Raw genomic sequence first — 54,833 nt, 5'->3', positions numbered from 1 at the left:
TGCCGTTCGTCCGGGTCCAGCACGTCGACACCCAGTTCGGCCCCGTCGAGCGAGCGCTCGGTCTCTCGAGCGTGGTCGTCTACACGGCCGGATCGCGAAACGCCGACGTTCGCATTCCGGGGCTGACGCCCGACCGCGCCCGCGAATTGCAGCACACGCTTCGCGACCTCGCCGTCGAGAGCGAGGCCGACGACGCCGTCTAACCGCCGATGAATCGACTCCACCCACTCAGTGCGGTCACTTACGCCCTCCAGTACGGGTTCTTCTGGCTGTGGATCCCGATGGCGGCCGTCGTCATCCTCGGCGGCCTCTTCGATCCGGTCAGTTCGGCCTGGTTCCCCGTCGCCGCACCCGTCGGCTTCGTCGCCGGGGCCGCGTACGGCATCGCCTACTACTACCGATTCGAGTACGGCGTCACGCCGGACACGTTCGACGTGGCTTCGGGGGTGTTCGCCCGCCGATCGCGGGAGATTCCCTACGAACGGATCCAGAACGTCGACGTCCGACAGGGCGTGCTCCAGCGGGTGCTCGGCCTCGCGATCGTCTCGGTCGAAACCGCCGGCGGGGGCAACACGGAAGCGACGCTGAACTTCGTCGGCGACGCCGAGGCGAGACGGCTACAGGACCGGATCCGACGGCGGACGGCCGCGGTGAAAGAACGCCGTCGCGACCGTGACCGTGACCGTGACCGCGACGGGGCCGACTCCCTGTCGGACGAAGGGGCTGAAAGCTCCGTCGACGGGGATCGCTCGGGAACCTCGGCACCCCGGAACGGGAGCCCGGACGCCGCTACGGATCGTCAGGCACCCGCTCCCGAATCGGCCGAATCGACCGAACCGACCGAACCGCGCCGACAGCGACTGTTCGAGCTCGAGTCCCGGGAACTGCTGTTGTACTCGTTCACCTCGCTGCGACCCGCCGCGGTGGCGGGCGTGATGTTCGTCTTCTTCCTCGCGACCGATACGATCATCGAGACGCTCGTCGCCGTCGCACAGCCGTTCGGCGGACCGGCGGCACTCGGCGAGGGGTCGGCGTCCAGTTACGGCATCCTGACGCTCGTCTCGGTGATCAACGGGATCGTCGTCACGTACGTGCTGAGCGTCGCCTACACGTTCGGCACCTACTACGCCTTCCGGCTCGGTCGCGTCGATACGGACTTCGTCTACGAGCGCGGCCTGCTCCAGCGCTACAGCGGATCGATCCCGACCGACAAGGTGCAGTCGGTGACGGTGACCGACAACCCGCTCCAGCGGCTGATCGGCTACGCCGGCCTCTGGGTCGAGACGGCCGGCTACGGCCCCGAGAGCAACAGCGGGAGCCAGTCGGCCGTCCCGCTGGCCAAGGAGGGACGGGTCCACCGGTTCACCGAGAACCTCACCGGCGTCGAGACGCCGAAGTTCCGGAGTCCGCCGACGCTCGCCCGCCGTCGGTATCTGGTCCGCTATTCGCTCCTCGCCGCCGTCGTCGTCGCGGTCGCCTTCGGGATCACCCGGATCACCGTCCTCGAGCGCTGGTATCTCGCCGGTATCGTCTTCGCGGCGGTACCCCCCGCGGCGCACCTGAAGTACGCCAATCTGGGCTACTTCGTCGCCGAGGATCACCTCGTGATCCGGCGCGGGTTCTGGCAGCGGCGAACGACCGTGATCCCCTACTACCGGATCCAGACCGTCTCGACGCGTCGCTCGATCTTCCAGCGCCGGCTCGGACTGGCGTCGCTATCCGTCGACACCGCCAGTTCGCAGACCCTCTTCTGGGAGACGCCGACGATCTACGACGTCCACCTCGCGGACGCCCGGGACGTCCACGAGACCGGGCGCGACCGCCTCCAGCGCGCGTTGCGCGAGCGCGCTCGAGACGAGGGCGCCGGGCTGTCGGTGGATTTCACCTGAGGCGACCGGACGTCACCGATCACACCCGGCTTCGGGCCGTGACGCCCTGTGCCGATGATCGGATCACGATCCACTCGGTGCGATGCTCTCTCGTTCGAACGAATCGAACACCGCAATTTATGGGCCAGTGATGACAACGATCCAATATGGAACCCCTCCATCCCCGCATCCGACTCCTCTGGATCGCCAAGGGAGCGATTACGGCGCTCGTCCTCGCCGTCGCGCTGGCACTCGTCGACCGGTGGATCGCCGCCGTCGACGTTCCGACGGTCGCTCTCGCCGGCCTCGTCGCGCTCGGCTTACTCCTCGGCGTCGTCTACGCCGTCCGTCGCTATCAGGTCTGGCGGTTCGAACTGCAGGCCGACGCGCTCTACCTCGAGCGCGGCGTGATCACGTTCGTCGAGACGGCGGTGCCGTTCGTCCGCGTCCAGCACGTCGACACCCAGTTCGGCCCCGTCGAACGGGTGCTGGGCCTCTCGAGCGTGGTCGTCTACACGGCCGGATCACGTAACGCCGACGTCCGCATTCCGGGGCTGACGCCGGATCGAGCGCGCAGCCTGCAGGACACGCTCCGCGAACTGGCCGTCGAGAGCGAGGCCGACGACGCCGTCTAACATGAACCGCCTCCATCCACTCAGCGGGGCGATGCTGGCCCTCCAGCGAGGGTTCACTGGGTTCTCGATGCCGTTTTTCTTCGTGATGGTGCTCTCGAGCGTCGTCGACGCCGTCGACGTCGGCTGGATCTTCTGGCTGGCACCCGTCGGCTTCGTCGTCGGCGCCGGCTACGGCCTCGCGTACTACTACCGCTTCACGTACGCGCTCACGGCGGACACGTTCGACGTGACCTCGGGCGTCCTCTCGAGGCGTTCCCGCGAGATCCCGTACCGGCGCGTCCAGAACGTCGACGTCTCGCAGGGACTCGTCCAGCGACTGCTCGGCCTCGCCGTCGTCTCCATCGAGACCGCCGGCGGCGGCGCCACCGAGGCGACGTTGCGACACGTCAGCAGCGACGAGGCCGAACGGATCCGAACCGAGATCCGGCGGCGGACGGCCGCGCGCAGTGACGAGCGCGGCGTCGAGGAACGGACGGATTCGGCCGTCACGACAGACGCCGACGCCGGTGCGATCGACGGCGAGACCACCCGATCCGCGCCGACCGGGACGCCGGACGTCGACGACGGCGACGGCGAGCACCGCAGCGGCGACGCCGCTCGGATCGATCGGTCGCCGACGCTGCTGTTCGAACTCGAGGCCCGCGAACTGCTGGTCTACGCCGGAACCGCGTTTCGGTGGGGGGCCGCAATTTTCCCGATCGCGCTCGTCGTGCTGTTGCTGGACGTCGATTCGGGAGCAGGCGGGGTATCCGCGTTTCTCGTGGAGATCGCCCGTCCCTTCGGCGGCCCGGAATCGATCGACGGCGCCGCGGACGGCGCGCTCGTGGTGCTGTCGGTGATCACGGCGCTGCAGTGGGTCGTCGCCACGTACGTCGCGAGCGGGCTCTACACGATCGCGAACTACTACGGATTCAGACTCGGCCGACGGGACAACGACCTCGTCTACGAACGCGGCCTGCTCCAGCGCTACAGCGGGTCGATCCCGACCGACAAGATCCAGTCGGTGACGATCACCGACAACCCGCTCCAGCGGCTCGTCGGCTACGCCGGCCTCTGGGTCGAGACGGCCGGCTACGGCCCCGAGAGCAGCGGCGGGAGCCAGTCGGCCGTCCCGCTGGCCGCCGAGTCGCGGGTCTACCGGTTCGCGACGGCGCTGACCGGCGTCGATCGCGCCGAGTTCCGGGCCCCGCCCCGACTGGCCCGGCGCCGCTATCTCGCGCGCTACACGCTGCTCGCCGCCGGCGTCGTCGCGGCCGCTTTCGCGGCCACTCGAGTCACCGGTCTCGAGCGCTGGTATCTCGCCGCCGTCGTCTTCGCCGCGGTGCCCCCCGCGGCGCACCTGAAGTACGCCAATCTGGGCTACTTCGTCGCCGAGGATCACCTCGTGATTCGCCGCGGGTTCTGGCGCCGCCGGACGACCGTGATCCCCTACTACCGAGTTCAGACCGTCTCGACGCGCCGGTCGCTCTTCCAGCGCCGACTCGGACTGGCGTCGCTGGTCATCGATACGGCCAGTTCCCGGACGTTCGTCTGGTCGACGCCCGCGATTCCGGATCTCGACCTCGAGACGGCTCGAGACCTGCGGCAGACCTGTCGGGAGCGGCTGCAGACGTCGTTGCGCGAACGCGAACACGAACGCGACGACGGCTCACCACTGGCGGCGGAGTTCCCGTGATCGACGTTCGACCGCCGGGTTCCCGCCGGCCCGTCACCTGATACGAGAGTCAGACGCGACCGTTTCGGTGGCTTTTACCCCGCTCCGCGTGACCGCTCGCGTATGGCAGACGATGACGAGTTCCGCATCGAGGAGGACAGTCTCGGCGAGATGCAGGTTCCCGCGGACGCCTACTGGGGTGCCCAGACCCAGCGCGCGATCCAGAACTTCCCCATCTCGGGGATCACGTTCGGACGGCGGTTCGTCCGCGCGCTCGGGGTCGTCAAGAAGGCCGCCGCGCAGGCTAACCGCGATCTGGACCTGATCGAGGACGACGTCGCCGAGGCCATCGTCGAGGCCGCCGACGAGGTCATCGCCGGCGAGCACGACGACCAGTTCCCGGTCGACGTCTTCCAGACCGGCTCCGGAACCTCCTCCAATATGAACGCCAACGAGGTCATCGCCAACCGCGCCGCCGAGCTCATGGGCAGCGAAATCGGCGACCGCGTCGTCCACCCCAACGACCACGTCAACTACGGCCAGTCGAGCAACGACGTCATCCCGACCGCGATGCACGTCGCCTCCCTCGAGGCCGTCGAGAAGGACGTCATCCCCGCGCTCGATACGCTCCGCGAGGCCCTCGAGGAGAAGGAGGAGGAGTTCGACGACGTCGTCAAAACCGGCCGCACGCACCTCCAGGACGCGACGCCGGTCACGCTGGGCCAGGAGTTCTCCGGCTACCGCACGCAGGTCGAGAAGGGCCTCGGCCGCGTCGACACGGTCCGCGATCACCTCGCCGAACTCGCGCTAGGCGGTACCGCGACGGGGACCGGTCTGAACACCCACGAGGAGTTCCCAGGTCGCGCCGCCGAGTACATCACGAAGGAGACCGGCGTCCAGTTCCGCGAGGCCGACAACCACTTCGAGGCCCAGGCCGCCCACGACGCGATGAGCGAGGCCCACGGCGCCCTCCGCGTGGTCGCGGGCTCGCTGAACAAGATCGCCAACGACCTCCGACTGCTCGCTTCCGGGCCGCGCAACGGACTCGGCGAGATCGAACAGCCGGAGAACCAGCCCGGTTCCTCGATCATGCCCGGCAAGATCAACCCCGTCGTCGCGGAGGCCGTCAACCAGGTCCACAAGCAGGTCGTCGGCAACGACGCCGCCGTCTCCGCAGGCGCCGCCGAGGGCCAGATCGATCTCAACCTCTACAAGCCCGTGCTAGCCCACAACTTCCTCGAGTCAGCGGAACTGATCTCGAACGCGAGCCAGGTCTTCGGCGAGCGCTTCGTCCGAAAACTCGAGGCCAACGAGGCGTACTGCGAAGAGCGCGTCGAACAGTCGATGGCGATGGCCACCTCGCTGAACGTCCACATCGGCTACGACAAAGCCAGCGAGGTCGCCAAGACCGCGCTCAAGGAAGACAAGACGGTCCGCGAGGTCGTCCTCGAGAAGGGGTACCTCACCGAGGAGGAGGCCGACGAAGTGCTCGACCCCCGCAAGATGGCCGAGCGCGGTATCCTCGGGCAGGACGACTGAACCGACGGTCCTCGGTTCCGATCTCGCGTTCTTCCGTCGTCGGGACGCGGCTGCGCGTCCCGATCAGACGTCGTCGACCTCGCCCGTATCGACCACGCCCTGATCGAGCGGGTCCTCGACGTCGCCCATCACCGCCTCGAGGAGGTCGGTGACGGTCACCAATCCGATCACCTCGTCGTCGGACTGCGGTCGACCCCTCGAGGGACGTTGTCCCTCGCTATCATCGGACTGCGTTCGATTGCTCGAGGAACTCCGTTCCTCGCTATCATCGGACTGCGTTCGATTGCTCGAGGAACTCCGTTCCTCGCTGTTCTCGACCACCAGTGCAAGCTCCTGGTTCTCCCGCTGGAACCGATCGATCGCGTCGCTGACGCCCGTCTCCGGCCCGAGCGTAATCGGCGGCGCCGCCAGTTCGGCGAAGTCGATCTCGCCGGAAGCGAGGTCCTCGCGGTGCTCGAGGAGGACCGGCGTGTAGACGATTCCCCGGAATTCCGTCAGCGAGTCGCCGACCAGCGGATACCGCGTCTGCGGTCGCTCGGCCATCCGTCGGAGGTTCTCCTCGGTATCGGCGGCCGTCGACAGCGCGACGATCTTCTCGGCCGGCACCATCACCTCGCGGATCGGCTTCTCACCGATTCGCAGCGCGTTCATCACCTCTTCGCGGCGCTCCGGCGGGAGATCACCCTCCTCGAGGACCGACCCGAGTCGATTGCGCAGTTCCGCTCGCGACTCGATGACGTCCGTCTCGGTCTCGGTCCACGACTGGGTCATCTCGACGCCGAACAGCCCGAGCGTCCCCTTGGCGACCCAGTCGCCGAATTTGATCAGCGGCGCGATCGCCTTCGCGAACCAGTACAGCGGTCGCGCGCCGTACCGACACACCTGTTTGGAACGCTCGACGCCGAGGTAGGTCGGCGTCTGTTCGCCGTGAGTGAGATGGACCAGGTTGATCAGCCCGAACGCGAGCAGGGAGCCGGCGCCGATCGACGCGAGCCGCGAGTTTTCGAAGACCGGTTCGATCAGCGCCGCCAGTCCCGGTTCGGCGATGATCCCCAGCGCGATGCTCGTCCCCGAGATCCAGATCTGGCAGGTCGTCAGGTAGAACTCGAGGTCGTCGGTCATCTCCCAGGCCCGGCGGAGTCCCGGCGTGTCGAAGTCCGATTCGGGATACTGGCGGGCCCGAGTCAGACCGAACTCTATCGCGACGAAAAAGGCGTTCAGGAGGATGAGAACCGCGCCGGCGGTCAATCGCATGCCGATCTCGAGCGCGTTCATTACCGGCGATGCCCCGAGGACGGACTAAGTAATCGAGTGGATACAGCACCGGTCGATCGGCCACCATTGCCGTCGACCGGCCCGATCACCTCGACCGCCGACATACGATCGAGGTAGCCGTTCACGCGACCCGATGGACGAGCTATCTAACAGCAATCGGAATACTCGAAGCCGAGTAAACTGCATATTCGATAACTCTTTTTTCCCACAGAGAATCGAGTAAACCGGCGCAGTGGACCCGAATCAGGGCCGAATCAGACGTAATAAAAGAACCCAAGCAGTTTTGAAGGAGGCTCGCGTCTGACGAAATATGCACACTTGTCGCAACTGCAACCAGTCGTTCCAGACCGAGCTCGCCCTCGAACTCCACCGCGATACGTGCAAAAAGGGACAACTCTTTTGCCAGGTATGTGGCGAACGATTCCGGGAGGGTGACGCGACCCAGGACGGGTGGCACTACGAGTGTCCGAACGACGAGTGCGAGGCCGAGGGGTTACAGGAAGACCTGTATCGAATCGAAGACGTCCGAACGACGACGCACTGAGACCGGGCGGCGGGCGCGGTTCGACTGTTTTCGACTGGGACCCGATTGCGACGCTCCTTTTCCCTGCGGGCGACCCCTGTCGCGTGTGCGCACGGACCGCTGTCGGAAGCCGTGGCCGGTGCAACGTGCCGAGATATCTACGCTGGATCCGACATCGCAGCTTTCAGTTCACTGACGACGTCGGCGTCGTGTGCGGCGACGGTGCCGACCAGTTCCGTCGCCGCCTCCTCGACCGCGTTTTCGGAGACGACCCTGTTGGCGATCCCCAGCTCTCGAGCCCGCTCCGGAGCGAGGGCCTCGCCGGTAAGGGCGATCTCCTTCGCGACTCTGGTACCGGTCATCGCCTCGAGGTAGGGGATCGTGTGCGTCGCGGCGATGCCGAACTGTACCTCCGGCAGGGCGAGTTTCGTCTCCTCGCCGGCGACGAGGAAGTCACAGCGCAGCGAGAGGATGAAGCCGATCCCGACGAGGGCGCCTCGGGCCGCCACCGCAGTCGGGTACGGCCGGGAGGTGAGGAACCCGTAAATTTCGTCGGTCAACGCGGCGATCTCGTCGGCGTACTGCTCCTCGTAGTCGGGATCGGCGACGATCTCTCGGTCCATCCCGGCGCAGGTGACGTTGCCGGCACCGGTGACGACGAGTCCGTCGACTTCGTCCTCGGGGAGGTCGACGAGCGCGTCCCGGAGATCGGTGAGTAACTGGATCGTCACGGCGTTGAGGTTATCCGGTCGGTCCAGTCGAACGGTAGCGATTCCGTCGGTGATCCCGACGGCGACGAGCGGTGACGAGGCCATGTGCGTTCATCCGCGTAGGTCCTGATAAGAGTGGGTGGAGCGAGTGCCCCCAGTCGCGCGCATCGCACAGTTTCGATATAGCATTATACACTATACGGGTCGTATCTCCGCCGCCGAACGCTGCTACAGACAATTGTTACCAAAGAACAAATACCGTCGCGTTCACCGGCTAGTAGGCGAACTTCGTCTCGGAGTTCGACAGCGTCGACCGCCTCCCGAAGGTCGTTCCCACTCGATAGAACCGAACGGGACAGTAGGTGCCCGATCGCCGAGAGCGAGATATCCGCGAACGATCTACCGGAGAACCGCCTCTCGACGACCGTGCGAGAGTCACAACCGGTACTTCACGAAGTCTTACCGGCGATCCCGTGCGTAACTCTCCTCAGGTCTGCTAACGGCATCAACCCGACCGAGACGGCTGTATCGGCTCCTCGAACGGCGGTTCGATCTACTGACCGTGACGCACTGGTCCGGTCGGTCGCCGCTCGTCTCGCCGTTCACCTTCCGGAAGCGCAGCGCGCTGGAGATACTCGCTCGAGACGCCCCTGTCGTCTCGAGACCGGAGACCGATTGCGAGCCCGAGACCCCACTGCGAGAAAGTCGGCCGATAGCGGCCCGTTTTCGCCTTCTCGAGGCCCTCCAAGAAACCGCACAGCAGCCCGTGGAATCGAACACCGTCTCGTCCGGCTCGCTCTTCCGTCGTGATGACGACCGTTCGCTTCCGGACCGCGTCGAGACCTCGACCGCGGATTCGATTTCGTCTGCACCGCCATCGACCCACCTCCTGGGTAGAGTACACTCTGTCTGATGCAGCCTCGAGACACCGCTTCACGTTCGCGAAACCGTCGATCGACGACGAAGTGATTCGACGGCAGCACCGTCACGACCGTCTCGAGGCTCGCTGAGCGTCCGACCGAACGATCGCGGAATCGGACCTCCTGACGGACCGACGGGTGCTCCGAACGCATCGGCATACTGGAGGGTGCGCATCCGACGAAGTCTGTCGTGTCTCGACCACCGTCGGAACGGAGGCCGTCCTGCTGTACCCCGCCAGTGACGTGCTACTCCGTTTCCTCGTAAGGCCGCTACATTGTCGCTGAGACGATTTTCTCAATATACGAATGTAATGGGGCAGATACGCCTCTCGGTTGCTCACACGGTCTCGAGGAACCCTCTCGTCTGGGTCTGCGGCGCCGGCACTCTCGAACGAGTCGGTGAAGCCGAGCGGGCACCGTTCGTGGCGGTGTGCGCCGCCGCACCCGTCGAGTGGAGACGAGAACACCGACGGCAGCGACTCGCCCGGGACGCGCCTCGATGCTGCGAATCGATATCGCGAACGTCGGGCGCTCGAAACCGTCGGAGATCAGCCGTCGAGTAACGGCGCCGACAGCCCCGGAAAACGTGGGGAGGGTTACCGCTGACTTCTCCCGCGATTGAAGCGTGGATCTCCTCCCTGCGCCTGCCGTAACCGATCGGACGGTGCCCCGTCCCTCCGTTCGTGGGTCGACGTGACGAGCGTCCCACACTACGACCGAGATGTACCAGGGTCGTGATCGGAGCCAGTGCGAAATCGGACGTCCAGAATTACCGGTGAGAACGACGCCATCGTTTCCGCGGAATCTCGTCTCGAACTCGAAATTATTCGCAGCGTGTGGGGGCGGAACGAAGTGGAATATTTCGCCGTCTTCGCCGTGATAGATACACGCGATCAGACCCAATATACAATACATCTGGTAGTTCTGTCGACGCCCGAAACGGGCGTATATTTGCGGGTTTCCTCGCTCGATACTGGGGCCTCGTACGTCGGCTACAATCTTTATATAGAACGATAGGCCTAAAAACGGGGATTCTACATCCGAAACAGTGGGTCCTATTCGACTTTTATCTAGAATGGCGGGTCCACATTCGGTGCTGAAACGGTCCTACGATGAGAGATAAAAACACTTAGCTCGAATAATGGGTAGATTGATACTCCCGGCGTCTGATGGGTGGCGTATGAGCGATTCGGCGGACACCGACCGAACCACCGTCAAAACGTACGTGCCGACCTACCAAAAATCCGAGTGGCAGTCTCACGCCGACGAACTGGGGATGAGTCAGGCCGAGTTCGTTCGGACGATGGTCCAGGCCGGCCGAAAGGGGTTCGATTCCGGTCGCGAGGAACCCGATTCTCCGGGCGGAGACCCCGGGGGTAACGGCCTCGAAACACGGGTCCTAAGATTACTCAGATCTGACACGCTCTCCTGGGATGAACTCCTCGAGGCGGTCAGCGAGGACGTCGAATCGCGACTCGACGAGACGCTCGAGGAACTTCAAACGAACAATCGTATTCGATACAGCGGACGCCACGGCGGATACACCGCCGTCGACGGTGGTGGGGATGGCGACTGAACGCGCCAGCGACGCCCCGGCGGACGTCTCCGATCCGATCGCCTACTTTCTCGACGACCAGCGGTACCACGGCAAGAGCGAACGGACGCTCGAGGCCTACGAGCGCGTCCTCCGGCGTTTCGAGGCCTTCGTGAGCGAGCGCTTCGACGTGGATCGGGTCGGGGCGGTGCAGCGACGGGAGTGTATGGCCTGGATCCACTCCCTCCGAGGCGGGTTCGAACCGAGTACGATCGCGACCTACGCGTCGTATCTCAACCGGTTTTACGATTACATGAACCGCGTCGGCGTCTTCGACGAGAATCCGATGGCACTGGTCATGGAAGAGCTGTCCGAATCGATCGATACGAACCCGACGAGGCGGGATATCTCGGTCGCGGAGATGCGCTCGTTCGTCGCCGCGATCGACCATCCGCTCGAACGAGCCGTCGTTGTCACCCTGTTGAAGACGGGGATGCGTGTCGGGGAGTGCTGCAACCTCGATCTTCGGGACTTGAACCTCGAGGCCCCGGAAATCGACCGCGAGTGGACGCCGCGCGTCGGCCTCGAGCGCCGGCAGTCGTCGGTGTTCGTCGCCGCGGAACCCGCTCGCGGCGCCACCGTCAACGGCGAAGAACGGACGGCATCGAACAAACGCAAGCGGGACACGGTCGTCCCCGTGGACGGTGAACTCCGACGAGCGCTCGTCGAGTGGCTGGCGATCCGACCGGACCCCGTTTCGGACGCCGACCCGCTCTTCCTCGATACCGGCGAGTCGTGGGGAGAGCGATTGACGCCGTCGGACGTTCGCTACGTCGTCGAAAAACACGCTCGAGAACGAGGCTGGTACCAAACCGGCGGTGGGACCCAGGAGAACGTTACCCCCCATTACTTCAGGCACTTCTTCACGACTCACCTACGCGATCGAACGGGAGACCGGGGGATCGTCCAGTACCTCCGCGGAGACGTCGCCGGCGACGTGATCGACACCTACACCCACAACTGGGGCGATCGAGTGCGAGAGACGTACCTCGAGCACATCTACTCCGTGACGCCCTGAGGAAGCGGTAGCGCTCCGCGACGACCTGCATCGTCCACAGCAGGGCTTCATCTCATAACGGCGATTTCGGGCGAATTACGCTTCACGCCCGTTTCGGATGTCGAAGTTTACTACAATCGTAGTATCTATGTGTGGTCGAAATCAGTCTCCTAAATCGTATGTCGCTATATCTAATTGGTGGGCGATCGACTTCGATTTGAATTCGAAATTTTCTCCGGTATCAGCATTGAGGCGGTCGAATTCGACGGTTACCTCGGAGTCGTTCCGGTGAGCTACGACTCGACCGCGAGTTCCGTCTCGAGGTCAGCCCCGTTCAACAGCGCACGAACGGCCGCCGCGGTATCGGTCACTTCCGGCGTCGTCTCGAGCAACACGGTTTCGCTGGGGAACAGTTGCTCGCCCAGCAAGAGTCCGTGGTCTCGAGCCGTCGATCCGGTGACGGTGAGGTAGACGCCGAGTCCGGCGTCGGCGATGGCGGCCTCCTCCTCGCGGCCCTCTTCGGGGTACTCGAAGTGAACGCCGTCGAGCGTTCGGGTGCCGAGAACGGCCTGGACGAGCCGTTCGTATCGCGGCTCGATACAGAGCGCTCCCTCGTAGCCCTCGAGGAACTCCCGATCGAGCGCGTCACCCGACGGAGCGACGTCGGGCGTGGCCATCAACGTGTGATACACTGTGTCGCCGAGGCCCGTCACCACGCGGACGTCGGTATCGGCGGGGTCGATCCGCGCGTTGACGTCGGCGATCCGGTCCAGCGGCTCCGGGCGGAGTTCGACGACCTCCTCCAAGATGAGATCGGCGCTGTCGAATCCGAGCGCGAACTCGTGGGTTCGAAGCGCCCGAAACGGCTCCTCCCGACCGACGAGTTGGATCGCCGCGTCGTCGGGCACGCCGTCGACGCCCTCGAGCGGAATCGTCACGCTGTCGAAGACGATCCGTCGGGGTTTCCCGGCGCGGTCGTCTCGCAACAGGGTGTACTCGGGTTCGGTAGGATCGTCGACGGTGCTGTAGTCGGCGAGACGACGGTAGACGTGTTCCTCGGCGTCGGGTTCAGCGTCGACCGTTCCCTTCGTGACCGCCTTCTCGTGGCGAAGCGTCGACGTGATGTCGTCCGCGAGGTCGGGAACGTCGAGTCGCCGCGCGAGTCGGTCCAGCACCGACTCGAGCGGTCGCCCTTTCCGTGGCACTGCGATCGGAATCGTCTCGCCCATCGACTGCGTGTCGACCGGCGACGGATAAACGAGTTGTGTTTCCGGAACGAAGCGCTCGATCAGTCGGTGAACATCGAGCCGAGCTGGTCGCGCCACTCCTGAATGTCGGTGACTTCGGCCCGAACGTCTTCGACGTCCTCCTCGATCGATTCGACGTCCGCCGATACGTCGTCGACGTCTTCCTCGAGATCGCCGAGGTCGTCCGAGAGGGTCTCGACGGTGTCGTCGACCGCTTCGACGTCGTCCGCGACGGCGGTGAGATCCTCGTCGAGATCGTCCACGGTCGCTTCGACGTCGTCGAGGCCCGTTTCGACGGTGTCGACCGTCTCCGAGACGGACTCGAGGTCGGTCTCGACGTCGGCGACGTGATCTTCGGTCCCGTCGAGGCGCTCGTCGAGCCCCGCGACGTCGGCCGCGAGGTCGTCGAGGTCGGCCTGCACCTCCTCGATGAGCTGTTGCCCGGTGCCGTTCTCGTCGAGGAACTGCTCGAGCGCGTCGGTGTAGGCGGCGACCTCCTCGACGCGCGACTGGAGGTGTTCGACCTTCGCGACGTCGGGACCGGACGGCTCGAGGTCGAGTTCGGAGCGAAGGACCGCGATATCGTCGTCGTCGATCGTCCCCTCGCGGAGTTCGGTTGCGAGTCGAGCGGCGACGGAGCCGTCGACCGTCGTCGGTTCGGGTTCGGACTCGGCGTCGTCCTCTACCGTGTCGGCAGCGCCGTCGTCCGCCGTGTCGGCCGCGCTGTCGGATTCGTGGTCGGACTCGGTGGTCGACTCGTCGTCTTCCGTCGGTTCGTCGGCCACCTCGTCACTCGCCCCGTCGTCCACGGACTCGTCGGTCTCGATATCGATCCCGTCCTCGGCGTCCGCCGGTTCGTCGTCCGTTTCCGTGGACTCGCCGTCGGCCGTCGATTCGGCGTCGTCCGCCTCGGCCGGTTCGTCGTCGGTTTCGTCGGCAACCGCGCCTGCCGCCGCCGCGTCGAGGTCGAGTTCGATCTCCGGTTCGGCGTCCGCGTCGGATGCCGACTCCTCGTCCGCGTCGGTCGCCGACTCGGCGTCTTCGTCGTCTGCGAGGTCGATCTCGAGCGAGCCGTCCGCCTCGTCGTCGGGTTCGGACTCGGCCTCGGACTCGTCGGGATCCGGAATCTCCTCTTCCTCGAACCCGAGGTCGATATCGGGCGCGTCGGCTTCGGGATCGTCCTCGTCGTCGACCGGCTCGGGATCGGTGTCGACGTTACCGAGGTCCAGATCGAGGCCGCTCGACTCCGCCTCGAAATCGTCGTCTTCGGCCTCGTCTTCCGCTGTGCCGGCTGCGTCCTCTTCGGCGCTAGTCGCGTCTTCCTCCGCGCCGGTCGCCTCTTCCTCGGCGCCAGTTGCGTCTTCCTCGTCGTCCTCGAGTCCGGGAACGCTGTCCGACTCGCCGGCGATCATATCCTTGACCGGCTGGTTGCGGTCCTCGGAGACGATGTTGACGATGACGTCGTCGTCGACCTCGTCGGCGTCGGAGCCGCTCTCGCCGTCGGCGTTGACCTCGACGAGTTCCGGTTCGGTCAGGAACTGGTCGGCCTCGCTCTCGTCGTCGATGCGAATCCCGTAGACGGTCACGAGTGGGTCGCCCGACTCGAGCGTCCCGGTGAACTCGACGTGATTGTCCTGGAAGGCGGTCCAGTCGTCGCTGTGATACTCGGGATGGAACCCGACTTTGTCCATCGGGAACGATTCGGGAATGTCCTCGGAGAGACGAAATATCACCTGGTCGTTACGATCGGATTCGATTTCGAACCGGATCGCAGGGACAGGGAACTCGTCCGGCGTGAACGATTTCCGGACGGTCAACCCGTCAGCACTGACCTCGACCACGTCGTCCGTGTCGGCGGTGCTACTCATGGGGCCAACGTTACCACACCATTACTATAAATGATACGGACAGTATCAGATCTGGTTCACAACTGTGCTAGAGGTCGACTCGGTCACCGATCTCGACGATCTCGAGTCGCGACGGGTACGCGAAGCTGTTGGCGTGGTGGTGAAGCGCCGTCGGATCCGCGGTGAGGCCCTTCCACATGTCCCAGTGGCTGGGGAGGAGGCGATCGAACTGGAGCGCTGACGCGCACTCGACGATCTGATTCTCGTCGTTGTACCAGCGCGTCCGTTTCGGTTCTCGCGTTTCCTTGTCAGGGATCTGACCGACGGTCCCGAAAGCGAGCGCTCCGAGATCGATGTCGTACTCCGCCCCGAGTCGTTCGAACTCGTCGGACGGTTTCGTATCGCCGCCGTGGAAGAACGTCCCGGCGTCGTGTTCGAAGACGTAGCTGACCGGATGCGTCGCGTCCGGGTCGTGGGCCACCTCGACGTGGACCGTGAACTCGCCGATCTCGAGGGTATCGCCCTCGGCTACCTCCGCAAATTGCTCGTCGGTCAGGTCCCACTCGTCGGTCCACCGTTGTTTCTCGCGCGCGACCGCGAGGCTGTCGTCGGGCGCGTAGAAGGTCGCCCCCGTGGCTTCGAGGATGGGGGCCTGACTCTCCCCGTCGACGTGGTCGGAGTGCTCGTGGGTCGCCAGGACGGCGTCGGCCTCGGTGACGTCGGCGGGATCGAAGGGAACGGGAATCATCCGGACGGTCCGGGGCGGATCGCCCACTCCGAGGTAGGGATCGACGTAGATCGTCGTCCCCTCGCTGCCTTTGAGTACGAAGCCGTTGCAGCCGAGATACCAGATCACCACGCCGTCGGGCGAGGCGTCTTCGACATCGCGAACGAGCCAGTCTCCCCAGTCGCTGTGGATCATACGTGTGCGTGCGAGAACTGGCCCGGTAAGTGTTGTTGTCTCCGCGGCCGTCGCCAGGCTAGTCGAAAGGAGTGCGTCGGTCGATAGACGTGCCGCGAACGAAGAGTAATCCGGGGTCGTCAGCGTCCGGTCGACGGCGCCGCGTCGCCGAGCGTCGTAACGGCGTTACAGCGGGAGTTCCGCTTGCGCGAGTTCCGTCTGCTCGTCCAACCGATCGAGTCTGGATCCCAGCAGCTGTCGCATGAGGGTGACGAGCCCGTTGTCCGGTCCGTCGCCGACGATCGCCGTTTCGACCGTCTCCTCGTTTCCGGCCGGCGGTCCGAAGGTTCCCAGCATCACGGCCTCACGGTCCGCGAACACGAGTCGACCGATCGACTCCCCGTTCGGCGGCAGGTTGAGCCAGTCCTGCTGTGGCTCCCAGAGGACGACGTCGGGCGTCCGTTCCCGAACGAGTTCGCGCACGCGCGGATCGCTCGAGCCCAGATAGACGTCGACGCCGCGGTCGAGGGCGTCCTCGATCCGACGGAAACAGCCCTCCTCGAGCAGCCCCGTGGTCGTGAACATCATGAACAGTTCGTCCTCCGCCCGCTCGCAGAGCGACTGGCCGGTCGTGATGATGGTCTCTCGACCCTGCAGCGTTCGAACGTCGGTCTCGGCCGTCACGTCGGAGTCATCGGCGTCCGACGACGGGTCGTCCGCGCCGTCCTCGAGCCACTCGGTACGCAGCATCGGGTGACCCTCGTAGGAGACGCTGCCGGCGTCCGCGTCGTAGCCGACGAGGCCGGCGTCACGCAGGCGCGGCAGGTGGCTGTGAACGAGCGAGGAGTGGACGCGCTCGAGTCGGTCCTGGGAGACGTCCCGCTCGGCCGTTCCCGACTCTCGAGCCGCGACGTCTCGCGCGAGCGTCTCCGTCGAAATCGCGTGGTATTGATTCCCGAGTACGGTGAGGATCGTTCGGCGTCGCGCGTCGGCGAGCGAATCGAACAGCGCGTCGAGGTCACCCTCGCGGGCGTCGGTTCGACCGTCGAGAACGGTGGCGAGTTCGGAGTCGTCGAACGCCCAGTGATCGGTCGCGACGACTGCGTCGTCGTCGGTCCCCGCGAGGAGGCCGGCATCGATCAGGGCGGGCAGCGATCGGTGCTGACAGTCGACGAGCGCGCGCCGATATTCGTCGTCGGTCACGTCTGCGAGCCGTTTGTCGCCGATTACCGCGGCGAGTTCGTAGGCAAGGTCGCTTTTATCGATCCGACTCGGCGAGCGTTCGCGGACGATGCGGAGGATTTCGCGGCGTTGCTCGTCGGCGAGCGCGCCGAAGATGGCGTCCCGAGAGTCCGATGTTCGTCGGCTGACGGCTGGATTACTCATCGACTACTGGTCGGTGCGGATGGGGCAAAAGTACTGTTCCAAACTGTGTTGGAATCAGCGAGTGATTGCTTACAAAATCCTGAATTTCACTAAAAAATTGGAAAATATGTCTAAGAGATAGCGAGGTATTTCGATATCATTAGAATGAGTAGTCTCCGAGATACCGTTCCGTCTACTGATACGATCCGCGTTTCGAACGGGTTGTGGTCACCTTACAGCGGTGTCCGATCGGCCAGAACTGCGACGCCAACGGTTACCGGTCCGCCACAGCGTCGACCGACCCTCCGATTCGACCTACCAGGTGCCGTGGAACGTGTCGAAGGAGAGTTCGTCCAGGGACTTGTTGCCGATAGCGATTTCGTACTCCCCGGGCGTCAGCATCGGCTTGTGGAACTGCGGGCCGTCGTCGGTGGTGATCCGCGGACAGCCGGTGTTGACGAAGGCGTCCATGTCGAAGTTGCGCAGGCGATCCGGGGTCACCTCGTCCATCGTGATGAGATACGCGTCGTCGTTGTCCTCGAGGATTTCCTGAGCCTGTTCCCAGCGACCCTGCCCGATCTTGGTACAGAAGATGACGCCCCACTTCTCGGCGTCCATCGCGCGGTGGACCGCGCCGTAGCGCTGCTTCATGAACTTCTCCGTGTCGGCGACGGTGACGACGTTGTTGACCGGGTCGGCGATGACGACGTGTTTCTCGGGGTACTCCATCGCCAGGCCCAGGGGGTGGAACTTGCCGCCGCCGACGTAGAGGACCTGCTCCGCGGGCACGTCCGCGCTCGCGTAGTTACAGCCGAGCACCTGCCCCTCGTGGGTCAGCCGTTCGTCGCCGCGACGGCTGTGGACGTCGTAGCCACGCTCTTCGAGGAACTCGCGCATCTCCTCGTAGCGGTTCATGTGCTGGGCGGTCGTCACGAGGCCGATGTCGTCGGTCTCTTCGGGTGGCTCGAGGGTGTCGAGGGCCTCCTCCATGATCGGCGCGACCTCGACGTTCGAGAACAGCGGGACGTAGATCACCTTGTCCGTGTCCTTCATCGGCGAGTGGCCGAAGTGAACGAACACGTCGGTCCGCTTCATCAGATAGGTGTCCAGATCGCAGGCGCCGTAACACGGCTGACCCGAGAGCATGAACGTCACGTCGTCGCCGGTCAGTTCCCGGAGGTCGTCGGCCACGGCCGGACCGCGCCGTTTCAGCCCCTCGGGGAACTGCAGGCCGACCGTCTTCGCGTCGCGCTCCTCGATCGCGTCGACGATCTGCTCGAGTTCGTAGTCCCACTCCCGATCGTGCTTGAGCTGCATTCCGGTGTTCCGGAGGTCCCCCTCGGTGTACTCCGACTCCTGACTCATTGGCCGTCCTAACGGCCACGGACGTATATACTGCACGCTGTCGCGAAGCGCCGAATTCGATGCTCTCGAGGGCGGTTTCGATCGTAAATAGCGGTGAGTCGCCTCCTGCTAGTTTCGGCGTCTCCTGCCGACCACGAGTCACCTGACCCAACAGTCATAGTACTGGAGTGTAAACGGGGTGCTAATGTCAGCGGAACAGTCTCCAGACGGCTATCTCTTCGACCTCTACCGTCGGTACATCGGCGAACCGGAGGATCGGACCGACGTCTACGTCGGCTTCGGTCTGTTCCTCGGCGGCATCGGCCTCGCGATCATCGCGCTGTTGCTCTTCATGTGGAGTAGCACGTTCGAAGCCCGGAGCGCGGGTCACATCACGTGGGCCGAGCCCGCGTACGGGATCGTGATGATCGCGCTTCCCCTCCTGATGCTGGGAATCGTAGTCCTGCTTCCCTCCGACGGTCGCGTCCTGTACACGTCGCTCGCCGGCGTCGCGATCACGGCCGTCGCGGTCGGCGGCTTCCTCTACGCCTATCCCGACGACTGGAACGGCTACGGCGCCGACTACACGGCCCAGATCGTCGCGGTCTACGCCGTCGGACTCGCCGGTATCACGGCCTCGACGGGCGCCGCGTTGATCGCACACTACCTCGACATGGCGAAGCGCGTCGAGGCGGTCGAGGTCGGCGAGGAAGACGAGGCGGACGACGTCACCGACGCCGACGTCCGCAGCGACATCGACGAGGCGATGGAGGACGTCGAACTCTCCTGGGGCGGCGTCCAGAAGACCGAGCACAAGCGCCTCAACTTCTCCAATGACGATTTTGAGGAAGTCTCGGTCGACTCCGACGCGGGCACGAAGACGACCCGTTCGACGGGCGTCGACGCGCAGGTCGCCGGCCTCAAGGGACTGAAAGGCGGCGAGACGAAGAAGACGACCTCGAGCGCGACGGTCGACAATCAGACGGCGAAACTGAAGGAACTGCGCGAGCAACAGCGCGCTGAAGAGTTGGCGACCGCCGACGATGACGGTGGATTGTCCGGACTGCTGGAACGGTTCCGTCAACTCCTCCGCCGCGAGTAATCCTCCGGTACTCGGCGTTAATATATTATTATTATCGCGTAGCTTGAGATGTAAGCAATTCACATAGATTTATAATCCATCGGCCGCCTTGCCCAACTATGGCGAAAGGCCTAGACGTTGGAACGATGAACATCCTGTCTGCACAGCAGGATGGGAACGACACGGTATTCGTGCAGCAGCGTAACTCCTTCGTGGAAATCGAGTACTCGGATATGGCCGAGCAGATGCTCTCCCGGAGCGAAGTCCTTCACATCAGGAAGGACGACAAGGTGTACGTCGTCGGCGACGACGCCCTGAACTTCGCGAACATCTTCAACAAGGAGACCCGCCGACCGATGAAACACGGGATCCTCTCGAACGACGAGAAGAGCGCGATCCCGATGATGAAGCTCATCATCGAACAGGTCGTCGGCGAACCCGCGTATCCGGACGAGAAGCTCTACTTCTCCTCGCCGGCTGATCCGATCGACTCGGATCTCTCGACGCTGTACCACCAGAAGACGATCGAGTCGTTCCTCGACGACATGGGATACGACTCCGAACCGATCAACGAAGGGATGTCCGTCATCTACAGCGAACTCGCGGACAACAACTTCACCGGACTGGGCATCAGTTTCGGCGCCGGCATGACGAACGTCTGCCTGGCCTACTACGCGGTGCCCGTCATGAAGTTCTCCGTCGCCCGCGGTGGCGACTGGGTCGACGAGCAGGCCGCCCGCGCGACGGGCACGCCCGTCGACAAGGTCACCTCCATCAAGGAGGACGACTTCGAACTCGACTTCACGACGGACGTCGGCGGCGTCGAGGGCGCGCTCTCGATCTACTACGAGAACCTGCTCGACTACGTCATCGAGAACATCGTCAAGGAAGTCGACGAGGAGGACGTCGAGGAAGGACTCGACGTGCCCGTCGTCGTCACCGGCGGGACCTCGAGCCCCAGCGGCTTCGAGGCGCTGTTCCGCGACCACCTCGAGGACGCGAACATTCCGTTCTCGATCAGCGGCGTCTCCCACGCGAACGAACCCCTCTACAGCGTCGCACGCGGTGGCCTCGTGGCCGCCCGCTCCGACGAGGACGTCGACCACGACGAGGAAGAAGCCGAAGCGGCCGCCGCAGAAGAGTAACGTCGCCGACTTTCTCTCTTTCGGGCGCACGAACCCCGAGTGACGACGTCAGGTCGCCGCCCGACCGGGCGCCGGTACCGCCCGCTTCGTCTCAGTGCTCGTAGAATCGATTGAACGCGTCGCGCCAGGATTCCGGCTCCTCTTCCTCCTGGACGTGTTCGACGGGGACGTCCGCGAAGCCACAGTGCGGACACGTCACCGTGGAGACGTCGCCCAGCGAGAGTTCCTCGAGCGACCCCTGGCACCGTGGACAGCTCATATCTGACTCTCTCACACGGGCTCTCCTTAACTCTATTCGAAATTATCATGAAACCGTACTCTTTCCGCGAGCGACGTCGCCGTCGGGGCCGTCTCCGCGGGCGCCGTATTACTACTGAACATTTACAAAGACTTTTGTATGCAACTCATGTATGCACTGGCAATGAGTACGTCATCGCCACCCGAACTCGAGTCGCCGATCGAGAACTGCCGACCCGCGGACGCCACCCCCGTCACCCTCGAGGCCGAGGCCCTCGAGTCGACTGCGCCGGAGTACCTCCGCGATCTCAAGCGCGAACTGACCGACGACGGACTGGTTCCCGCCGGCCTGGCCGTCGACGCCTGTTTCGACGAGGACTGCTCGCTCGCCACGCAGGATGAGATCGACCGCGTGCGCGGCTACGTCCGGGCCGGTTCGTTCCTCGGCGTCGGAACCGTCACGGTCGAGATCGACGACGTCGCCGATTCCGAGAAGGTCCGCCCCGCCCTGGCCGCCTGCGCCGAACGCGCCGAACGGGAGGGGCTCGAACTCGAACTCGCGGGACCTATCACGCTCGAGCACTAACGCGGCGGTATGACCGGCCCGTCGCGTCGCACCCTCGCTCGAGCGCTCGAAGCGCTCGCCGATTTTGCCGACCCCTCCCTCGCACTCGAGCAGTATCTCACCCCGCCGGAGATCGCCGCCCACGTCTGCCACGAGGCGCGCCTGCAGGACGACCTCGATGGCTGGGTCGTCGACCTCGGGACGGGGACCGGAATGCTCGCCATCGCGGCCTCGCTGGTGGGCGCCGAGCGGGTCGTCGGCGTCGACGTCGACGCCGACGCGCTCACACAGGCCCGCCGCAACGCCGACCGAATCGACGAGGCGGGGAAACACGGCCCCCTCGAGTGGGTGCGGGGCGACGCCACTGATCCGCCGTTATCGCCCCCTAACGCCCCCGTGACCGTCCTCTCGAACCCGCCCTTCGGCGCCCAGCGCGACAACCGCCACGCCGATCGGCGGTTCCTCGAGACGGCGCGCTCGCTCGCGGACGTCTCCTACACGATTCACAACGAGGGGAGCCAGGAATTCGTCGAGTCGTTCGCGGCCGACGAGGGCGGCGAGGTGACCCACGCGTTCCGCGCCGAGTTCCCGATCGCCAACCGGTTCGAGTTCCACACCGAGTCCGAAGCGACGCTCGAGGCCGAGGTGTTCCGGATCGAGTGGCTCCGGGAGTAATCTACCCCTCGAGGTGCTGGAGTCGCGCGTAGCGACCGGCCCGCCAGCCGGTGACGACGGCGACGACCGTCCCGACGAATATCGCCAGCGCGAGGCCGGCGACGTAGACTTCCGTCGGCGTCCGCAACAGCGAGTCGAAGCCGGCGACCGACCCCGCGAGGCGGTTGAGGCCGGTCGCGAGCGCCGGCGTCGCGGCGAGTCCGACGAGGCCGCCGACGATCCCGATGAGTAGGCCCTGCACGCCGATGATTCCCGCGAGGACCCACCGCGACAGTCCGATCGCCCGGAGCGCCGCGAGTTCGTCCCGCTGCTGGTAGGCCACGAGCGCGAACAGGTTGATCGTCAGGACGATGCCGCCCACGACGGCCAGCCCCACCAGGGTCGCGCCGCTGGCCAGGACGAGGGGCCGTTCCTCGACCATCGCGCCGACCTGCTCGTCGCTGGTGCGGACGTCGTAGCTCGGATACTCCTCGTCGAGGTCGTCCGCGACGACCGCCGGATCGGCGCCGTCTGCGACGCTGGCGGTGACGAACGTCGCCCGGTCGGAGCCGGTCGTGCCGGCGACCGCCTGAAGATCGGTCAGCGGAATCGTCTCGACGTCCGTCCCGAGGAACTGCGAGTAGTACGACGCGATCCCGACGACGGTGAACTCGTGGTCGTCGACCGTCTCGCGGCTGGTACCGACGGTGACCGTGTCGCCGACGGAGACGCCCAGCTCCGCGGCGGTGTCCGGCTCCAGGACGACCTCCTCGGTCGTCGGCTCGGTCGGCCGGTCGGCGAGTGAGGCGGTGCCGCCGGAGTGGTTCATCTCGGTCTCGAAGCCGCGGCCGGCCTCGAAGCCGAATCCGTCGTGCGTTTCGTGGACCCCGACGGCCGCCGTCCGTTCGATCTCGCCCGACTCCGACGCGACGTAGACCTCCTGCAATGCGATGGGCGCCGCGGAACTGACGTCGTCGCGGGCGGCCATCTCCGCCGCGACGCCGTGGGCGCCGACGATCGGGTTCTCCGTCCCGCTGGCCGAGGGATCGATCGGATCGCTCGAGACCCAGATGTCTCGCCCGGCGTTCTCGAGGCCGTCCTGCCCGGTCTCGACGACACCGACGCCCAGACTCGCGAGCAGCGTCACCGAGAGCACGGCCAGCGTCACGGCGAGGACGGTGAGGGCGGTTCTGCCCGGAGACCGGCGTAACTGGGCGAACGCCAGCCCGAACAGCGCCCTGATCCGGACCACCGTTCGACGGCTCATCGTCCCACCTCCTCGAGGACGGACGTTCGAGCGGCGACCAGGAGCGGGTAGGGCGTCGCGACCAGTCCGGAGACGAGCGCGACGATGATTGCGTAGGGGACGAACGCCGGGTGGAGTTGCGCGACGGCGCCCGGCGCCACGGTCGCGGCGGCCACCTCGTTGACCGCGTAGATCCCGACCGCACCGAGTACGATGCCCACGAGCGCGCCGAACAACGTCGTGAGCAGCGTGGAGACGGCGACGATGGCGAGGCGGCTGCTCGTCGAGAAGCCGATCGACTCGAGCACGGCGAGGGTTCGCCGGTCCTCGTTGACGGTCATCCCCGTCGTCGTCGCGACGAACGACGCGCAGATGACCACGCCGACGACCAGCGCGAGCAGGCTCGTCACGAACGCCAGCCCGTCGTCGAACAGCGCCGACGGGTTGGTCCGCTCGACGGCGGTTATCGACGCCTCGGGATAGGCGTCGGTGGCGGCCGCCTGCGCGGCGTCGCGCTCGCCCCACACCAGCATCCGATCGGCGAGTTGACCGTCGTCGGCGCCGGCCAGCGTCTGGAGTTCGCTCAGGTGGACGAGCGCGACCGGCGTCTCGTCGTCGCCCGCGTCCTCGACCGCGGTCACCGTCACCGTCGGCGCCGGCATCCCCTCGGGTATCTGTGGCCCGGTGACCGCGAGTTCGTCCCCGTCCTCGGCCGCGAGTCGATCCGCGGCGGCCCGCGAGAGGACCACCTCGCCGCGTCGCGGGCCGTCGTAGGCGCCGTCGGCGTAGTGAGGGTCGCCCGGCTCGAGCGACGCCGTCGAGAGGCCGCTGACCGTCCGCGATTCGTCGTCCGGGACGACGCCGACGAACAGGACGGTCCGCGCCTCGCCCCCGTCGGCCGACTCGAGGCGAACCGGTTCGACGAGGGCCGGCGACGCGTGCGCGACGCCCTCTCGAGTGCGGATCCGGTCGGCGCGCTCGTTGGTCGCCCCGAGTCGCGGCCCCTCCACCCCGTCGACGGCCGACAGGGAATCGTCCTCCGGCGTGATCCGAACGTCGGCATCGTCGTCGTCGACGACGCCGCCATCCGCCAGCCCCAGCGCGACGCCGGTCACGACGATCAGCAGCGCGATCGTCAGCGCGACGGCGGCGACCGTCGCCGCGATGCGCCGGGAGCGCGTCCCCGTCGCCCGCTTCCAGAGTCTGGTGACCGAGACGCCGATCAGCCCGCGCCAGCGCCCCCGGCGGTCGCCCGCCGAGGCCGGATCGAACTCGTCATTCCCCACGGTCGACCACCCGGCCGTCCCGGAGCGTCACGACCCGATCCGCGACGCCGAGCGTCGAGTGGTCGTGGGAGGCGACCAGCAGCGCTCGATCCCGACCGATATCCGTCAGGAGGCCGAGCACGTCCGCGCCCGTCGCCGTGTCCAGTTCACCCGTCGGCTCGTCGGCGACGATGACGTCCGGATCGGTCACCAGCGCTCGCGCGATGGCGACGCGCTGGCGCTCGCCGCCGCTGAGTTCGCCCGGCAGGTGATCGATTCGATCGCCGAGTCCGACCTGCTCGAGGAGCGATTCCGCGCGGTTCCGACGGGTCGACCGGTCGACCCCGGCCTGCACGAGCGGGAGCGCGACGTTCGCTCGGGCCGACAGCGACGGCAAGAGGTGGAACCGCTGGAAGACGATGCCGACGTGGTTCCGGCGCAGGCGCGTCCGTTCGCGCTCCGATCCGTTCGTGAGATCCGTCCCGAGGAGTTCGACGGAGCCCTCGCTCGGCACCAGCAGCCCGCTGACCGCGTGCAGGATCGTTGACTTGCCGCTCCCGCTCGGTCCCTCGAGGCCGACGATCTCCCCCGTCTGCACGTCGAACGTGACGTCTCGAAGCGCCGTCACCGTCCGATCGTCGCTCGAGCGACGACCGCCGGAGCCGTACTCGTGGGTGACGCCAGCGAGACGAACAGCCGTCGTCGATTCGGCGTCGGTACTCGCGTGCTCGTCCCGGCCGGCCGTCTCCCGCAGTGCGTTGTTGCTCATCGGTCCCAAGGTTAACTCGGTCGAATCGACGACGCTGCGGGGTATTGTTTCTCTCCGGCTTCCCGCCACCATGTAGCCCTTAACCGATTCTTCGTTCGCGTTTGAACTGTTTCCCAATCGGAACTATAATTCACAGCCGACGATCAGAAAAACGGACGAATACACCGACGAGCGCCGGAAGCCGCCCGCCGAAACGTCAATATACGTCTGACTGTCTCGTTCACTAACTACACGAGTGAGGGTTCGGTCGGCGTCGCGGTCCGTCGCACCGAGAACGGTGCTCGATTCAGTTGTACGTCTCCTCGCTCGCGACGGCGACTTGCGTTCCCTCCGCGGTCGCGTAGACCGTGTCGTCCTCGCGCTCGAAGGTGACTCCCGCTGCGGTCGTCGGCTCGTCGGGACTCGGGAGCGGGGCCGTGTCGACCTCGTCGGCGCCCGGCGACTCGACCTCGAGGACGAACTCGCCGTCCTGAGAGGCGACGGTCACGTTCCGTCCGGCGATCCGGACGTCGGCCTGCGAGGCGTTGGACTCGTGGGCGAGTTGGGGCGCCTCGCCGTCGGCCCAGATCTCGACCTGATAGACGGTGTCGTTGCCGACCGGTTCCCAGCCGGTTCGCTCGACGTGGACGGTCTCGCGCCAGCCGGGGCCGCCGACCGCGATCTCCGCCTCGCCGGTGAAGGCCAGACTGTGGGCCGGGACCACCTCGGACCAGACGTGTCGCCGATCGCTGGTGACGATCACGCCGCTGGACTCGACGGAGAACGCCTCGGCGAACGGACCGACCTGCACCGGCGAGGTGAGTTCGTTCTCGACGCCCTCGGCGTACTCGATGGTGTAATCCTCGACCTCGACGGCCGTCTCGGACGACGACGCGGCGTCCTCGTAGACGAAGAAGTTGACCGGAATCGCCATCCCCGCGACGATCGCGAAGACCAGCAGGACGAGCATCGTGGCCGTCCGCCGCGGGGTCACGGCCGACAGCCGCGAGCGGCGATCGACCGCGCCCGACGCGAGTTCGCCGATCCGCTCGAGGCGGGCCCCGACGGTACGATCATCGCCGTCGCCGGCCATCTCGAGGGGGCGACCGACCGGCGAGTCGGCGGATCGGCCGACCAACGGAAGGCGGCGCTCGAGGCGCTCCGGGACGAGCGAGCGGTCGGAGCCCGCGATCGCGACCGTGACGACGAGGGCGAGCGCGGTGACGACGAGAACGCCGGGCCCCTGAAAGAGGACGTAGACGTTCTCGTCGGCGAACCAGTAGATCTGCCACAGCCCCTGTACGAAGCCGAAGAGCAGGATCGCCAGCCAGATTCGGACGGCGTCGGGGCGGCGGTTCCGCCGGCGGAGCACGGCGACGCCGAGCACGAGCCCCAGGAAGAAGCCCAGCGCGTGCCCCTGGATGGCGATTCCGGCCCAGGAGGGGGCCGACGGCGGCCGCGGCCGGGCGACGTAGACCCCGATCGGGACCTGTAGTGCTCGGTACAGCGTCAGGAGAACGCTCTGGACCCCGAGGAGGCCGACGAGGGTGACGATCGGGTAGTGAACGAGCGCGAACGCGGCGAAGGCGAAGACGACCCCCGAGAAGCCGATTACGGGCCCGAGCGCGAAGAGACTCGAGAGGACGCCGATCGCGAGGACGGCCAGTGGGAAGATCACCAGCGCGCGGACCCAGGGGTTCGCGTGCCACGACGAGAACGATCCCTCGCCGCGCCCCTCCGGGTAGTGGCCCCAGGCGTACTCGACGATCGGGGCGACGACCGTAGCGCCGGAGAGGTTGCCGATGAGGTGGCCCGAACCGGCGTGGGAGAACGGCGCCGCCAGCATCCCCGTCGGGTAGAAGTACGAGTACGCCCGGAAGGGGATGACGACCGGGTTCTCGAAGTTGGTGATGCCGTCCTGGACGAACAGGTAGACGCAGAACACGAACCCCATCACGAGCAGCGACCCCCACGGGACGCCCATCACGAGCCGCGATCGGACGATATCGCCCCACCGCCGACTCGGTCTGTGGAGCCGCCTGACGACGGCCACGGAGCCGAGCAGGGTCGCCACCACCACCAGCGGCAGGACGACCGTCAGGAGGGTCGTGCGCGAAAGCATATCCCTGTGGTTCGAGCGCGACCGTTTATGGATTTCCGTTCTCGCGATGTGGCGCAGTCGTCGCACCGTCATCGCCAGAGCAGCGGTCGGCGCGATCGTCGTGCCCACGGTCCCCGCCCGAGCGTCCCGCGACGAGGCCGAACAGAAAGGTACAAGCGGCCGACGGCCGGAGTAGGTGACATGGAACTGCGGGTCACCGAGAGCAGCGAGGACGAACTCTCGATCGAGATCGCCGGCGAGGATCACACCTTCATGAACGTCCTCAAGGGCGCCCTGCTCGAGCACGAGGACGTCAGCGCGGCCACCTACGACGTCAACCCCGAACAGTCGGGCGGCCAGACCGAACCGATCCTCACGATCAAGACCGAGGGCGGCGTCGACCCCCTCGAGGCGCTCGAGGACGCCGCGGTCACCGTCCGCGAGAAGGCGACGTCGTTCCGCGACGCGTTCGAAGCGGCCGCCTAACGGCTGCGAAAACCGTTTTTCGTTCGGGGACTCGAGTCCTCGCTCGTTCGACAAAAATTCCGTTCTGTACGGTGAGAGGGAGGTATTCGGCGGCTCTTCACGACACCGTACTGCCCAGACTGCGCCGACCACGCGCGCCACAGCACTCCTGGGCCCGTGGTACGGCGTGAACCGATCGCACCTAGCAGGTCGCGTAGAAGACGTAGAGTTCTCCGTCGACGAACCGGAGGTCGAGACCCTCGCTGGCGAATCCGGCAGCCGTCATCTGGTGGACGTCGTCGACGAGGCTCTCGGTGAGGGCGTCAGCGAGTTCGCGTTCGTCGTCGAACGTTTCGATCGGCACCGTGTACGACACGAGGACCTCGTTGACGTCCCCGTCGTTTCGGCAGTCGGCGCCGAAGTCGCTCGGCATCACCGCCTCCGGGCTCTCGCCGCCGTCTCTGGCCGCCAGGTACGCGCGATTCCTGTATTCCGCGTACGCTGCGAGCCCGTTCTCGTCGTAGGAACGGTCACCGTCACGGACGTCCTCGAGGCGATCGTGGATCTCCAGTTCGGTCGCCTCGAGGTCGATGCCGGCGATCTGGGACCCCTCGCCGGGCGCGTCCGGTGGCGACGGCTGTCCGACTCCGGGGATGATCGACGGCGAGACGATTCCGGTCGCGAATAGCGCGACGAACAGGCCGAAGACGAGGAGAATCGGCGAGTAGGGTTTGGCCACCTCGAGCCAACTCGAGGGCTCCAGATCGCGCTCGACGTCGTCGTAGCTCTGTTCGGTCTTCTCGAGGGCGTGATTGCCACACCGCGAGCACGGCGGGTTGTACTTGACGTGATCGCGGCCGCACTCCTGACAGCGCCAAACGTAGGTGGTGCCGGTGTCGACGGTTCCCGTCTCGGTCGCGCCGGTGTCGGCCGTCGGGTCGCCCTCGCTTCCTTCGCCCTCGCGAACGATCGCCTCCTCGAAGGCGTTGTGCCCGCAGTTGTCACAGGGCGGGTCGTTTTCCGCGTGTGGTTTGCCACACCACGTGCATCGCCACTTCACTGACTGTAACGCACAACTGTACTGATATAAACGTACTGATGGGCGGAACGATCCGTGGCGTTCGACCGACTGTGAACCGGGTTAGAGCCGACGAACGTGTTCGCTCGCAGTTCAGAGCCGGACGGGAACGCCCCGCTCGTCCAGATACTCCTTCGTCTCCGCGATCGAGTACTCGTCGAAGTGGAAGATCGAGGCCGCGAGGCCGGCGTCGGCGCCCGCTTTCGTGAACACGTCGTACATGTCCTCGGGCCCGCCACAGCCCGAGGAGGCGATGACGGGCGTGTCGACGGTTTCGCAGACGGCCTCCGTCAGCGGAAGGTCGTAGCCGTCCTTGGTGCCGTCCCTGTCGATGGAGTTGACGAACAGTTCGCCGGCGCCCCGCGACTCGGCCTCTTTGGCCCACTCGAGGACGTCGATCCCGGTCCCCTCGCGGCCGCCCTTCTTCGTACACTCGAACCAGCAGGACTCACCGTCGACCTCGACGTAGTGTTCCCCCTGCTCGTCGTAGCGGCGCTTAGCGTCGACGCTGATGACGATACACTGGCTGCCGAAGGCTTTCGCGCCGTCGTTGATCAGTTCGGGTCGCTCGAGCGCCCCCGTCGTGATCGAGACCTTGTCCGCGCCGGCGCGCAGCGTCTCCTTGATGTCGTCGGTGGTGCGGATGCCGCCGCCGACGGTGAGGGGAATGAAGACCTCGTCGGCGACGCGCTCGACGACGTCGAGCATGGTCTCGCGGCCCTCCGCCGAGGCGGTGATGTCGAGGAAGACGAACTCGTCGGCGCCGGACTCGTTGTACGCCTTGGCCATCTCGACCGGATCGCCGGTGTACTTGAGATCCTCGAAGTGCACGCCGGTGTACACGGCCGGGTTCCCGTCCTCGTCCAAGTCCACGTCGATACACGGGATGATTCGCTTGGTCAGCATGTGGTCGTTGTGCGACCCTTGGCACCCGGGATAGTAAAGTGGTCCCCATCGGTCCCTCGAGAGGCGTTCGTCGGCTGTCGTTCGTCCAGACCCGCGAGCGACGTCCGCGAGTCGGCGGCCGAGCCGCGCAGTCACGCCTCGAGAGAGGTGTCTTTAAGGTGGCGAGTCGGCTACACGCGAGTATGACGGACGACACGGACCAGACGGCGGAGGAGGACACGGGCGCCGACGTCGGTCACGATCTCGAGGCCGAGCGGACGACCGCACCGATGAGCGACTACGGCGGCCGCGAGGTCGGGATCGGTCTGCTCGTGATGGTGATCGGTTCGGCCGTCGCCTTCGGAGTCCCGCTGCTAACGGTGGGCTTCTAGGGCCGTGTGCGAGAAGAGACGAAGTTAGAAGACGTACTCGTCGTCGTGACCCATCATGCCATCGTCTTCGAGGCCGGTCCCCCCGGTCGTCCCTTCCTCTTCGTCCATCGGCCCGCTCGTTTTGTAGGCCTTGATTCCCGTCGAGAGGAGATCCTCGATCGCCTCCTCGCGGTTGACGAACTCGCCGCGTTCGACCATCTGGGCGATCTGCATCTCGAGGTGCTCCGGTATGGTGATCTCTACTTTCGGCATCTGATTCGGCTTTCGGCGAGGGGGTATTTAGGTTTGACGGGGACTCGACACTCCGGTTACTGGACGCTGCCCGTCGGCGTCGATCGTGCGGGTGTACTGGCCGGTTAGCCGGAGCTTTTGCCGGTTAGCCGGAGCTCTCGGTGACTCGAGTCCGGGACTCCGCGAAAAAGTGGCTGCAATCGGTCGTCGAACGGTGACCGTCGGTCACGGCTCGGTAGTCGATATCACGATTCAGTAGCCGATTTGACGGATCGGTGTCGGTTCGGCTCGCCGTCGTCAGCGGTTCCCCATCATGGAGTCGAACGCGTTCTTGAGCGTCGTCCCCGGCTGGGTCAGCGTCTCGAGTTGCTGTCGCATCTTCCGCTGGTTGAAGTAGCTCGCGAACGCGAGGATCGTCGGCGGCCAGAGCCCGATGAACGCGCCGAGCTGGCGCTCTCCTCGCATGAAGAAGTAGTACAGCGACAGCCCGACTGACGCGGCCGACGCGATGAACGCGGGCCCCATCGCCTGTTCGCCGACTTCTTCTGCTGCCTGTCCAGAGACTTCTCGTTCTGCAATTTGCTGTTTGCTCGCCATACACAGAACACGACGCCGAGACCGTACTAAGGGATGGCGAGGGTTTCGCGAGGAAGCCCCTGAATTGTGACGTCGGCTCGACTATTACGGACCGTTCCAGTCGCCGCCCCGTCCCGGAAATACGTGCTTACTCGTCGAGAGTCGTGTCACTCGAGCCGGTGAGTGCGAGTCACACGGCCGCGTGCAGGACGACCGGCGCCGGCGAGACCCCGGCGGCAGGCGTCACATCTACGTCCGTCGGCACGAACGAACGCGTATGACCGACGACGCCACCGACGTCACGGACCTCTATCTGGAGTTCGACGACGACCGACTGCCGCCGGGGCAACGCGAAACCTCCGCGTTTCCCGTGCTCTCGAAGAGCGGGACGCCCGACTGGGACCCGGAGACGTGGGAGTTTACCGTCACCGGGGCCGTCGACCAGGAACTCTCGTTCACGTGGGACGAGTTCCGCGACCTGCCCGGCGAGACCCAGCGACAGGACTTCCACTGCGTCACCGGCTGGAGCAAGTTCGACTGCGCGTTCACGGGCGTCCCGTTCCCGGAACTCGCGGAACGCGCGGGCGTGCACGACGACGTCGTCCACGTGATGTTCTCCGCGCTCGACGGCTACACCACCGACCTCCCTCTCGAGGACTGCATGCGCGAAGAAGTGCTGTTCGCGTGGGAGTACGACGGCGAGCCCCTGCCGGAGGACCACGGCGGTCCGCTGCGGGTGGTCACGCCCCACAAGTACGCCTACAAGGGGGCGAAGTGGGTCGACGGCGTCGAGTTCCTCACCGAACCCGAGCGGGGCTACTGGGAGAAACGCGGCTACTCGCAGACGGCGAACCCGTGGGAAGAGGAACGGTACAGCTAGCGAGCGGGTCGACAGGCTGGGACTGGAACCCGGCGACGGGCACCGGCGGGGGCGGCCGGGATAGTTAGGCTGAAGGCGTGGCGGTCCCCAACTGCCGTCGATGGATGGATCGTCGGGTGAGCGTCGACTCGCGGGTGACGCCGACTCCCCAGCCGACGGCTCGACCGCCCTCGTCAGTACCAGTCGCGAACTCGAGGACGTCTCGTTCGGCGCGGTCGTTGATACGGCCGCCGACTCGCGGGTGCTGTGGGCGACGCCGGACGGACTCGAGGTCGTCGGACGGGGCGTCGCCGCTCGCCTCACCGCCAGTGGCCCCGGGCGTTTCGATCGAATTCGGACGCGTGCGGCGCGCGCGTTCGACGGCCTCGAACACGACGGCCCGCGCGTCGCCCGTCCGCGAGCGTTCGGCGGATTTTCGTTTCACGACGGCCACGAATCGGGGGCGCTCTGGGCCGGGTTCGACGCGGCCGCGTTCGTCGTTCCGCAGATCTTGGTCGTCCGACACGACGAGGGGACCTGGCTGACGGCCGTCGCCGACGACGAAGACGCGGCCGCCGACCGCCTCGGGCGCTGGGACGACCGCCTCGCGGACCTGCCGACGATGCGACCCAGCGGGACCGGGCCCGGCGTCGCCTCGACTCGGCGGACCACGTCCCGCGAGGACTGGACCGAACAGGTCGAGACCGCCCTCGAGCGAATCGATCGCGGCGACCTCACCAAGGTCGTTCTCGCCCAGTCGCTGTCGGTCGACCTCGACGGATCGGTCGACGTCCCGGAGACGCTCGAGCGGCTGCGCCGGCGGTATCCGAACTGTTACCGGTTCCTGATCGGTCACGAGACCGGCCGGACGTTCTTCGGGGCACCGCCCGAGCGCCTCGTCGCGAAACGCGGCACACGCGTCGAAACGGAGGCGCTGGCGGGCTCGGTCCCCCGCGGCGAGACGCCCGAAGCGGACGAGGCCTACGCCGACGAGATGCGTGACAGCGACAAGGTGCGCCGGGAACACGGCCTCGTCGCCGAGGCGATCCGAGCGCAACTCGAGCCGTTCGCGCGCGACCTCACCGTCGACGACCGGACGATCCGACGGCTGGCGAACATACAGCACCTCCAGACGCCGATCGAGGCGACCCTCGAGGGGGACCGACACGTCCTCGAACTCGTCGAGGCGCTGCATCCGACGCCCGCCGTCGGCGGCGTGCCGCCCGCGGCGGCCTGGGAGACGATTCGCGACGCCGAAACGTTCGACCGGGGCTGGTACGCGGCGCCGATCGGCTGGTTCGACGCCGTCGGCGACGGCGAGTTCGCGGTCGGTCTCCGCTCGGGAATCGCGACCGACGAGACGGTCACGCTCTTCGCGGGCAGCGGCATCGTCGCCGACAGCGACCCAGACGAGGAGTGGGACGAGGTACAGCTGAAGTTCCGACCGATCCTCGACGAACTGGGGGGGCGATGAGCGCGCCCAACCGCGCGACGCTCTGGGGCCGCGTGCTGGTCGACGAACTTTCGAAGGGGGGCCTCGAGGCCGTCTGTATCTCGCCGGGGAGTCGCTCGACGCCGCTGACGGTCGCGTTCGCCGAACACGAGGGAATCGACGTCTACTCTCACCTCGACGAGCGCTCGGCGGCCTTCTTCGCGCTCGGACGCGCGCGACGGACCGGCGAGCCGACGGCGCTGGTCTGTACCTCCGGAACGGCGGCGGCGAACTTCCACCCCGCGGTGATGGAGGCCGACCGGGCGCGCGTCCCGCTGCTCGTGCTCACCGCCGATCGACCCCACGAACTCCGAGACAGCGGCGCGAACCAGACGATCGATCAGGTCAAACTCTACGGCGATGCGGTCCGCTGGTACGCGGAACTACCGGATCCCGAGGCCGACGAGCGCAAGGTGCGGAGCCTCCGGACGACGGCGGCGCGGGCGCTGGCCGAGACGACGGGCGTCGAGCCCGGGCCGGCCCACCTGAACTGCCCGTTTCGCAAGCCCCTCGAGCCGCTCGAGGTCCCCGACGCCGACCCCGACTCGTTCGCCGAGACCCTCGCGGGGCGCGGACGCGACGGCGCGTTCGTCGAGACCGCGGCGGGCGAGCGGACGCTGGCGAACGACCAGTACCGACCGCTCGTCCGGGCGCTCGAGGACGCCGGTCGGCCCCTGATCGTCGCCGGACCGGCCGATCCGGCCGATCTGACTGAACTCGAGCCCGCGGCCGTCGTGGCCGTCGCCGAGCGCGTCGGCGCACCGATCCTCGCGGATCCGCTCTCGGGGCTGCGGTTTGGTCCCCACCTCGGCGACGATCCCGGGGACGGCCCGGTCTACGGCGGCTACGACGCCTACGTCGACGAACTCCCGGAGCCGGACGTCGTCGTCCGCGTCGGCGCGTCGCCGACCTCGAAACCGCTGCGCCACGCCCTGCGCGACGCCGACGCCCTCCAGTTCTTGCTCGACCCTGCGGGCGGCTGGCGTGAGGCGACGTTCACCGCGACGGACCTGTTCGCGGCCGCACCCGGCGACGTCTTCGAAGGGCTGCGCGAGCGACTCGAGGCCGAAGCGGGCGCGAATTCGACCGGCGGCGAAACCGAAGCCGAGTGGCTGGCCGCGTTCGACGACGCCGAACGCCGCCACTGGGAGATCCGCGACGAGGCGCTCGAGGCCGACACGCTCGAGTCCGAACCGTTCGAGGGGGCGATCCTCGCCGACGTCTTCACGCACGCGCCCGACCCGGCGACCGTGTTCGTCTCGAATAGCATGCCGATCCGGGACGCGGATCGGTTTGCTCGGCCCCGCGCGGCAGACTTGACGGTGCTGGCGAACCGCGGCGCCAGCGGCATCGACGGCATCGCGAGCACGGCGCTGGGCGCCGGGAGCGCGACGGACGAGCCGCTGGTGCTCGTCACCGGGGATCTGGCCTTCTTCCACGACTCCAACGGCCTGCTCGCGGTCGACCGCTGCGGCGTCGACGCCACCATCGTCCTGCTGGACAACGACGGCGGCGGCATCTTCCACAAACTCCCGATCGAAGGGTTCGAGCCGCCGTTTACCGATCAGTTCAAGACGCCCCACGGCCTCGAGTTCGAGTCCCTCGCGGAGTTTCACAATCTCGAATTCGAGCGCGTCGCGCCCGCCGACTTCGCGGACGCCTATCGCGACTCGCTCGAGCGCGCGGGGACGCAGGTGCTGGCCGTCGACTTCGACTCGGAAGCGAGTCATCGGCGGCGGGACGCGCTCGAGGAGCGAGTTCGCGACGGGATCCGCGACGGGGGCGAATAGCGGCGAACCGATCGGAACGCGATCGATCGGACTGAGACGGCTCGTTTCGATACTCAGCCGGAAGCGTTACCACTGCGATCAAGCGTACACACGGATCTGCCGATACCGCTGGCGTACCGGTGGTAAAAGAAGTGCAACCGACGTCCGTTGCTACGATAGTTCGTGACGGACCGTGTCGCCGAGGCGAGCGACGCGTTGACTGTGTTCGTAGCCGTCACGAATTCCGTTGGTGACGTACGCGAACGCGATGTCGTTGTCAGGATCGGCCCACGTCATGATACTGCCGAGCCCGCCGTGGCCGTAGACACCGTGGGAGGCAGTCACCCCGAAGCTGTCACCCGGGCTACCACCGAATCGGACACCGAGACCGCGTCGGGTGTATTCGCCATCGTCTTCCTGTTCCACCTCGACAGACGTGAAGGCGCGAGTCACCTGGTTACTGAAGACGTCTTCCCCGTTGTTCAGCAGGCAGTTGTAGTATCGGGCGAGGTCGCGTGCAGTCCCGATCCCGGTCGCAGCACCGACGACGCTCTCCTGAACGTCGTCCCTATTGAAGAGCGCGGCGACGTAAGCCGTGTATCCCGGGGATTCGGGATCGGTGATCTGGTGGTACGGTTCGAAACCGACCAGTGTCGAAACGTCGACCGCATCGGCGTTCTCGATGCCGATACTCGTGTCGTCCATGCCGAGCGGATCGAAGATCGCCTCCGCCGCGATCTCGTCGATCTGCTTTCCGACGACGTTCCGGGTGAGCCCGTCGATAATCCACCCGTAGCTCAGGAGATGATAGTCGGTGCGCGTGCCGGGTTCGTACGCTAACGTGGCCTCCTCGACGAGCCGCTCCTTCTCGTCGGGGTCGCCCCAGACCTCGGGATTGTCGTCGATGGCTGGGATCGAATGGAGTCCGGACTGATGTGAGAGGACGTGGCGGATCGTCACGTCCTCCTTTCGTTCGTCGTTACGACCGAATTCCGGCCAGTGGTCCACGACGTAGTCGTCGTAGTCGACGAGCCCCTCGTCGACGAGATGATGGACCGTTCCCGCCGTGTAGGGTTTCGTCGTCGAAAAGAGGACGTGGCGGGTATCAGTCGTCTCCGCCGCACCGTCGGGCCCGGTCGTCCCACCAGCGATATTCAGGACGAGTTCGTCCTTGTGGTAGACCGCGAGCTGTGCGCCGTGATGGAGTTCCCGTTCGATCTGGTTGTAGAACGTCTCCTCGATTCGGTCGATGCCGGTGGGAAGGATGTCCGAGTTCCGTTTCGAATTCGAGTGCGATGGTGGACTCGGTCTGTTTCCGCCCTTCTTCGGGCCTGCTGACGCTGATGCTGGTACCGCCGATCCCACTGCCGCAGCTGCGATACTTCCGAGGAGTTTTCGACGCTCCATACGCGCGAACTCACGAGATGGATCTAAAGAACAATAGGTAACTTATCACATATTGAAATACGGTGACATTGTGTCCTCACCACGACTGACGTTACAGCAAATCTATCACCGCTTCAAGTCACGAAGAACGTCCGATTCCAGTTAGCGGGGTCTTCCGACGCTAATACATCAGTAACCGTTCGACGTTGCTGACCGATCTGCTATCCGTCGACGGCAGCAGTCCAGGACAGATCACGCAGATGGCAACGCGCGATCACGGACGAAGCGCCCACCAGAGTACGATCGCGTAGCCGAAAGGAATCCAGGCGAACCCGAGCGCGAGCAACCCGGAGATCGAGTACGCCTCGAGCGCGGCCGTCGCGTCGATTCCGAGCGGGAACAGCACGCTCCAGGAGCCGAACAGCGCGGCCGCGATCCGGGGTTTCGTGAGCACGTACCCGACGAGTCCCAGCGTACACGCGGCGACGACGACGTTGACGGCGAGGGGAAACGCCGACGTGAGACTCGCCCCGACGAAGACCGGGTAGAGCAGCCAGAGGCAGCCGATCGTCACCGCCGTCGTGTGGGTGATCGACTCCCCCTCCCACTCGAGGGTGACGTCGTCCGTCCAGTCGTGGACGGCGTACCGGAACTCCGAGGCCGAATCGTCGCGGTCGCCCGTCGTCGTCGCCGTGGTCCCCGTGTGATTCCCAGTCGGTCCGGTCTCGCCACCGAACGAGTGGGTGGTCCGGGCGTGCTTGCGGGCCCGTTGCCGGCGGCGGCGCTGTCGGGCGTGGTGGCTTTTGGATCGCTCATTCCGCCTCGAGCCGGCAGTACTCGAGTCGGTCGCGCTGGAACTCGCCGTCTTCGAACCGGTCGTACTCGAGCCGGCCGTCTCCCTGTCGTATTTCGATCCCGTGGTGCGGTCGTTCGCGTCGTCGCTCGAGTCGGTTGCACGTCCTTGCTCGCTGGAGTCGTCGGTCCCCGACTCGTCGGCTGCGGCCGTTCGGTCGGCGAGACGGGCGTAAGCCTCGTGGCCGAGCCGGTCGTAGCGGGCCCGTTCGGTGCCGTCGGCCAGCACCGACCGCGCCGTCGAGACCCGTTTGAACTGCTCGGCGGCGTCGGGCGCGTCGTTGTGATCCGGGTGGGTCTCGAGGACGCGCTCCCGGTAGGCCGCCTGAATCTCTTCGCGGGTCGCGTCCGCATCGACCTCGAGGATCTCGTAGTACGACTCGCCCATCGCCTATGGGATCAAACGGTCGGGTGAAAAATCACTCGGCCTATATATCGACGCTGAAACTCGCTGATCGACCGAACGACCGGCAAACCGGTCGGCAAAACGGGCATCGATATCGTCTCAGGATCGATTGATGAACTACATAATGCTATATCAAATTGGGTCCGTGATCGTGTTGGTTCGATTCGCCTCCGAACCGGCTGAACGGCGGCGCAGGGCGTCTGGGGAGCCAGCGCCGGCGCTCGAGTCCGCGTCGACCGCGACGCGAATCTATTTCACGCGCCGTCGACCACACTCGAGGCAATGGTTTCGGAACTGTTCGACCCCGAGCGCTGGGAGCCGGTCGCGGAGCTGAACGAGGAGTTCGACGACATCACCTACCACCGGGCGGTCGACGCCGGGACGGTCCGAATCGCCTTCGACCGACCCGACGTCCGCAACGCCTTCCGGCCCGGCACGGTCGACGAACTGTACGATGCCCTGGACCACGCCAAGCGCCAGACCGACGTCGGCTGTATCCTGCTGACCGGGAACGGGCCGTCGTCGAAGGACGGCGGCTGGGCGTTCTGTTCCGGCGGCGACCAGACGATCCGCGGCGAGGACGGCTATCAGTACGAAGGTGATGAGGAGAGAGCGTCCGAACAGGGCCGGCTGCACATCCTCGAGGTCCAGCGCCTGATACGCCACATTCCGAAGGTCGTGGTCGCCGTGGTGCCGGGCTGGGCCGTCGGCGGCGGCCACTCGCTGCACGTCGTCTGCGACCTCACGCTCGCGAGCGAGGAGCACGCCAAGTTCCTCCAGACCGACCCCGACGTGGCCAGCTACGACGCCGGCTTCGGCTCTGCGTATCTGGCCAAGCAGATCGGCCAGAAGAAGGCCCGCGAGGTGTTCTTCCTCGGGAAGACCTACGACGCCGCGGAGGCCGCGGAGATGGGCATGGTCAACGAGGCGGTTCCCCACGAGGAGTTAGAAGAGACCGCCCTCGAGTGGGGCGAGCGTATCAACGCCAAGAGCCCGACGGCAATGCGGATGCTCAAGTACGCCTTCAACATGACCGACGACGGGATGGTGGGCCAGCAGGTCTTCGCCGGCGAGGCGACGCGGCTGGGCTACATGACCGACGAGGCCGCGGAGGGTCGGGACGCCTTCGTCGAGGGCCGGGATCCCGACTTCGACGACTTCCCGTGGCACTACTGAGCGTTTGACCGGTCTGAGACGGCTGCTCGAGCGTCCGGACTTATTTCGGTTTCAGCGGTGGTGATTCGCTCGAGCGTTCTACTTTTCTGGAGGCGATGATTCGCTCGAGCGCCCTGCTCGTGCTGGCAACGGGGATTGGCCACACCCTCCCCAGCCGATTCGCTCTCTCGTTACACTCGTTCGCTCATCCCTCGCACACTGTCGAGCCGTGGCTCACTCTTCGTTCGCCACGTCTCAGCGCGCGCCACCGCAGCGGTGGTTCGTCTGTCCGGAGCGCGATATCGCACCCCGTACCCTCGCTCGAGGCAGCTCCGGCCCCGACTGTGACTCCTGAGAGAAAACCATTTGAGCGTCGCCACCCGACTCTCGAGTAGTGACACTTCCCGACCGGTCCGCCCTGTCCCGCCGGGACTACCTCCGCGCGCTGGTGGCCGTCGGTGGCGCCTCGGCGCTCAGCGCGTGCCTCTCCGAGAGCGAGGAGATCGACGTCCCCTCGGGTACCGACGATCCCGACTCCCTCCCCGAGCGACAGCACGCCTGGAACGAGTTCCTGTCGCGAGACGACGACGGGAACGTGCTGGCGCCGGAACACCACGTGCTGGTGGCGCTGTCGCTGGCCGCGGAGCCGACCGACGACGCGCGCGAGACGGTCGAATCGGCGCTGCGGACCCTCGAGCGGGCCTACGAGTGGAGCAACGAGGGGCTGGTCTTCACGCTCGGCTACACGCCGGCGTACTTCGACCGCTTCGACGGCTCGCTGCCCGAGGCAGTCGACCTGCCGGCTCCCGAGGCGCTGTCCGCACAGGAGGATCCGTCGTTCGACGAGTACGACGCCGTCCTCCACCTCGCGAGCGACCACTCGCAGGTCGTCCTCGAGGCCGAGGAGGGGCTGTTCGACGAGGTCGACGCGCTCAACGGCGTCGACGTCGAGACCGATCTGACGGGCGTCTTCGAACGCGTCGACGACCGCCGACGGACCGGGTTCGTCGGCGCGGGGCTACCCGCCAACCACACCGATCTCGCGAACGTCCCCGAGTCGGTGCCCGAGGAGGCCCCTTTCTTCATGGGCTTTCGCTCCGGGTTCGCGGAGAGCCAGGCCACCGAGGACCGCGTGACGATCGCGGACGGCCCCTTCGCGGGCGCGACGACCCAGCACATCGAGTCGATGGACGTCCAGTTGCGCACCTGGCTCGAGCAGGACAGCCACTACCAGCGCGTCTCGAAGATGTTCAGCCCGAAACACGCCGAGGAGGAGATGATCGGCGATATCGGCGAGAAACTATCGACGTCGAACGCGCTGAGCGACGAGCGGATCGAGTCGACCGCCGAGGACGCCCGCACTAGAGGCGTCGTCGGCCACGCCCAGAAGGCCGCTCGAGCCCGCGAGGACGGCGACCCGCTGCTGTTGCGCCGGGACTTCAACACCGTCGACGGGGACAGTCCGGGCGTCCACTTCGTCGCCCTCCAGCAGGGGATCGAGAACTTCGTCCGCGTCCGCGAGGCGATGAACGGCGACGAACTCAGCGTCGCGCACGCGAACAACGGCATCCGAAGCTACATCTTCGTTAACCGCCGGGGTAACTACCTCGTGCCGCCGCGCTCGCTGCGGGCGTTGCCGCCGGCGGAGCCGACGACAAACTGACGGCGCAGGATCTGAACACTCGAGCCACGACCAGGACCCAGGGACGAGGATAGAGACGAGACACATGGACAACGACATCGATCGACGGACGTTCGTCGGCTGGACGGGCGCGGTCACCGGCGCGATCGCCCTCGCAGGGTGTATGGAAACCGGCGGCGACGACGAAGACACCGGGGGCGAGGACAACGGGGCCGAAGGGCCGAACGATCCCGACCTGCCGAGGCTCCCCCGGGTCGAGGACCCGCCGAACGCGGTGTACGTCCCGACCCACCGGGAGTCGATGTGGACGATCGATCCGATCACGGCCGGCGACTACACCATCGCGCCGATGCTGTCGATGCCCCACTCGTTCTGGATCCTGACCGGCGGCGCCGGCGGCGCGGACGAAATCCAGCGCGTCGATCCGACCGAGAGCCGGAGCGTCCACATGATGTTCACGCTCTGGGACGCCGAGACCGGCGTCGTCCTGCCGGTCAACGAGGGCGCGACGATCACCGTCTCGAGGGACGGCCAGCGAGTGGGCCAGCCGACCTCACCGTGGCCGATGCTCTCCCAGGGGATGGGCTTTCACTTCGGGGACAACGTGCCCCTCGAGGCGGACGGTACCTACACCGTCGAGGTCGACCTGCCGCCGCTTTCGGTGCGGACGACGGGCGACCTCACGGGTCGATTCACCGAGGGCGCGACTGCGACGTTCGAGTTCGAGTACGACGACGACCTCCGGAACGCGGTCGTCGACGGCATCGAGTACTTCGACGAGGAGTACTGGGGGCAACGCGGGGCTATCGAACCGATGGGTCACGGCGGTGGTGACGACGCCGCAGACGATGGCAACGCCGAAATTCCGTACTCCACGCTCCCGCCCGCCGACGCGTATCCGGGCACGGCGCTCGAGCCGGTCGACGAGTCCGCCACCGACGAGGACGGCAGGCCCCGCAGCGACGACGCGGTATTCGTCGCGACGCTGCTCGAGTCCGGGTCCCGGCTGGTCGACGGGGACGAGCGCTACCTGCTCGTCTCGCCGCGGACGCCGTACAACCGCGTGCCGCTGGCGGACATGGCCCTGAACGCGACGGTCGCACGGAGTGGAGAGAGAGTCGCCGACGCCCCCCTCGAGCAGACGGTCGACGGCGAGTTCGCGCTCCACTACGGGGCCTCGCTCGCGGACGTCCGGCCGGGCGATTCGGTGACGATCACGGTCGAGTCGCCTCCGCAGGTCGCGCGTCATCAGGGGTACGAGACGGCGTTCCTCGAGATACCGTCGGTCGAACTGACGGTACCGGGTGGTGGGGAGCAGTGACGAGCGATCACGCCAGATCCCGTCGTCCCGGATCCCGACTCGCGAGCGTCCTCGCAGCCGCGCTCGCGGGCTGTCTCCTCGTCGGGCTCCTCGTCCCGGCGCCGGTCGCGGCCGGCGACAACGCGGCGATGTTCTACTTCGAACCGAAGGAGGTCGACGTCGAGAGCGGCGAGACGGTGACGATCGACCTCGTCGCGAGCAGTCACGGCGCCTACGGCGACGGGGTCGGCGAACTCTCCGCGACGATCGCGTACGATCCCGACGTGTTCACCGTGACCGACGTCGAACACGGTCCGATGCTGGCCGCGGACGACGGCGACGCCGCGGTCGACGGCGCGGTCGAGATCGACGACGACGCGGGGACGGTGACGATCGAGCAGAAGCGGACGCCCGCCGGCGACGGCGCGACGGCGACCGAGACCGCGGCAACGATCACCCTCGAGGTCGCCGCCGACGCCGAACCGACGACGGAGACGCTCGAGGTCAGGGACGCCGAGATGAGACTCGTCAGCGACGCACAGCAGTCGACGATCGAACACGACGGAACCGTCCACGTCGACGGCGGCGGCGAATCCGGCGGTGACGGTGACGACGGCCCCGACGGCGTCACGCTCGCGAACGAGGGCGAATCGGACGACGGAGCCGAATCCGGCGACGAGACCGAATCCAACGAGGCGACCGACGACGCGTCGGGTGAGGACTCGAGCGACGATTCCGTCCCCGGGTTCACCGTCCCGTCGGTGCTGGTCGGGATCGGCGCGTTGCTCTGGTTCCGAAGCCTTCGGTAGCGGATTCGCGTTCGCCGGTAGCGACCGCTGACCGCCGCTCGCGGTCGGTATCGCCACCTCAATCATCACCGGCTTGGTCGCCGGTCGCAATGCCAACGTTGACACTCCCGCGAGTGGCACACTCGAGCAATGAGTACGGCGGAGGTCGATATCTCACGGACGAAAGCGTGGCTGATGGCCGCACGCCCCCAGACGCTGCCCGCGGCGGCGGCGCCCGTGATCGTCGGGACGGGACTGGCGATCCACGAGGGGGTGATCGCCCCGCTGTCGGCGCTGGTGGCCTTTCTCGGTGCGGCGCTGATCCAGATCGGAACGAACTTCGCGAACGACTACTACGACGCGGTGAAAGGGGCCGACACCGACGACCGCGAGGGGTTCACCCGCGTGACCCAGTCGGGCATCATCTCGCCCGATCGGGTCAAGCAGGCGACGATCGCGACGTTCGGGCTGGCGATCCTCTCGGGAACCTACCTCGTCTACGTCGGCGGACTGCCGATCCTCGTCGTCGGCCTCGTGAGCGTCGTCTGCGGGTGGGCCTACACCGGCGGCCCCTACCCGCTGGGCTATCACGGGCTCGGGGACCTGTTCGTCTTCGTCTTCTTCGGCGTGGTCGCCGTAATGGGGACGTTCTACGTGCAAGCCGCGACGGCGGTGGAGCCGCTGGCGACGACGATCCCGGAGGGGACGGTTACCCGCGAGGCGTTCCTCGCGAGCCTCCCCGTCGCGGGCATCGCGACGGCCATCCTCGTCGTGAACAACGTCCGCGACAAGGAGACCGACGCCGCGGCCGGCAAGCGAACCCTCGCAGTTCGGCTGGGCTACCGGTGGAGCCGCGTCCAGTACGTGGCCATGCTCGCGCTGGCCTACGCGACCCCCGTCTGGTTCTGGCTCGTCGAGGGGTTCGAACCCGGCGTGTTGCTCCCGCTCGTCTCGCTGCCCTACGCGGCCGTCGTCGCCCGAACCGTCTGCACCCGGACCGACGGCGAGGCGCTCAACCCGGCCCTCGAGGGGACCGGGAAGCTCCACGTGATCTTCGCGATCCTGTTCGCCGCGGGGGTGGCCGTCTAGTATGCGCGACGGTGAGGACGATTCGGAGCTGACCCTCGAGTATCGGCCGTTCTCGCTTGATCTCGCCGATCCGTTCGAGACTGCCGACGGGACGATCGACTCGCGGGACGGCTTTCTCGTCCGGATCGCGACGGCGTCGGCGGAGGACGCGCCGGTCGGCTACGGCGAGGCCGCGCCGCTTCAGGGATGGACGGAGTCCCACAGCGACTGCGAGGCCGCCCTCGAGCGCGCGAGCGACGCGATCCGGTCCGGTCCCGCCGCGGCCCTCGAGGCGGTCGACGAACAGGTGGCGGCCAGACACGGGCTCGCGCTGGCGCTCGCCGATCTGGCGGCGACCCGCGAGTCGACGCCGCTGTACCGCTACGTCGGACAGGGCCCGATGGTGGGTCGGGTGCCGGTCAACGCGACCGTCGGCGACGGCTCGCCGACCGAGACGGCGCGCGAGGCCAGCGAGGCCGTCGGCCGCGGCTTCCACACCTGCAAGCTCAAAGCCGGCCGTCGAGACGTCGACGCCGATATCGAACGCGTGCGACGGACTCGCGAAGTCGTCGGCCCGGACGTCGAACTGCGGGTCGACGCGAACGAGGCCTGGACCTACGCGGAGGCGGCGACCGCCCTCGAGGCCTTCGCCGACCTCGACGTGTCCGTCCTCGAGCAACCGCTGCCGGCGGGGGCACTCGAGGGTCACGCCGATCTCCGGGCCGACGACCTCGGGGATGGCGTGGCGATCGCGCTGGACGAAGGACTCCTCGAGCACGGCATCGACGCGATCTGTGAAGCGGAGGCCGCCGACGCCGTCGTGCTGAAGCCGATGGCGCTCGGTGGAATCGACGTGGCCCGCAAGGTCGCGGCGTGGGTCCAGGAGCTCGAACTGGTGCCGATCGTGACGACCACGATCGACGGGGTCGTCGCCCGAACGGGCGCGGTCCACCTCGCCGCGTCGATCCCCGACGTCCCCGCCTGCGGGCTGGCCACGGCGGGATTGCTCGCCGAAGACCTCGGACGGGATCCGGTCCTGCTCGAGAAGGGATCGGCCGTCATCCCGCAGACGAAGGGGCTGGGCATCGAGGGGGTGTGGGAGGAGTGAGCCGCGGGCCGGTCGAGTGGCCGACGCGCGACCTCCTCGCCCACCGCGCGTCGACGACGCCGGACGCGACGGCCGTGATCGACGCCGACGCGGACGAGTCGTGGACGTACGTCGAATTCGACGCGCGGATCGATGCCGTCACCGAGCGCCTCGAGGAGGTCGTCTACGGCCCCGACGACCGCCTCGGCGTCCTGCTGGACACTCGCGTCGCATTCGCCGAGATCTACTTCGCCGCGATGCGCCGCGGCGTCACGGTCGTCCCGCTGAACGTCCGCGAGACGGCCGCCGAACTCGAGTCGAAGGTCCGGCGGACCGACCTCGACGCGCTGGTCTGCGAGTCCGAGACGGAGGGGCTCGCCGTGGACGTTGCGGACTGTCCCGTCGTCTCGGTCGACGAGCCCGGACGCGAGGGTGTGGACTCGCTCCGTCCGGATCCCGAACGGACTGCGGGCGCGAACGTAGATCCCGTCCCCCTCGAGCGCGACCAGACGCACCTGCTCATGTTCACCTCGGGTACCTCGGGCGAGCCGAAAATCGTTCGCCTGACCGTCGGTAACCTCGTCTCGAGCGCCACCGCCTCGGCGTTTCGACTGGGGGTGACGCCCGACGACCGGTGGCTCTGCTGTCTCCCGATGTACCACATGGGCGGGCTGGCGCCGGTCGTTCGCTCGACGCTGTACGGAACGACGGTCGTGATTCAGCGCTCGTTCGATCCGGAGTCGACCGCTCACGTGATTGAGGAGTACGACATTACGGGCGTCTCGCTCGTCCCGACGATGTGCAAGCGGCTGCTCGACGCCGGCTGGTCGCCGCCGGACTCGCTGCGGTTCGTCCTGCTGGGCGGCGCGCCCGCGACGACCGAACTGCTCGAGCGCTGTCGCGAGGCCGGCGTGCCGGTCTCCCCGACCTACGGGATGACCGAGACCGCCTCGCAGATCGCGACCGCGATGCCCGACGAGACGGCCCGGTACGAGGGGACCGTCGGTCGCCCCCTCGTATCGACCGACGTGACGGTCGTCGACGAGTCCGGTGACCCCGTCCCGACCGGCGAGGCCGGCGAACTCGTCGTCTCCGGACCGACGGTGACGCCGGGCTACCTCTCGGAGGTGGCGACCGAGGCCGCGTTCGGCGAGCGCGGACTGCACACCGGCGATATCGGCTACCGGGACGACGGCGGCCGGCTGTGGATCCTCAATCGCCGGAGCGACCGGATCGTCACCGGCGGCGAGAACGTCGACCCCGGCGAGGTGCTCGAGACCCTGCGGAACTACCCGGGCGTCGAGGAGGCGGCGGTCGTCGGCCTCGAGGATCCCGAGTGGGGCGAGCGCGTGGCCGCGCTGGTCGTCCCCGAGGGGGGCGACATCGACGCCGACGTTGCGACCGAGTCGATCGATCTCGAGGCGTTGCTCGCCCACTGCGACGACCGGCTGGCCGGCTTCAAGCGGCCGAAGACGATCGGCGTCGCCGACGCGCTGCCTCGGACTGCATCTGGAACCGTCGACCGGGAGGCGGTTCGGCAACGGTTGCTCGAGAACGGGATCGGTCTGACTTGATCAGACTTGGCCTGACCTGATCTGACCTACTCTGTTCTGACTCGAGCCCTCCAGTTGTGGCGCTTCTCGACCGCTTACGCGTCCCCTCGAGACTGCCGCCGAACCCGGAGTTAAGTCGCTTCGTCACCTATCGGCGGTCGTGTGTACACTGACCCTCGCCTGGCAGGTCTTCGACGACGCGCCGGTCGCGGTCGCCGCCAACCGCGACGAGGCGGTCGGCCGGGACTCCCGGCCGCCGGGCGTCTACCGCGAGGAGCCGCTGATCGTCGCGCCGCGGGACGCCGAAGCCGGCGGCACGTGGATCGGCTACAACGAACACGGCGTCTTCGCGGGGATCACGAACAAGTGGACCGACGCCGACCTCGCCGCGGAGCGGTCGCGCGGCCTGCTCGTCGCGGACGTTCTCGAGGCCGAGTCCGCCGCCGAAGCCGGATCGATCCTCGCGGACGCGGTCGCCACCGACGAGTACGACGGCTTCTACCTCGTGCTCGCCGACGCGTCGGAAGCGTCCTGCTACCTGTGGGACGGCGACCTCGAGCGCGTCGACTTCGACCCCGGAGTCCACGTCGTGGTGAACGTCGCCGTCGACGAGACGGTCGACGTTCCCGCGTTCCGACGGGAGGCGGGTCGCCAGCAGGCCGACAACGCCAGCGCGGTCCGCGAGGCGCTGTCGGTCGCGGCCGGCGAATCGGTCGACGTCTGGCTCGAGCGCGCCGGCAGCGTCCTCGGGAACCACGAGTACGGCGTCTGTATCCACCAGGACGGATTCGGGACGCGCTCGTCGTCGCTGATCGCGCTCGGGGCCGACGGGGCGCGTTACGAGTTCGCACCGGGACCGCCCTGTACGACGTCGTACGAGCGCGTGGCGCTCGAGGATGACGCGGCGTCGATCTCGGACGCCGCCGGAGACGGCGAGTTCGACGTCGAAGGGCAGGTTTAAGCGCCTCGCTCCATCTTGTACGCACATGGACGCACTCCTGCCCCTAGCGACGAGTACGGAGAGGTGGTCACCGTGAGCGTGCCGACGGCCGAAGCGGAACTCTCCGAGGACGAGCGAGCGGGCCTCGAACTCGTCCGCGAGACCGGCGGCATCCACCAGAGCGACTTCTGGAAGGAACTGGGCGTTTCCTCGCGCAAGGGCAGTCGGATCGTCGAGTCGCTCGTCGAGAAGGAACTGGTCGATCGGGAGGAGACGGTTTACGACGGACACAACACCTACTACATCGCGCCGACCGCCCGCGATCTCGAGTTCCGGCTCCTGATGGCCGGCGACATGCTCTCGCCGTTCATCGGCGAGGAGGAGGTCGATCCCAACAGCGACGCCTTCTCGCAGTGGATCATGAACCTCGCCTACGAGGAGTGAGCGGCTGCGACCGCCTCGAGCGCGGTCCGTTTTTGCCGGAGACTGTCACCACTGGTCAGTGAGCTGTGGCGAGCGGAAACAGCGTCGAAAATCACTCGGAGGAACGCTACTCGTAGGGGTCGAATCGCTCGATGAGGACGAACGGATCGCGTTCGCGATTGTAGTAGGGCACGTCGCCGTCGATGGCTTCGATCAGCCGTCGGTGGACTTCCCGCGCGGCCCGGCCCTCGTCGGGCTCGAGGTGGTGGCGGCCCCGCATGTCGGTCCAGAACCCGCCGTCGAGCCAGAGCAACGTCTCGTCGTTGGACTGGTAGACGACGTCTCCCTCCTCGGTCAATCCCTCGATCGCGAACTGGCGTCCCGAGAGCTGTGCCCGGGCGAGGACGGCCACCAGCTGTCGCCGGGACACCGACGCGTGCAGCGCCACGTCGTCGATCGTCTCCCCGAAGTACCCCTCGACGAGGTCGCACGCCCGCGAGAACTCGTCGAATTGAACCTCTTGATCTTGCGTAAGCTTCATTGAGCAGTCACCAGACGAACGATTCGTTGTCTGTACCGTTCGCAAAATCAGTATAAAAACCTATCTTCCGAATCGAGTCGTGAGCCGCGACCTGCGGGTCCGAGCGCGTCAGGCGAGCGCGCTCGCGGCGCGGATCAGTCGCTCCTCGCCGAACGCGGGACCGACGAGCTGGAGTCCGACCGGGAGTCCGTCGGTTTCGCCGGCGGGCACCGAGATGGCCGGCAGGTCGGCCAGATTGATCGGGACGGTGTTCGCGTCCGCGAGGTACATCTGGAGCGGGTCGTCGAGGCTCTCGCCGAGTTCGAACGGCGGAACCGGCATCGTCGGGCTGGCGAGCACGTCGGCCTCGGAGAGCGCCTCGTCGAAGTCCTGCTTGACCCACGCGCGAGCGTCCTGGGCCTTCTTGTAGTACTTGTCGTGGTAGCCCGCCGAGAGGGCGTAGGTGCCCAGCAGGATCCGGCGCTTGACCTCGTCGCCGAACCCTTCCTTGCGGGTCTGGGCGAAGGTCTCGTTCCAGTTCCCCTCGGCGTCGCTCGAGTGCCCGTAGCGAACCCCGTCGAACCGCGCGAGATTGGAGGAGGCCTCCGACATCGCGATCACGTAGTAGGCCTCGACGGCGTGTTCGACCGACGGCAGGGAGACCTCGTGGTACTCGGCGCCCCGATCCTCGAGTTCGCCGATGGCGTCCCAGAACGTCTCGACGACCCCCTCGTCGGCGCCCTCGAGCAGTTCCGTCGGGACGCCGATCTGCAGGTCGTTGACGCTGCCGGTGGCGGCGTCGGCGTAGCTCGCATCGTCCGCAAGGGGCGTCTCGCGGGTCGTCGCGTCTCTGTCGTCTTCGCCGGCGATGACGTCGAGCAACTGCGCGGCGTCCTCGACGGTCTCGCCGAAGGGGCCGATCTGCTCGAGGCTGTTCGCGTAGGCGACGAGCCCGTACCGCGAAACCAGTCCGTAGGTGGGCTTGATTCCCACGACGCCGCAGAAGGCGGCGGGACAGCGGACCGAGCCGCCGGTGTCCGAGCCCAGCGCCAGGTCGGCCTCGCCGGCGGCGACGGCAGCGGCGGAGCCCCCGGAGGAGCCGCCGGGGACGTGGCCCGGTGCCGCCGGGTTGTCCGTCGAGCCGAAGTGGGAGGTTTCCGTCGTGGTCCCCATGCCGAACTCGTCCATGTTGGCCTTGCCGACGATGGTCGCGCCCGCCGCTTTCAGGCGTTCGACGACCGTCGCGTCGTAGGGCGGGACGTACTCCGCGAGCATCTTCGAGCCGCAGGTCGTCCGGACGCCCTCGGTCGAGATGTTGTCCTTGACGGCGACGGTCGTCCCCGACAGCGGGCCGTCGTCCGCACCCTCGATGCGTTCCTCCGTGATGAAGATGTTTGCCGACATGATCAGGAAACGTTCGGCCCCTTGAAGTAGCCGTCCTCGGTCTCCGACGCGTTCTCGAGTGCGGCCTCCCGGTCGAGGGAGTCGCGGTCCTCGTCGGGCCGCATCACGTTCGTCAGGTCGGCCTCGCGGTCGACTTCGGGCACCTCGTCCAGCGTCTCGAAGTACTCGAGGATGTCCCTGAACTGCTCGGTGAACCGGTCGACCTCGTCGTCCGCGAGGTCGACGCGAGCCAGCTCCGCGACGTGGCGGACCTCCTCGGGACTCACGGCGTCGTCGCTCATACCTGTTCGCACCGGCCTCCGGAGAGTAAGGGTTTCGATACGGGAACGCCGGTGTTGCAGCGGCCCGGTGCCGGCCGCCCGCCCCGTAACGGATGTACCGCAACCGACGATCCGGCGCTGCATCCGCCTCGTCGGGACTCCTCTGCTGCGACCGCGTCCGGAACTGACGCCCCGCGACCACACCGTCCGTCACGAGATCGAGCGGGTGTCCGATCAGATCGCACGACTCACCGGTGATCGCGTTCGCCGTCAATACCGGATTGGTTCGAGTTATTTCGACACTAACCGGAACGAACCGATTATAATCGCTATATACTGAATATCGTCTCTAACAATCTGTCTCACATGCACTGCGACAACTGCCAGTCCGACGAGGTCGCGTACACCCTGACGACCCACGTCGCGGACGAACCGTCGACGCAGGTCGACCTGCACTTCTGCTCGAGCGAGTGCCTGCGCGTCTGGACGTGACCCGGGATCCGATCGCGAGATAGCCGCGACGACGTACGGTTGCCCCAGCCCGGCGACGATCAGGACGCCGCCGATCTCATTCGATCCCGAGTAGTGAAATACTCGCGAACGTCGATCGGCTTCGAGTCATCGTCTCCCGTTCGCTCGCGGGGACTCGCGCCCAGGCGAAATGACCCCAACCGGTATCACTCGCTTCCTCGTCGGATCGCGTATGTGTGCAGGATCCGCCGCCGGCCTCGAGACGACCCCGAGACACCTCTCGTCGGTCGAGACCGAATCGATCGTTCGACGCGTCAACGGGATCCGACTGCACGCGGTCGTCGCCGGTGACGAGGCGGACCCGCTGGTCGTCCTGCTCCACGGCTTTCCCGAGTACTGGTACGGCTGGCGCCACCAGATCGGACCGCTCGTCGACGCCGGCTACCGCGTGCTCGTCCCCGATCAGCGCGGCTACAACCTGAGCGAGAAGCCCGGCGACGTCCGCTCGTACCGACTCCACGAGTGCTCGCGGGACGTCGCCGACCTCGTCGCGAGCGAGGGTGGTGGCGACGCCCGCGTCGTCGGCCACGATTGGGGCGGCCTCGTGGCCTGGGACCTCGCGCTCCGGCACCCGAGCGCGGTCGATCGGCTCGCGATCGTCAACGCTCCGCATCCGACCGTCTACCGCCAGCACCTCCTCGCGAACCCCGAGCAGCTTCGACGGAGTTGGTACGCGCTGTACTTTCAACTTCCGTGGGTGCCCGAGTTCGCCATCCGGGCGAGCGACTATCGGTTGCTCGAGCGAACGCTTCGAGAAACGGCCGCGCCGGGGACGTTCACCGACGCCGAACTGGAGCGATACCGCCGGGCCTGGGGACGTGACGGCGCGCTGACCGGCATGCTCGACTGGTATCGGGCTGCCGGCCGCCACCCGCCGTCGCCGCCGCGCGAGCGGGTCGACGCGCCGACGCTGATCGTCTGGGGCGAGGACGACGCCGCGCTGACGACGCCGCTGGCGATCGACAGCGACCAGCGCTGCGAGACCAGTCGGCTCGAGCTCCTTCCGGAGACGAGTCACTGGGTGCAACACGAACGGCCCGAACGACTCTCGGAACTGCTCCTCGAGGCGTTCGAGCGCGACCGGTGATCGGTTACGGTCGCCAGATGACGGTCACGACCTCGTCGTCCCGTTCGACGGTCTCGTAGTCGTAGCCGCGATCCTCGAGTTTCGGGTAGAGGAACTGCGGAACCCGGTCGTTGCGCTGGACCAGCACCGTCTTGTCGGGGAGGTCGGCGAGCGTCTCGAGGGTCGTCACGAGCGGTTCGGGCGGCCCCAGCGAGTGGACGTCGACGAACTCCCGCGGTCGATCGCCCGGGGCATCGGTACGGTCGACGACGGTATCGTACGATTGCATACGCGAGGAAAGGCGGCGTCGATACCTCGGTTTCGCCCCGTACATGTTCGCCCCGTTGAGCGTCGATGAACGGTGTAGAACGCGAGTGGTATCAAATGGGAGCAGCGTCGGCAGAAAAAGCGCGCGGTGGAAGCAGGTGGGTGGGTGATTCGCGCGGTACCGGGGCGACTACGCCTCCGTCTTCGGAAACTGTGCGACGAACTCGTCGGGCGCGACGCGTTCGACTTCGTAGCTGTCGGCGTCGAACGTCTCGACCTCCGCCTGGAACTCGTAGAACAGCGGCTTCGGTTCGTGATCGTTGACGATGGTCAGCGTCTCGCCGGGCTCGAGATCGTCGAACGCGTCGTGGATGGTCGGATGACGATCAACCGGCGGGATGTCCCTGACGTCGAGTCGTGTCATGCACGTGGATCTGAATCGCGAGGGCGCAAGGGTATTCGTCCGAACCTGTTCGGCTCGAGCCCGGCCGTCGGCCCGGACCGTCTAGGCGTGTTCGATGTGGACGTACCAGAGCCCGTCGCGCTGCTCGGACTCGTGGGTGAATCCGCGCTCGTCGAGTTCCGCGTAGAGGGGGACCGGTTCGAACGGGACGATCAGGCGCAGACGGTCGTCGGCCGGGAGTTCCTCGAGCGCGGCGACGATGTCCTCGAACGGCGGGCCGTCGATCTCGCGAACGTCGAGCGTGGCGTCGACAGCGGAGTGTTCCGGTGCCATGCCCGAACGATAGCGGCGAACGGAGGTGGCCGTTCGGGCGAACGTGTTCGACGACGCTCGTCTTCCCAGCCGGTGGGAACGACCGCGAATATATTCGACGGCACGGGTATAAGCAGTCGAACGGAACACGTTCGTATGGCTCAGGCGACACTCACAATCACGATGCCGGAAGAGATCTGGATTCAACAGCTGTCGACGGCGTACCCCTCGGCCACCTTCCGGGTGCTCGCGGCCGTCCCCGGATCCGAAACCGGGTTCGCGCTGGTCCGGATCACCGGCCCCGACGTCGCGGACGTGGTCGAGGAGATGCGCGACCACGCCCAGATCACCGAACTCTCGCTCGCCCAGTACAGCGAGAACGAGGTGACCGTCCACTTCGAGACGACGGCGCCGCTGTTGTTGTTCTCCTCCCGGGAATCGGGGATGCCGATCGAACTCCCCGTCGAAATCGTCGACGGCGAGGCGACGATCGAGGTGACCGGATCCCGGGACCGCCTCGCCCAACTCGCCGAACAACTCGAGAACTTCGGCCTCCAGTACCGGATCGAACACGTCCGCGAGCGCCTCCACGAGAGCCAGTTGCTCTCGGAGCGCCAACTCGAGGTCGTCGTCGCCGCGGTGCGGGAAGGCTACTACGACACGCCGCGACGGTGTTCGCTGACGGAGCTCGCCGGGCAACTGGACATCGCGAAGTCGACCTGCAGCGAGACGCTCCACCGGGCCGAGGAGGCGATCATCAAGCGGTTCGTCGAGGATCTGCCGAACGTCGACGACGAGGAGTCCCTCGAGGAGCAACTCGCGACGAACTGATCAGTCCGCTCGCGGCGCGAGAACGAGCAACGCCGTCGAGTCGACCTGAGCCGTTGGTGCGATCTCTTGCTCGCCGTCGAACCTGACGACCTCTCCCGCGGCGACCTCGCGTTCGTCGTCGCCGAGCGCGATCGTGAGCCGTCCCTCGAGCACGTGACAGACGATTTCCCGGCCGGGATGGCGATGGGCCGGGACGCCCTCGCCGGCCTCGAGTCGGAGGCGGACCGTCTTCGGTTCGTCGAACACCTGCGCGTGAGGCGTCGCCTCGAGGTCCGCGAGCCGCTGGAGTTCCGTCGGTATCAGGGATCGGTCGGTGTCGCTCATACGATCAGTCGTTCGTCTCGGCAGACCGTGGCGGTTGAGCCGAATATATTCGGCCCCCTCTCGTGACATCGTACCCGGTCAGGCGGCCGAAGGTCGAACCTGCCGGCTCCCGCTTCCGATCCGATTCGTGCCGGTCGAGAAACTCCCTCGGAGTTGTCGGCGACGGGAGCGGAGGTACCTGCTACCCCTCTGTACTGTTATTCGATAGCCTGTGCCAGCAATTGACGGGGAGGGATAGTACAATCCAACTTATATAGGCGAACATATTCGCACCGATTCTCACGCCGTGGAAATCGGCTGTATACTTCAACCTTATCTAGTTGTGAGTCCGGTGTAGAGGATCCATATATGACCGTATTCAACTGCGTGTCGGCGTGTAATTACTTCGCATCATCCGGATTCTCGTCCGGAGGTGTTCGTTCCGAATGAGCACGGACGACGAATCGTTCCACCCGCTCGGTAACGAGTGGGAGGGGGAACTCGAGGAGATGCTCGACGATACCGAGTACGATACCGATCTCGGGATGCAGATGGCCCAGGACGCGATGCGGGTCACCAAGGGCGAGCTCTCCGAGGCCGAATTCCACGAGAAGTATCACGACGACGTGATGGAGGAGTTCGGCGAGGATCAGCGCCCGACCGAAGCCGCCTACGAGCAGGCCCAGCAGGAGAAGAAGGGCACGATGACGCGGATGCTCGAGGCCTTCGACGGCGACGGCGAGGAGAGTCGCCGCGACGCCATGAAGAAGATGGGGGTCGGCGCGACCGCCGTCGGACTCGGCGCCTGGGGGACCGTCGACCAGCCCTCGCTCGCCGAGGAAGGGGGCGCAGGCCCACACACCGAGACGGAGACGGACGACGGCACCCAGTGGGGGATGGTGCTCGACCTCGAGCGCTGTGACGGCTGTCTCTCCTGTGTACAGGCCTGTAGCTCGGAGAACCAGCTCGACGACGGGGTCAACTGGATGTACATTCTCGACTACGAGGACCCCGGCGACCACTCCGAGCGAAGTCGGAACCGACTCATCCGACCCTGCCAGCACTGTACCGACGCTCCCTGTGAGAAGGTGTGCCCGACGACGGCCCGCCACACTCGCGACAAGGACG

55 protein-coding genes (2 of these 55 cut by a window edge) are annotated in these 54,833 nt (G+C 66.5%); 30 read left to right on the top strand and 25 right to left on the bottom strand.

All coding sequences use genetic code 11. From position 1 onward, the window contains the following. The 5 genes from J0X25_RS34710 to J0X25_RS34690 all read left to right on the top strand — a co-directional run. A protein-coding gene (locus J0X25_RS34710) for a PH domain-containing protein (protein ID WP_207288446.1) crosses the window boundary here: on the top strand, positions 1-203 show its final stretch. It extends 259 nt beyond the left edge of the window; only the last 203 of its 462 coding nucleotides appear in the window; its start codon lies beyond the left edge, outside the window; it ends in the stop codon at positions 201-203. A gap of 6 nt (positions 204-209) precedes the next feature. After that, positions 210-1,889 carry a PH domain-containing protein gene (locus J0X25_RS34705; RefSeq protein WP_207288445.1) on the top strand — a complete coding sequence of 560 codons (1,680 nt, stop codon included), beginning with the start codon at positions 210-212 and terminating at the stop codon, positions 1,887-1,889. 146 nt (positions 1,890-2,035) lie between these two features. Continuing rightward, complete coding sequence (locus J0X25_RS34700) at positions 2,036-2,503, top strand: PH domain-containing protein (RefSeq protein WP_207288444.1); 468 nt, start codon at positions 2,036-2,038, stop codon at positions 2,501-2,503. Between the two features lie 31 nt (positions 2,504-2,534). Then, complete coding sequence (locus J0X25_RS34695; RefSeq protein ID WP_207290930.1) at positions 2,535-4,178, top strand: PH domain-containing protein; 1,644 nt, start codon at positions 2,535-2,537, stop codon at positions 4,176-4,178. 102 nt (positions 4,179-4,280) lie between these two features. Beyond that, a complete protein-coding gene (locus J0X25_RS34690; RefSeq protein WP_207288443.1) occupies positions 4,281-5,696 on the top strand; it encodes a class II fumarate hydratase in 1,416 nt (471 codons plus the stop codon). Positions 5,697-5,759: 63 nt separating this feature from the next. Here J0X25_RS34690 and J0X25_RS34685 read toward each other — a convergent pair whose 3' ends face one another. After that, positions 5,760-6,971 carry a CNNM domain-containing protein gene (locus tag J0X25_RS34685; protein WP_207288442.1) on the bottom strand — a complete coding sequence of 404 codons (1,212 nt, stop codon included), beginning with the start codon at positions 6,969-6,971 and terminating at the stop codon, positions 5,760-5,762. Between the two features lie 310 nt (positions 6,972-7,281). Between J0X25_RS34685 and J0X25_RS34680 the strand changes: the two genes are divergently transcribed. Further along, entirely contained in the window at positions 7,282-7,515 is a 234-nt protein-coding gene (locus tag J0X25_RS34680; RefSeq protein ID WP_207288441.1) for an HVO_2901 family zinc finger protein, read from the top strand. A gap of 137 nt (positions 7,516-7,652) precedes the next feature. Here J0X25_RS34680 and J0X25_RS34675 read toward each other — a convergent pair whose 3' ends face one another. Beyond that, entirely contained in the window at positions 7,653-8,309 is a 657-nt protein-coding gene (locus tag J0X25_RS34675) for an enoyl-CoA hydratase/isomerase family protein (protein WP_207288440.1), read from the bottom strand. Between the two features lie 1,995 nt (positions 8,310-10,304). On the opposite strand from J0X25_RS34675, the gene J0X25_RS34670 reads away from it, so the two are divergent. Continuing rightward, positions 10,305-10,700, top strand: coding sequence for a DUF5805 domain-containing protein (locus J0X25_RS34670; protein ID WP_207288439.1), 396 nt, complete (start codon positions 10,305-10,307; stop codon positions 10,698-10,700). Next, positions 10,690-11,736, top strand: a complete 1,047-nt coding sequence (locus J0X25_RS34665) for a tyrosine-type recombinase/integrase (RefSeq protein ID WP_207288438.1) — start codon at positions 10,690-10,692, stop codon at positions 11,734-11,736. Before J0X25_RS34670 ends, J0X25_RS34665 begins: the two co-directional genes overlap by 11 nt. A gap of 272 nt (positions 11,737-12,008) precedes the next feature. Here J0X25_RS34665 and J0X25_RS34660 read toward each other — a convergent pair whose 3' ends face one another. The 5 genes from J0X25_RS34660 to dph2 form a co-directional block, all read right to left on the bottom strand. Continuing rightward, positions 12,009-12,944: a phosphoribosyltransferase HisG-related protein gene (locus J0X25_RS34660; protein ID WP_207288437.1), complete on the bottom strand. Its 936-nt coding sequence runs from the start codon at positions 12,942-12,944 to the stop codon at positions 12,009-12,011. Positions 12,945-13,003: 59 nt separating this feature from the next. After that, positions 13,004-14,830, bottom strand: coding sequence for an AAA family ATPase (locus J0X25_RS34655; protein ID WP_207288436.1), 1,827 nt, complete (start codon positions 14,828-14,830; stop codon positions 13,004-13,006). A gap of 67 nt (positions 14,831-14,897) precedes the next feature. Further along, entirely contained in the window at positions 14,898-15,731 is an 834-nt protein-coding gene (locus J0X25_RS34650; RefSeq protein WP_207288435.1) for an MBL fold metallo-hydrolase, read from the bottom strand. A 165-nt stretch (positions 15,732-15,896) separates the two neighbouring features. After that, entirely contained in the window at positions 15,897-17,096 is a 1,200-nt protein-coding gene (locus tag J0X25_RS34645) for a DUF7344 domain-containing protein (protein ID WP_207288434.1), read from the bottom strand. A 294-nt stretch (positions 17,097-17,390) separates the two neighbouring features. Then, complete coding sequence (dph2, locus tag J0X25_RS34640; RefSeq protein ID WP_207288433.1) at positions 17,391-18,440, bottom strand: diphthamide biosynthesis enzyme Dph2; 1,050 nt, start codon at positions 18,438-18,440, stop codon at positions 17,391-17,393. Positions 18,441-18,624: 184 nt separating this feature from the next. Between dph2 and J0X25_RS34635 the strand changes: the two genes are divergently transcribed. Both J0X25_RS34635 and J0X25_RS34630 read left to right on the top strand, forming a co-directional pair. Next, positions 18,625-19,521 (top strand): cell division protein CdpA domain-containing protein, encoded by an 897-nt coding sequence (locus J0X25_RS34635; RefSeq protein WP_207288432.1) that lies wholly within the window; start codon positions 18,625-18,627, stop codon positions 19,519-19,521. Between the two features lie 98 nt (positions 19,522-19,619). Next, entirely contained in the window at positions 19,620-20,645 is a 1,026-nt protein-coding gene (locus J0X25_RS34630; RefSeq protein ID WP_207288431.1) for a disk-shape morphogenesis protein volactin, read from the top strand. A gap of 91 nt (positions 20,646-20,736) precedes the next feature. On the opposite strand, the gene J0X25_RS34625 is transcribed toward J0X25_RS34630, so the two are convergent. Continuing rightward, positions 20,737-20,904 carry a zf-TFIIB domain-containing protein gene (locus J0X25_RS34625; protein ID WP_207288430.1) on the bottom strand — a complete coding sequence of 56 codons (168 nt, stop codon included), beginning with the start codon at positions 20,902-20,904 and terminating at the stop codon, positions 20,737-20,739. A gap of 162 nt (positions 20,905-21,066) precedes the next feature. Here J0X25_RS34625 and J0X25_RS34620 point away from each other — a divergent pair, with 162 nt between their 5' ends. Then, positions 21,067-21,468: a DUF7961 family protein gene (locus J0X25_RS34620; RefSeq protein WP_207288429.1), complete on the top strand. Its 402-nt coding sequence runs from the start codon at positions 21,067-21,069 to the stop codon at positions 21,466-21,468. A gap of 9 nt (positions 21,469-21,477) precedes the next feature. Then, positions 21,478-22,122 carry an METTL5 family protein gene (locus J0X25_RS34615; RefSeq protein WP_207288428.1) on the top strand — a complete coding sequence of 215 codons (645 nt, stop codon included), beginning with the start codon at positions 21,478-21,480 and terminating at the stop codon, positions 22,120-22,122. 1 nt (position 22,123) lies between these two features. On the opposite strand, the gene J0X25_RS34610 is transcribed toward J0X25_RS34615, so the two are convergent. From J0X25_RS34610 to J0X25_RS34595, 4 genes are all read right to left on the bottom strand, one after another. After that, positions 22,124-23,368: an ABC transporter permease gene (locus J0X25_RS34610; RefSeq protein ID WP_207288427.1), complete on the bottom strand. Its 1,245-nt coding sequence runs from the start codon at positions 23,366-23,368 to the stop codon at positions 22,124-22,126. Then, complete coding sequence (locus J0X25_RS34605) at positions 23,365-24,633, bottom strand: ABC transporter permease (protein WP_207288426.1); 1,269 nt, start codon at positions 24,631-24,633, stop codon at positions 23,365-23,367. The genes J0X25_RS34610 and J0X25_RS34605 overlap by 4 nt, the downstream gene beginning before the upstream one ends. After that, entirely contained in the window at positions 24,623-25,381 is a 759-nt protein-coding gene (locus J0X25_RS34600) for an ABC transporter ATP-binding protein (RefSeq protein WP_207288425.1), read from the bottom strand. The genes J0X25_RS34605 and J0X25_RS34600 overlap by 11 nt, the downstream gene beginning before the upstream one ends. Before the next feature lie 286 nt (positions 25,382-25,667). Next, the gene (locus tag J0X25_RS34595; RefSeq protein ID WP_207288424.1) at positions 25,668-27,482 is read right to left on the bottom strand and encodes a rhomboid family intramembrane serine protease; all 1,815 of its coding nucleotides are present in this window, start codon (positions 27,480-27,482) and stop codon (positions 25,668-25,670) included. A gap of 180 nt (positions 27,483-27,662) precedes the next feature. Between J0X25_RS34595 and J0X25_RS34590 the strand changes: the two genes are divergently transcribed. Next, positions 27,663-27,947: a DNA-directed RNA polymerase subunit L gene (locus J0X25_RS34590; RefSeq protein ID WP_207288423.1), complete on the top strand. Its 285-nt coding sequence runs from the start codon at positions 27,663-27,665 to the stop codon at positions 27,945-27,947. 181 nt (positions 27,948-28,128) lie between these two features. Here the strand turns inward: J0X25_RS34590 and J0X25_RS34585 are convergent, their stop codons facing one another. Next, positions 28,129-28,986, bottom strand: a complete 858-nt coding sequence (locus tag J0X25_RS34585; RefSeq protein WP_207288422.1) for a hypothetical protein — start codon at positions 28,984-28,986, stop codon at positions 28,129-28,131. Between the two features lie 111 nt (positions 28,987-29,097). Further along, positions 29,098-29,910 (bottom strand): imidazole glycerol phosphate synthase subunit HisF, encoded by an 813-nt coding sequence (gene hisF, locus J0X25_RS34580; RefSeq protein WP_207288421.1) that lies wholly within the window; start codon positions 29,908-29,910, stop codon positions 29,098-29,100. A gap of 182 nt (positions 29,911-30,092) precedes the next feature. On the opposite strand from hisF, the gene J0X25_RS34575 reads away from it, so the two are divergent. Beyond that, a complete protein-coding gene (locus J0X25_RS34575; RefSeq protein ID WP_207288420.1) occupies positions 30,093-30,281 on the top strand; it encodes a DUF7550 family protein in 189 nt (62 codons plus the stop codon). Between the two features lie 24 nt (positions 30,282-30,305). Here the strand turns inward: J0X25_RS34575 and J0X25_RS34570 are convergent, their stop codons facing one another. Beyond that, positions 30,306-30,533, bottom strand: coding sequence for a ribbon-helix-helix domain-containing protein (locus J0X25_RS34570; RefSeq protein ID WP_121742944.1), 228 nt, complete (start codon positions 30,531-30,533; stop codon positions 30,306-30,308). A gap of 276 nt (positions 30,534-30,809) precedes the next feature. After that, entirely contained in the window at positions 30,810-31,109 is a 300-nt protein-coding gene (locus tag J0X25_RS34565) for a hypothetical protein (RefSeq protein WP_207288419.1), read from the bottom strand. 256 nt (positions 31,110-31,365) lie between these two features. Here J0X25_RS34565 and J0X25_RS34560 point away from each other — a divergent pair, with 256 nt between their 5' ends. From J0X25_RS34560 to menD, 3 genes are all read left to right on the top strand, one after another. Then, entirely contained in the window at positions 31,366-31,968 is a 603-nt protein-coding gene (locus tag J0X25_RS34560) for a sulfite oxidase-like oxidoreductase (protein WP_207288418.1), read from the top strand. Between the two features lie 100 nt (positions 31,969-32,068). Continuing rightward, entirely contained in the window at positions 32,069-33,421 is a 1,353-nt protein-coding gene (locus tag J0X25_RS34555) for an isochorismate synthase (protein WP_207288417.1), read from the top strand. Then, positions 33,418-35,229: a 2-succinyl-5-enolpyruvyl-6-hydroxy-3-cyclohexene-1-carboxylic-acid synthase gene (menD, locus tag J0X25_RS34550; protein ID WP_207288416.1), complete on the top strand. Its 1,812-nt coding sequence runs from the start codon at positions 33,418-33,420 to the stop codon at positions 35,227-35,229. The genes J0X25_RS34555 and menD overlap by 4 nt, the downstream gene beginning before the upstream one ends. A gap of 150 nt (positions 35,230-35,379) precedes the next feature. Here the strand turns inward: menD and J0X25_RS34545 are convergent, their stop codons facing one another. Continuing rightward, a complete protein-coding gene (locus tag J0X25_RS34545) occupies positions 35,380-36,615 on the bottom strand; it encodes a serine hydrolase domain-containing protein (protein ID WP_207288415.1) in 1,236 nt (411 codons plus the stop codon). A 253-nt stretch (positions 36,616-36,868) separates the two neighbouring features. Further along, the gene (locus J0X25_RS34540) at positions 36,869-37,834 is read right to left on the bottom strand and encodes a J domain-containing protein (protein ID WP_207288414.1); all 966 of its coding nucleotides are present in this window, start codon (positions 37,832-37,834) and stop codon (positions 36,869-36,871) included. A gap of 300 nt (positions 37,835-38,134) precedes the next feature. Between J0X25_RS34540 and J0X25_RS34535 the strand changes: the two genes are divergently transcribed. The 9 genes from J0X25_RS34535 to J0X25_RS34495 all read left to right on the top strand — a co-directional run bounded on the left by J0X25_RS34535 (position 38,135) and on the right by J0X25_RS34495 (position 47,829). Then, positions 38,135-39,028, top strand: coding sequence for a 1,4-dihydroxy-2-naphthoyl-CoA synthase (locus tag J0X25_RS34535; protein ID WP_207288413.1), 894 nt, complete (start codon positions 38,135-38,137; stop codon positions 39,026-39,028). Between the two features lie 373 nt (positions 39,029-39,401). Continuing rightward, positions 39,402-40,670: a DUF7405 family protein gene (locus J0X25_RS34530; protein ID WP_207288412.1), complete on the top strand. Its 1,269-nt coding sequence runs from the start codon at positions 39,402-39,404 to the stop codon at positions 40,668-40,670. Between the two features lie 64 nt (positions 40,671-40,734). After that, a complete protein-coding gene (locus tag J0X25_RS34525; RefSeq protein ID WP_207288411.1) occupies positions 40,735-41,970 on the top strand; it encodes a DUF7350 domain-containing protein in 1,236 nt (411 codons plus the stop codon). Beyond that, positions 41,967-42,758, top strand: coding sequence for a cohesin domain-containing protein (locus J0X25_RS34520; RefSeq protein WP_225896679.1), 792 nt, complete (start codon positions 41,967-41,969; stop codon positions 42,756-42,758). The genes J0X25_RS34525 and J0X25_RS34520 overlap by 4 nt, the downstream gene beginning before the upstream one ends. Positions 42,759-42,887: 129 nt before the next feature. Continuing rightward, positions 42,888-43,826 (top strand): 1,4-dihydroxy-2-naphthoate polyprenyltransferase, encoded by a 939-nt coding sequence (locus J0X25_RS34515; RefSeq protein ID WP_207288410.1) that lies wholly within the window; start codon positions 42,888-42,890, stop codon positions 43,824-43,826. A gap of 1 nt (position 43,827) precedes the next feature. Further along, the gene (locus tag J0X25_RS34510; protein ID WP_207288409.1) at positions 43,828-44,913 is read left to right on the top strand and encodes a mandelate racemase/muconate lactonizing enzyme family protein; all 1,086 of its coding nucleotides are present in this window, start codon (positions 43,828-43,830) and stop codon (positions 44,911-44,913) included. Continuing rightward, positions 44,910-46,466, top strand: a complete 1,557-nt coding sequence (locus J0X25_RS34505; protein WP_207290928.1) for a class I adenylate-forming enzyme family protein — start codon at positions 44,910-44,912, stop codon at positions 46,464-46,466. The genes J0X25_RS34510 and J0X25_RS34505 overlap by 4 nt, the downstream gene beginning before the upstream one ends. Positions 46,467-46,605: 139 nt before the next feature. After that, on the top strand, positions 46,606-47,406 hold the full coding sequence (locus J0X25_RS34500; RefSeq protein ID WP_207288408.1) for an NRDE family protein: 801 nt from the start codon (positions 46,606-46,608) through the stop codon (positions 47,404-47,406). 72 nt (positions 47,407-47,478) lie between these two features. Next, positions 47,479-47,829 carry a helix-turn-helix transcriptional regulator gene (locus tag J0X25_RS34495; protein ID WP_207288407.1) on the top strand — a complete coding sequence of 117 codons (351 nt, stop codon included), beginning with the start codon at positions 47,479-47,481 and terminating at the stop codon, positions 47,827-47,829. A 106-nt stretch (positions 47,830-47,935) separates the two neighbouring features. On the opposite strand, the gene J0X25_RS34490 is transcribed toward J0X25_RS34495, so the two are convergent. The 3 genes from J0X25_RS34490 to gatC form a co-directional block, all read right to left on the bottom strand. Then, on the bottom strand, positions 47,936-48,349 hold the full coding sequence (locus J0X25_RS34490) for a DUF8048 family protein (protein ID WP_207288406.1): 414 nt from the start codon (positions 48,347-48,349) through the stop codon (positions 47,936-47,938). 108 nt (positions 48,350-48,457) lie between these two features. Next, positions 48,458-49,732 carry an Asp-tRNA(Asn)/Glu-tRNA(Gln) amidotransferase subunit GatA gene (gene gatA, locus J0X25_RS34485; RefSeq protein ID WP_207288405.1) on the bottom strand — a complete coding sequence of 425 codons (1,275 nt, stop codon included), beginning with the start codon at positions 49,730-49,732 and terminating at the stop codon, positions 48,458-48,460. Positions 49,733-49,734: 2 nt separating this feature from the next. Then, positions 49,735-50,013: an Asp-tRNA(Asn)/Glu-tRNA(Gln) amidotransferase subunit GatC gene (gene gatC / locus J0X25_RS34480; protein ID WP_207288404.1), complete on the bottom strand. Its 279-nt coding sequence runs from the start codon at positions 50,011-50,013 to the stop codon at positions 49,735-49,737. Between the two features lie 345 nt (positions 50,014-50,358). On the opposite strand from gatC, the gene J0X25_RS39850 reads away from it, so the two are divergent. Both J0X25_RS39850 and J0X25_RS34475 read left to right on the top strand, forming a co-directional pair. Continuing rightward, on the top strand, positions 50,359-50,484 hold the full coding sequence (locus J0X25_RS39850; protein WP_284145159.1) for a hypothetical protein: 126 nt from the start codon (positions 50,359-50,361) through the stop codon (positions 50,482-50,484). Between the two features lie 211 nt (positions 50,485-50,695). Then, a complete protein-coding gene (locus J0X25_RS34475; RefSeq protein WP_207288403.1) occupies positions 50,696-51,610 on the top strand; it encodes an alpha/beta fold hydrolase in 915 nt (304 codons plus the stop codon). A 4-nt stretch (positions 51,611-51,614) separates the two neighbouring features. Here J0X25_RS34475 and J0X25_RS34470 read toward each other — a convergent pair whose 3' ends face one another. The 3 genes from J0X25_RS34470 to J0X25_RS34460 form a co-directional block, all read right to left on the bottom strand. After that, positions 51,615-51,878: a DUF2249 domain-containing protein gene (locus J0X25_RS34470; protein ID WP_207288402.1), complete on the bottom strand. Its 264-nt coding sequence runs from the start codon at positions 51,876-51,878 to the stop codon at positions 51,615-51,617. A 168-nt stretch (positions 51,879-52,046) separates the two neighbouring features. Further along, on the bottom strand, positions 52,047-52,280 hold the full coding sequence (locus J0X25_RS34465; protein ID WP_207288401.1) for a DUF2249 domain-containing protein: 234 nt from the start codon (positions 52,278-52,280) through the stop codon (positions 52,047-52,049). 81 nt (positions 52,281-52,361) lie between these two features. After that, complete coding sequence (locus tag J0X25_RS34460) at positions 52,362-52,592, bottom strand: DUF2249 domain-containing protein (protein WP_207288400.1); 231 nt, start codon at positions 52,590-52,592, stop codon at positions 52,362-52,364. Positions 52,593-52,727: 135 nt separating this feature from the next. On the opposite strand from J0X25_RS34460, the gene J0X25_RS34455 reads away from it, so the two are divergent. Further along, complete coding sequence (locus J0X25_RS34455; protein ID WP_207288399.1) at positions 52,728-53,402, top strand: helix-turn-helix domain-containing protein; 675 nt, start codon at positions 52,728-52,730, stop codon at positions 53,400-53,402. Here J0X25_RS34455 and J0X25_RS34450 read toward each other — a convergent pair whose 3' ends face one another. Next, positions 53,403-53,726 (bottom strand): cupin domain-containing protein, encoded by a 324-nt coding sequence (locus tag J0X25_RS34450; protein WP_207288398.1) that lies wholly within the window; start codon positions 53,724-53,726, stop codon positions 53,403-53,405. Between the two features lie 425 nt (positions 53,727-54,151). Between J0X25_RS34450 and J0X25_RS34445 the strand changes: the two genes are divergently transcribed. Next, a protein-coding gene (locus J0X25_RS34445) for a 4Fe-4S ferredoxin N-terminal domain-containing protein (protein ID WP_207288397.1) crosses the window boundary here: on the top strand, positions 54,152-54,833 show its start. Its footprint extends 1,139 nt past the window's final position; 682 of the gene's 1,821 nt are visible here — the first part of the coding sequence; it begins with the start codon at positions 54,152-54,154; the stop codon falls past the right edge of the window.

Origin of the sequence: Haloterrigena alkaliphila (genome assembly GCF_017352155.2) — an archaeon.
Lineage (GTDB): Archaea > Halobacteriota > Halobacteria > Halobacteriales > Natrialbaceae > Haloterrigena > Haloterrigena alkaliphila.
Note: the sequence above shows the minus strand (reverse complement) of the source record. Positions and strands in the feature narration are given on the sequence as shown.

What these genes read in the sequence shown, in the direction of transcription:
- J0X25_RS34705 (WP_207288445.1), top strand. Translation starts at nt 210, where the DNA reads ATGAATCGACTCCACCCACTCAGTGCGGTCACTTACGCCCTCCAGTAC.
- J0X25_RS34700 (WP_207288444.1), top strand. Translation starts at nt 2,036, where the DNA reads ATGGAACCCCTCCATCCCCGCATCCGACTCCTCTGGATCGCCAAGGGA.
- J0X25_RS34695 (WP_207290930.1), top strand. Translation starts at nt 2,535, where the DNA reads ATGCTGGCCCTCCAGCGAGGGTTCACTGGGTTCTCGATGCCGTTTTTC.
- J0X25_RS34690 (WP_207288443.1), top strand. Translation starts at nt 4,281, where the DNA reads ATGGCAGACGATGACGAGTTCCGCATCGAGGAGGACAGTCTCGGCGAG.
- J0X25_RS34685 (WP_207288442.1), bottom strand. Translation starts at nt 6,971, where the DNA reads ATGAACGCGCTCGAGATCGGCATGCGATTGACCGCCGGCGCGGTTCTC.
- J0X25_RS34680 (WP_207288441.1), top strand. Translation starts at nt 7,282, where the DNA reads ATGCACACTTGTCGCAACTGCAACCAGTCGTTCCAGACCGAGCTCGCC.
- J0X25_RS34675 (WP_207288440.1), bottom strand. Translation starts at nt 8,309, where the DNA reads ATGGCCTCGTCACCGCTCGTCGCCGTCGGGATCACCGACGGAATCGCT.
- J0X25_RS34670 (WP_207288439.1), top strand. Translation starts at nt 10,305, where the DNA reads ATGAGCGATTCGGCGGACACCGACCGAACCACCGTCAAAACGTACGTG.
- J0X25_RS34665 (WP_207288438.1), top strand. Translation starts at nt 10,690, where the DNA reads ATGGCGACTGAACGCGCCAGCGACGCCCCGGCGGACGTCTCCGATCCG.
- J0X25_RS34660 (WP_207288437.1), bottom strand. Translation starts at nt 12,944, where the DNA reads ATGGGCGAGACGATTCCGATCGCAGTGCCACGGAAAGGGCGACCGCTC.
- J0X25_RS34655 (WP_207288436.1), bottom strand. Translation starts at nt 14,830, where the DNA reads ATGAGTAGCACCGCCGACACGGACGACGTGGTCGAGGTCAGTGCTGAC.
- J0X25_RS34650 (WP_207288435.1), bottom strand. Translation starts at nt 15,731, where the DNA reads ATGATCCACAGCGACTGGGGAGACTGGCTCGTTCGCGATGTCGAAGAC.
- J0X25_RS34645 (WP_207288434.1), bottom strand. Translation starts at nt 17,096, where the DNA reads ATGAGTAATCCAGCCGTCAGCCGACGAACATCGGACTCTCGGGACGCC.
- dph2 (WP_207288433.1), bottom strand. Translation starts at nt 18,440, where the DNA reads ATGAGTCAGGAGTCGGAGTACACCGAGGGGGACCTCCGGAACACCGGA.
- J0X25_RS34635 (WP_207288432.1), top strand. Translation starts at nt 18,625, where the DNA reads ATGTCAGCGGAACAGTCTCCAGACGGCTATCTCTTCGACCTCTACCGT.
- J0X25_RS34630 (WP_207288431.1), top strand. Translation starts at nt 19,620, where the DNA reads ATGGCGAAAGGCCTAGACGTTGGAACGATGAACATCCTGTCTGCACAG.
- J0X25_RS34625 (WP_207288430.1), bottom strand. Translation starts at nt 20,904, where the DNA reads ATGAGCTGTCCACGGTGCCAGGGGTCGCTCGAGGAACTCTCGCTGGGC.
- J0X25_RS34620 (WP_207288429.1), top strand. Translation starts at nt 21,067, where the DNA reads ATGAGTACGTCATCGCCACCCGAACTCGAGTCGCCGATCGAGAACTGC.
- J0X25_RS34615 (WP_207288428.1), top strand. Translation starts at nt 21,478, where the DNA reads ATGACCGGCCCGTCGCGTCGCACCCTCGCTCGAGCGCTCGAAGCGCTC.
- J0X25_RS34610 (WP_207288427.1), bottom strand. Translation starts at nt 23,368, where the DNA reads ATGAGCCGTCGAACGGTGGTCCGGATCAGGGCGCTGTTCGGGCTGGCG.
- J0X25_RS34600 (WP_207288425.1), bottom strand. Translation starts at nt 25,381, where the DNA reads ATGAGCAACAACGCACTGCGGGAGACGGCCGGCCGGGACGAGCACGCG.
- J0X25_RS34595 (WP_207288424.1), bottom strand. Translation starts at nt 27,482, where the DNA reads ATGCTTTCGCGCACGACCCTCCTGACGGTCGTCCTGCCGCTGGTGGTG.
- J0X25_RS34590 (WP_207288423.1), top strand. Translation starts at nt 27,663, where the DNA reads ATGGAACTGCGGGTCACCGAGAGCAGCGAGGACGAACTCTCGATCGAG.
- hisF (WP_207288421.1), bottom strand. Translation starts at nt 29,910, where the DNA reads ATGCTGACCAAGCGAATCATCCCGTGTATCGACGTGGACTTGGACGAG.
- J0X25_RS34575 (WP_207288420.1), top strand. Translation starts at nt 30,093, where the DNA reads ATGACGGACGACACGGACCAGACGGCGGAGGAGGACACGGGCGCCGAC.
- J0X25_RS34570 (WP_121742944.1), bottom strand. Translation starts at nt 30,533, where the DNA reads ATGCCGAAAGTAGAGATCACCATACCGGAGCACCTCGAGATGCAGATC.
- J0X25_RS34565 (WP_207288419.1), bottom strand. Translation starts at nt 31,109, where the DNA reads ATGGCGAGCAAACAGCAAATTGCAGAACGAGAAGTCTCTGGACAGGCA.
- J0X25_RS34560 (WP_207288418.1), top strand. Translation starts at nt 31,366, where the DNA reads ATGACCGACGACGCCACCGACGTCACGGACCTCTATCTGGAGTTCGAC.
- J0X25_RS34555 (WP_207288417.1), top strand. Translation starts at nt 32,069, where the DNA reads ATGGATGGATCGTCGGGTGAGCGTCGACTCGCGGGTGACGCCGACTCC.
- menD (WP_207288416.1), top strand. Translation starts at nt 33,418, where the DNA reads ATGAGCGCGCCCAACCGCGCGACGCTCTGGGGCCGCGTGCTGGTCGAC.
- J0X25_RS34545 (WP_207288415.1), bottom strand. Translation starts at nt 36,615, where the DNA reads ATGGAGCGTCGAAAACTCCTCGGAAGTATCGCAGCTGCGGCAGTGGGA.
- J0X25_RS34540 (WP_207288414.1), bottom strand. Translation starts at nt 37,834, where the DNA reads ATGGGCGAGTCGTACTACGAGATCCTCGAGGTCGATGCGGACGCGACC.
- J0X25_RS34535 (WP_207288413.1), top strand. Translation starts at nt 38,135, where the DNA reads ATGGTTTCGGAACTGTTCGACCCCGAGCGCTGGGAGCCGGTCGCGGAG.
- J0X25_RS34525 (WP_207288411.1), top strand. Translation starts at nt 40,735, where the DNA reads ATGGACAACGACATCGATCGACGGACGTTCGTCGGCTGGACGGGCGCG.
- J0X25_RS34515 (WP_207288410.1), top strand. Translation starts at nt 42,888, where the DNA reads ATGAGTACGGCGGAGGTCGATATCTCACGGACGAAAGCGTGGCTGATG.
- J0X25_RS34510 (WP_207288409.1), top strand. Translation starts at nt 43,828, where the DNA reads ATGCGCGACGGTGAGGACGATTCGGAGCTGACCCTCGAGTATCGGCCG.
- J0X25_RS34490 (WP_207288406.1), bottom strand. Translation starts at nt 48,349, where the DNA reads ATGAAGCTTACGCAAGATCAAGAGGTTCAATTCGACGAGTTCTCGCGG.
- gatA (WP_207288405.1), bottom strand. Translation starts at nt 49,732, where the DNA reads ATGTCGGCAAACATCTTCATCACGGAGGAACGCATCGAGGGTGCGGAC.
- gatC (WP_207288404.1), bottom strand. Translation starts at nt 50,013, where the DNA reads ATGAGCGACGACGCCGTGAGTCCCGAGGAGGTCCGCCACGTCGCGGAG.
- J0X25_RS39850 (WP_284145159.1), top strand. Translation starts at nt 50,359, where the DNA reads ATGCACTGCGACAACTGCCAGTCCGACGAGGTCGCGTACACCCTGACG.
- J0X25_RS34475 (WP_207288403.1), top strand. Translation starts at nt 50,696, where the DNA reads ATGTGTGCAGGATCCGCCGCCGGCCTCGAGACGACCCCGAGACACCTC.
- J0X25_RS34470 (WP_207288402.1), bottom strand. Translation starts at nt 51,878, where the DNA reads ATGCAATCGTACGATACCGTCGTCGACCGTACCGATGCCCCGGGCGAT.
- J0X25_RS34465 (WP_207288401.1), bottom strand. Translation starts at nt 52,280, where the DNA reads ATGACACGACTCGACGTCAGGGACATCCCGCCGGTTGATCGTCATCCG.
- J0X25_RS34460 (WP_207288400.1), bottom strand. Translation starts at nt 52,592, where the DNA reads ATGGCACCGGAACACTCCGCTGTCGACGCCACGCTCGACGTTCGCGAG.
- J0X25_RS34455 (WP_207288399.1), top strand. Translation starts at nt 52,728, where the DNA reads ATGGCTCAGGCGACACTCACAATCACGATGCCGGAAGAGATCTGGATT.
- J0X25_RS34450 (WP_207288398.1), bottom strand. Translation starts at nt 53,726, where the DNA reads ATGAGCGACACCGACCGATCCCTGATACCGACGGAACTCCAGCGGCTC.